Source organism: Streptomyces spinosisporus, assembly GCF_022698145.1.
Taxonomy (GTDB): Bacteria; Actinomycetota; Actinomycetes; order Streptomycetales; family Streptomycetaceae; genus Streptomyces; species Streptomyces spinosisporus.
In genome coordinates this window covers 57,042-114,712 of sequence record NZ_JALDAX010000002.1, presented here as the reverse complement: position 1 = coordinate 114,712, position 57,671 = coordinate 57,042, and the positions used below count along the sequence as shown (strand labels likewise).

The following is a 57,671-nucleotide window of genomic DNA, read 5'->3' as shown; positions in this document are numbered from 1 at the left end:
CGCGTCCTGGTCCAGCAGCCCGCCGCGCGCCGCGTTCACGACCACCGCACCCCGCGGCAGAAGTTCCAGCTCGCGCGCGCCGATCAGCCCGCGGGTCTCGGCGGTGAGCCGGGCGTGCAGGGTGATCACCCGGGAGCGGCGCAGGAGTTCGTCGAGCGAGGACAGCCGCAGTCCGTGGATCTCGCCGCGCACATAGGGGTCGTGGACCATCACCTGCGCGCCGAAGGCACACAGGGCGCGGGCCACCCGGCTGCCGACGGCGCCGTAGCCGACGAGCCCGACGGGCAGGTCCTCCAGCTCCAGACCGCTGTGTTCGTACGTGTAGTACGTCGCCCCCTCCCAACTCCCCTGCCCGGCGAGCAGGTTGTGTGCCTGCGGGATGCGGCGCAGCGCGGCCAGCATCAGGCCGACGGTGAACTCGGCGGTGGCGGCGGCGTTGCGTCCGGGCGCGAAGCAGACGCGGACGTCGTGCCGCTTGGCCGCGTCCAGGTTGACGTTGACCGGGCCGCCCCGGCACACGACCACCAGCCGCAGGTCCGGGCAGGCACCGAGGACCCGCTCGGTGACCGGGCCCATCTGGGTGACCAGCACCTGGGCGCCGGCGAGCGCGTCGATCAGCTCGTCCTCGGCGTCGCTGGCCTCGGTCACCTCGGCGACCGGACCGAAGGGCTCCAGTGGCCAGCCGAGCGTCAGTTCCCTCACGTCGCAGTCGAGTTCGTGGGCGATCGCCGCCGTGACGAGCGACGGCAGGATGAAGTGGTCGCCGGCGGCGACGACTCGTACGGGCTCGCTCATCGCAGCAGCTCTCCTGTCTCGGCGTCGAAGACATGGGTCAGGCGGGTGTCGGCGGCGACGCGCACCTGTTCGTCGTGGGCGAGGCGCACCTCGGGGCCGGTGAGGACGACGAGGGGGCGCTCGACACCGTCCAGGGCGAGGGTGGCGACACCCGCCTCCAGCAGGGGTTCGTGGGCGACGACCCGGGCGGGCAGGCCGTCCTCGCCGGTGAGGCTCAGATCCTCCGGGCGGACGCCGACGACCACCTCGCGGCCCTGCGTCACCGGCACGGGAAGGGCGAGGTGCACGGAGTCGGAGAGGCGGGCGCGGCCGTCGTCCGTGACGGTCCCCGGCAGCAGATTGATCGCGGGCTCGCCCACGAAGTCGGCGACGAACAGATTGGCGGGGCTGTCGTAGATCTCGTACGGCGTGCCGATCTGCTGGATGACGCCGTCCTTCATCACGGCGATCCGGTCGGCGAGGGAGAGGGCCTCCTCCTGGTCGTGGGTGACCAGGATCGTCGTGTGCCCCAAGTCCCGCTGGATGCGCTTGAGCTCGCGGCGTGTGGTGTCGCGCTGGGCGGCGTCGAGGTGGGAGAGGGGTTCGTCGAGGAGCAGTACGTCCGGTTCGCGGACCAGTGCGCGGGCCAGCGAGACGCGCTGCTTCTGGCCGCTGGACAGGCCCGCCGGGCGGGCGTCGAGGATGCCGGTGAGGTCGACGCGGTCGGCGATCTCGGCGACCTTGCGCTGGACGTCACCCCGGGCGTTCCCCCTGCGTGCCTTCAGCCCGAAGGCCAGGTTCTCCGCGACCGTCAGCGGGGGGTAGAGCGCGTAGTTCTCGAAGGCGACCCCGATGTTGCGGGCCTGGGCGGGGCGGTCGATCACCGATGTCCCGCCGACCAGGATGTCCCCGCCGCTCACGCTCTCCAGGCCCGCGATCATCCGCAGGGTGGTGGACTTGCCGCACCCGGAGGGGCCCAGCAGCCCGAGCAGCTCCCCGGAGCGCAGTGCGAGGTCGATGCCGCGCACGGCGTCCACCGGCGGCCGGCCGCGGGAACGGAACGTCTTGCGCAGATCACGTAGTTCCAGCTCGGTCATCGCTGCCCTTCGTGCCGGTCGTGGCGCAGATCTCGTAACGGACCTTGTGCTCGTCCAGGTCCCGCAGCGCCTCCGCCGACGCCCCGTCGTCGACGAGGAGCAGATCGAAGCGGGACAGCGGGACCACCCGGTGCAGGGCGGCCCGGGCGAGCTTGGTGTGGTCGATGAGCAGGACGTTGCGGGCGGCCGCGTCGAGCATGGCCCGCTTCACCGACACGATGTGCTGTTCCTGGTGGTAGGCGTAACCCCCGTGCACGGCGGACGTGGACGCGAAGCACACGTCCACGCGCAGCTGCTCGATCGCCTCGACGCAGGAGACGCCGAGGAAGGAGGAGTGCAGCGGGTCGTAGTCGCCGCCGAGGGCCATCAGATGGATGCCCCGCTGGTCGGCGAGGAGGTTGATCGCCTCCAGGAAGTTGGTGACGACCGTCAGCGGGGTGATGTCGCCGTGCCTCAGGCGGCGGGCTATCTCCAGGGTGGAGGTGGAGTCGTCCAGCATGATCGCCATGCCGGGTTCTATGGACTTCAGCGCGTGCTCGGCGACGGCCGCCTTCTCGGCGCGCATGGTCTTGAGCCGGTACTGGACGTTGGACTCGAAGACACCGGAGGGCTGCGCGGTCACGCCGCCTCTGAACTTCCGTACGATTCCCTGCCGTTCGAGCTCGTCGAGGTCGCGGTGGATGGTCATCAGGCTCACCCCGAACCGCTCGGCGAGCTCGGCCGCCGTGGCCGATCCGTCGGCCAGGACCAGCTCGGCCATGGCGGCCTGCCGGGCCGCGGGTCCCTGCTGCTGTGCGCCGCCACCGCTGCTGTTGCTGCTCATCGTGTCCCGATCAGTCGTCCTGGGCGCCCGGGCCGGTCGGCCTCGAACAGCAGCAGGTTCTCAGGCCGGACCGTCAGCCGTACCGGATCGTCGGGACCGAGGCCCGTCGTGTCGCCGCGCGGCGCCACCAGCGACACCTGCTGCTCGCCCAGCCGGACGGTCACCTCGACGCCGCGGCCGAGGACCTCGGTGACATAGACGGTGCCGGTCAGCTCATGGCCCGCGGCGCCGCCCAGCACGATGTCCCGGGGGCGCAGGCCGACCAGGACGTCCGTCCCGGGCTGTGCCTTCGCCGTGAGCGGCAGCTCCACCTTCCCGTCCGCGGTCCGGAATCCGCCGTCGTCCGTCACCACCCCCGGCAGCAGATTGATCCGCGGCCGGCCGAACGCCCGCGCCACCTCCGTGTCGCAGGGCCGGTACCAGATCTCCTCCCGGGTCCCGGTCTGCACGATCCGCCCGTCCCGGATCACCCCGATCCGGTCGCCGAGTGCCAGGGCCTCGACGGAGTCATGGGTGACGTAGAGGGTGGTGGTGTGCTGTACCGCCCCGATCGCCTTGAGTTCCGCGCGCATCTGCTGGCGGAGTTTGGCGTCGAGGTGGCTGAGCGGCTCGTCGAGCAGGAAGGCGCGGGCGGGCCGCACCAGCACCCGGCCGAGCGCGATGCGCTGCCGCTGGCCGTTGGACAACTGGCCGACCCGGCGGTCCAGCAGGCCGCTGATGCCGAGGAGTTCGGCGATGGCGCCGATGCGCTCGCGGGCCTCGGCGGCGGGCAGCCGGTGGCGGGGCGAGCGCAGCGGGGAGGCGAGGTTGTCGTAGGCCGATCGGTGCGGGTAGAGGGCGTAGCTCTCGAAGCACATCGCCACGCCCCGGTCGTACGGTTCGACGCCCGCCATGTCCTTCCCGTCGAGCAGGACGGTGCCGGAGTCGGGCCGCTCAAGACCGGCGACGGTCTTCAGGGTGGTCGTCTTGCCGGCGCCGGACGGGCCGAGCAGACAGAAGAACTCCCCTTCCCGTACGTCGAGTTCGAGCCCGTCCAGGGCGGTGGTCTTTCCGTACGTCTTGTGGATGCCGCGCAGCCCGATCATGACTTCACCGCCCCGAAGGACAGGCCCCGCACTAGATAGCGCTGGATGGTCAGGGCCAGCAGCAGCGGGGGTACGACCGAGATCAGGGCCGCGGCGGCCGTCAGGTTGTACTTGGGGCGGTCGCCGCCGAGGAAGGACAGGGCGCCGACGGTCACGGTCTGCGCCTCGTTGGAGGTGAGGATCAGCGGGAAGACGAAGTTGTTCCAGGCGAAGATGAAGGCCAGCAGCGACACCGCCGCGATACCCGGCTTGACCAGCGGCAGGGCCACCTTGAAGAAGGCCTGCTTGCGGGTGTAGCCGTCCAGCAGGGCCGCCTGCTCCAGCTCCGGGGTCAGATCGGCGAAGTAGGACCGCATGATCCACACGATCAGCGGGAGCGTCACCAGCTGCAGGACCCAGATCATGCCGACGTACGTGTCGAACAGGCCGAGCTTCTGATACAGCACGAACAGCGGGATGATCACGGTCAGTTCGGGCGCGAACCGGAACGACAGCAGCGTGAACATCAGGTTCTCCGAGCCCTTGAACCGCCAGCGCGCCGAGGCGTACGCGGCCGGCAGCCCGACCAGGAGCGACAGCAGCACCGCCCCCACCGACACCACCAGGCTGTTGACGAAGAACCGCACGAACGGGATGCCCTCGCTGTCTCCGAGGACCGTCCGGTAGGAGCCGAGCGTTGGGGTGAAGGAGAAGTAGGTGCTGAAGAGCTGGTTGGCGGGCTTCAGCGAGAGAATCACCATCCAGGCGATCGGGAACAGCGCGAAGACGAAGTAGAGGATCAGGGCGAGGTCCGCGAGAGCGCCCAACAGGCGTTTGCGCAGGTTCATTTCGCCTCGGCCGCCTTCCGCTGGATCCTGCCGAGATGGCGTACGAGCACCATCGCGGCGAGATGGACCACGGCCCACAGCACGATCGTGTAGCTGATGCCGAAGCTGTAGCGCTGGAAGCGGATCGCCTCCAGATAGGCCCGGATCTGCAGGACCACGGTCGAGTCGCCGGGGCCGCCCTCGGTGAGGGCGTAGATGATGTCGAAGACCTTCAGCGAGTCCATGAACCGGAAGATCACCGCGACCAGGACGTACGGCCACAGCATGGGCAGGGTCAGCCGCCGGAAGGTGTACCACCAGCCCGCGCCGTCCACGGCCGCCGCCTCGAACGGGGAGGTGGGCAGCGACCGCAGACCGGCCAGGGCGAGGATCGCCACGAACGGGGTGTAGACCCAGACGTCCACGGCGATCGACGACAGGAGTGCGCCCGTCGGGGTGTCCGTCCACTGAACTCCCCCGAGGCCGAAGGGTTTCAGCAGGTGGTTCACCACCCCGACCGACGGCTGGAGCATCAGTTTCCAGATGATCGCGGCGATCACCGGGGCGATCATCAGCGGCAGGATGAGGATCTTCTCCAGCACCCTGCCCGCCGGCGAGGAGCGGTGCAGCAGCAGGGCGACGGCGACCCCGAGCACGGTCTCCACGGCCGCTGCCCCGACCGCGTACAGGACGGTCACCCACGCCGAGTTCCAGAACGCGTCCTGCGTGAAGACGGTCTCGTAGTTCTGCAACCGCACCATGTCCGGCTGCGGTTTGCTCGCCGAGAAGTCGAACAGCGTGTAGTAGAGCCCGAGTCCGAAGGGATAGAGGATTCCGCAGGTCAGCAGCAGCGCCGGGACGATCAGGAAGTACGGGCGAAGAGTGAGGCGCCAGCCCATGGTGCTCAGTCCACCTTGGCGGCGAGGTCGTTCGCCAGGCCGTTCAGGACCGACTTCGCGTTCTTGCCGCCGTAGATCTCCTGGAGGGCCGCGGCCCAGCTGGTGGTGGCGTCGAAGAACTGCTCCTGCGGGGTGAACTGGATCTTCGTCTGGTCGACGACCGTCTCGAAGGTGTCGAGGAAGCCCGGCAGGTGCCGCATCTTGTCCTTGTAGGCCGCGTCCTGGCTGATCGACTTGCGTACGGGGTCGATGTGGTCGTCGGTGATGGCGGCCTTGCGCAGGTGCTCCTTGCCGGTCGCCCACTGCAGGAACAGCCAACTGGCGCTCTTCTTCTTGGACTTGGCGTTCATGCCGAGCGACCAGATCCACATGTTGGTGGCCAGCGAGCCGTCAGGGCCCTTCGGACCGGGGTGGAAGGCGATCTTCCCGGAGGCGGGGCTCGCCCCCTTCACGGCCTGGAAGTAGGCGGCCGTGTCCGCGTCGAAGAGCATCCCCGCCTTCTTCGCGCCCAGGTCGCTGGAGCACTGGTACCAGGTGTACGACGTCCATGACGGCGGCCCGCCCTGCTTGACCATGCCCGCCCAGTCCTCGGTGAACGCGATCGCCTGAGGGGTGTTCATGGCGGGCTTGAGCTTGCCGCCGTCGACGGTGAAGTCGTGCAGGCCGTTGCGGGCGTACATGGTCATGAAGCCGGGGTGGATGGTGGCCCAGCTGCGGGAGCCGCGCACGGCGATGCCGTACATGCCGTCGTAGCCGGCGCCCGGCGCCTTCTTCTTGACGGCGCCGGCGATCTCGCGCAGCTCGTCGAAGGTCTCGGCCGGTTTCAGGCCCAGCTTCTTGAAGACCTCGGTGTTGTAGGCGACGACGTTCGTCTCCCAGCCCCACGGCAGCGCGTACTGCCCGCCCTGTCCGAGCGGGGCGCCCGCCTTCAGCGACCACTGGTCGGCCTGGAGGAGGTTGGGGAAGAAGTCGGCCTGGTCCCATTCGGCGCCGGTGGCCGAGGAGTTGCGCATCCAGGGGCCTAGGTCCTCCAGCCAGCCGGGCGGGCCGTACTGCCACACCATGTAGGCGCCGAGCATGAAGACGTCGTAGGAGGCGCGTCCGCTGGACAGGTCCACGGTGAGCTTGTCGAAGTAGTTGTCCTCGGGGAAGACGTCGTACTCGACCTTGATGCCGGTCTTGGCGGTGAAGGACTTCAGGTCGGCGATCAGGGCGTCGGTGTAGGGGTGCTTGTTCAGCAGCGCCTTGACCGTCGTGCCCTTCTCCCGCTTCCAGTCGAAGGAGCCGGTGACGTCGTCCGCCGCCGAGCCGTCGCTCTTCTTGTCGTCCCCGCCGAAACCGGCCCCGCAGGCGGCGAGCAACGGGGTCGCGGCGGCCCCCGCGGTCAGGGCCAGGAATCGTCGGCGGTCGTGCACGTGCATGTCCATCCGTGACCTCCACGTGGGGTCGGGCCCCGGGTGCGGTTGAGTGGGTTGACATGTCGAGTCGACTCGCTAACAGAGGGTGTAACGGCGGAAGTTGCGCGTCAATCCCTCGCGCAAGCGAAAATCGCGGGTCAATATCGAAGACAGACGTGAAGTTCACAGGCCGGTCCGAGATGTCCGGGAGGTACGGATGCTGGGCGAGCGTGAGGCGTGGCTGGGAATCGACCTGGGGACGCAGAGCGTCCGCGTGCTGGCGGTGACCGCGGACGGGACGGTCCTCGGCAGCGGGTCGGCCCCGGTCGGCGGGCGCCGGGAGTGGGAGCGGCACGAGCAGGATCCGGGGGAGTGGTGGGAGGGGGTGTGCGCCGCGTCGCGGGCCGCGCTGGGCCCGGCGCGGGGCGTGCGCATCCGCGGGCTCGCGGTGTGCGGGACGTCCGGGACGGTGCTGCTCACGGACCGGGCCGGACGGCCGCTGAGCCCCGCGCTCATGTACGACGACCGGCGGGCCGCGGAGCAGGGGGCGCGGGCGCGGGCGGCGGGGCTCGCCGTGCAGGACACCTGGGCGCTGCCGAAGGCGCGCTGGCTCGTCGAGACCTACGGTCCCGGGCGGATCACCCACCAGCCCGACGTGGTCACCGCCCGGCTGATCGGCACACCGGTACCGACGGATTCCAGCCACGCCCTCAAGACGGCCTACGACGTCGAGCGCGAGGCGTGGCCGGACGTGATGGGCCTGCCCCGGGAGATGCTTCCCGAGGTCGTACGGCCCGGCACCCTGCTCGGTGAGGTGTGCGCCGAGGCCGCCGAGGCCACCGGCATCCCCGCCGGTACGCCCGTGATCGCGGGCATGACCGACGGCTGCGCCGCGCAGATCGCGTCCGGGGCGCTGCGGCCCGGCTCCTGGAACTCGGTCCTCGGCACGACGCTCGTCCTCAAGGGCGCGAGCGCCGAACCGGTCCGTGACCCGACCGGCGTGGTCTACAACCACCGTGCGCCGGACGGGAGTTGGCTGCCCGGCGGGGCGTCCAGCGTGGGGGCCGGAGTGCTGACCGCGGCCTTCGCGGGCGCCGACCCGGCGGCCATGGACGCGCTGGCGGCCGCGCACGAGCCCGCGGGCGCGGTGGCCTACCCCCTGGTGTCACCCGGTGAGCGGTTCCCGTTCCTGGCACCGGACGCCACCGCGCTCGTGCTGGGTGAGCCGGCCGGGGACGCCGACCTGTGGGCCGCGCTGCTGCAGGGCGTCGCCTTCACCGAACGGCTCTGCCTGGACTACCTGCACCACCTGGGCGCCCCGCTGGACGGCCCGCTCACCTTCACCGGTGGCGGCGCCCGCAGCCCGTACTGGAACCAGCTGCGCGTCGACGTCCTCGGCCGCCCGGCGCACGTACCGGAGCAGACCGAACCGGCCCTCGGCATGGCCGCCCTCGCCGCCCACGGCACAGGCGCAGGCCCCCTCCCCGAGATCGCCACCCACATGGTCCGCATCACCACCCACCTCGAACCCCACCCCACCCGCACCGCCCTGTTCACCGAGCCCTACACCCGCCTGATCGACGAACTGACAGCCCGCGGCTGGCTCCCGACTCCGGTGGCGGCACATGCACGCGCCCGACTCCGGACGACCCAGGACGGAGCCGCGCACTGGGATGCGTCGGGCTGAGGGGCCGCCGCGTCCGCATCGATATCCGTCTCGCAGCCGACCCCACCCGCACCGCCCTGCTCGCCGTGCCCCACGCCCGCCTGGCCGACGAGCCGGCGGCACGCAGCCGGCTTCCGGTTCCGGTGGCGGCGCGTGCGCGTGACCGGCTCCGGCTGCCCTCGGGCGAGGCCGCGCACCGGGATGCGTCGGGTTGAGGGGGCCGCCGCTTGGCCCGCATGAGCACCCACCCCGAATCCCGCTCCGCCCGCACCGCCCTGCGCCTGCCTGGTCGACGAGCCGGCGGCGCGAGGCTGGGGCTGCCGGTTCCGGTGGCGGCGCGTGCGCGAGACCGGCTCCGGCTGCCCTCGGGCGAGGCCGCGTACCGGGATGCGTCGGGTTGAGGGGGCCGCCGTTTGGCCCGCATGAGCACCCACCCCGAATCCCGCCCCGCCCGCACCGCCCTGCGCCCGCCTGGTCGGCGAGCCGGCGGCCCGCAGCCGGCCCCCGGTCCCGGTTGCCGCCCGCGTTCACGATCGGTTTCGTGCTGCCATGGGCGGAGCCCCTCCCCGGGATACTTCGGACTCATGACGACGACCCTTCTGCTGGCCCGGCACGGGCAGACCGTGTGGCATGCCGAGAACCGTTACGCCGGCGTGAGCGACGTGGCGCTCACCGAGACGGGGCGCGCGCAGGCCGAGGCGCTCGGGCGGTGGGCCGGGGCCCATCCCGTCGACGCGATCTGGACCTCCACCGTGTCCCGGGCGATCGCCACCGCGGAGCCCGCCTGCCGCGCCCTCGGACTCACCCCGCACCGCGAGCACGAGCTGCGCGAATGCGACTTCGGGGTGATGGAGGGCCGTACGCTCGCCGAGTTCACCGCGCAGGACCCGGTGGCCGCGGCGGCCTTCCGCGCCGACCCGGTCGCCCATCCCTTCCCCGGCGCCGAGGACCCCCGGGCCGCCGCCGACCGGGGCGCCGCCGCCCTGCGGCGCATCGCCGCCGCGCACGACGGCGAACGAGTCCTGGTCGTCGCCCACAACACCCTGCTACGGCTGATCCTGTGCCGTTTCCTGTCCATCCCGCTCGCGCACTACCGCCGCGCCCTGCCGCAGCTGCGCAACGCCGCGGTCACCGAGCTGCGCATGGACGCCGAGTCGGTCGGGCTGATCTCCCTGAACGTGCCGTGCGAACAGGCGTCCGCGTAGGAGGATGGCCGTATGACGGAGATCGACACCTCGGTACCCCATTCGGCCCGCATCTGGAACTACTGGCTGGGCGGCAAGGACAACTACCCCGTGGACGAGGCGGCCGGCGACGACTACGCCGGTGTCTTCCCCGGCATCGTCACCATCGCCCGCAGCAGCCGCGCCTTCCTCGGGCGCAGCATCCGGTACCTGGTGCTGGAGGCGGGCGTCCGCCAGTTCCTCGACGTGGGCACCGGCCTGCCCACCGTGGACAACACCCACGAGGTCGCCCAGCGCCACGCCCCCGAGTCGAAGATCGTCTACGTCGACAACGACCCCCTGGTGCTCGCCCACGCGCGCGCCCTGCTCACCTCCACACCCGAGGGGACGACGGCGTACGAGGACCTGAGCCTGTACGAGCCCGAGAGCATCCTCGCGGCAGCGGGCCGCACCCTCGACCTCACGCAGCCGACCGCCCTGATCCTCAGCGGCATCCTCGGCCACGTCGACGGCTACGAGCGCGCCCGTGACCTGGTCCGCACCCTGCTGTCCGGACTGCCCTCCGGCAGCCATCTCTGCATCAACGACGGCTCCCGCGGCACCGACCCGGCCTACGAGGCGGCGCAGGACGCCTACAACGAGACCGGCGCCGTGCCCTACTTCCTGCGTCCCGTCGAGCAGATCGAGGGCTACTTCGAGGGCCTCGACCTGGTGGACCCCGGCATCGTCTCGGTGCCGCTGTGGCGCCCGGAGCCGGGCGCGGACACGACGCCGATCGGCCAGCACGGAGGCGTGGGCCGCAAGCCCTGAGCGCTCGCACGCCCATGGGAAGCCCCCGCGAGTCACGTCCTCGCGGGGGCTTCCGTCATTCCGCCTGCCGCGTGAAGGGTGAGAAGACGATCACGAGGCAGGACGTCTTACGGGGCGAGCAGCAGGACGTCCGCCCGGGACCTGGCGGCCTCGTAACGCCGCGCCACGTCCTGCCAGTTGACGACGGCCCACATGGCGTCGATGAAGTCGACCTTCTGGTTCCTGTACTGCAGGTAGAAGGCGTGCTCCCAGGCGTCGAAGACCAGGATCGGGGTGGCGCCCTGCCCCACGTTCCCCTGGTGGTCGTAGACCTGCTCGACGACGAGCCGCCCGCTCAGCGGCTCGTACGCCAGCACACCCCACCCGGACCCCTGGGTGGTGGCGGCGGCCTTCGTCAGCTGCGCCTTGAACCCGGCGAAGGAACCGAAGGACTCGGTGATCGCGTCGGCGAGGTCACCGACCCCGTCGGCGGCCAGCGGCTCGCCGCCGCCGTCCTTCGGGCCGGTCATGTTCTGCCAGTAGATCGAGTGCAGGATGTGCCCGGACAGGTGGAAGGCGAGGTTCTTCTCCAGCCCGTTGATCGCCGCCCAGCTCTCCGCGTCCCGCGCCTCGGCCAGCTGCTCCAGCGTGTCGTTCGCGCCCTTCACATAGGCCGCGTGGTGCTTGTCGTGGTGCAGCTCGATGATCTCGGGACTGATCACGGGGGCGAGCGCGGAGTAGTCGTACGGCAGCTCAGGAAGCGTGTAGACGGGCATGACAGGTCCCCTCCGACCTCTTATTGCAAAAGGCTTGCAAGTACACGCTAGCAACAAGAAGGCCCCCGCGGGTGCACCGCGGGGGCCTTTCGGAACAAGTGGTCGATCAGGTGCGAGCACGCGCCCGCTGCCAGGCGTACCCCGTCGCCGCCAGCACCACGGTCATGGCGCCGGTGTAGTAGAGCTGCACGCGCGTGTCCGGCTCCCGTGCCATCAGGACGAAGACCGCCGCCATGCCCGCCAGGGCGACCCAGGTCAGCCACGGGTACGCCCACATCCGGACCGCCAGTTTCTCCGGCGCCTCGCGCTCGAGGCGGGCCCGCAGCCGCAGCTGCGACACCGCGATGAAGATCCAGACGACGAGGATCACCGCGCCGATCATGTTGAGCAGCCAGGGGAAGACGTCGTCCGGGCGCCAGTAGCTGAGCACGACGCAGACGAAGCCGAAGACCGACGACGCGAGCACGGCGACGCGCGGCACACCGCCCGAGACCCGTCCCAGCGCCTTGGGCCCCTGACCGCGCCGGACGAGGGAGAAGGCGATCCGCGAGGAGCCGTAGATGTTGGCGTTCATCGCGGACAGCAGCGCCACGAGGATGACGACGTTCATGAGCTGCCCGGCGCCCGGGATGCCCAGGCGGTGGAGGGCGGCGACGTACGGGCCGTGCTCGACGACCTCCGCCGAGTCCCACGGCACCAGCGTCACGACGACCGCCATCGAGCCGACGTAGAACACCGCGATGCGCCACATCGCCGTGCGCACCGCGCTCGCCACACCCCGCACCGGGTCCTGCGACTCAGCCGCCGCGATGGTGACCGTCTCCAGACCGCCGTACGCGAAGATCGAGGCGAGCACGCCGACGATCAGGCCCTCGCTGCCGTTGGGGAGGAAGTCGGAGAGGTTCGCGGCGCCGGGCGCGTCCGTGCCGGGCAGCACGCCCGCGATCGCCAGCACGCCCAGCACCAGGAACAGGGAGATCGCGCCCACCTTCAGGGCCGCGAACCAGAACTCGAACTCGCCGAAGTTCTTCACGGCGGCCAGGTTCGCGACACAGAAGACGACCATGAACAGCGCCACCCAGGCCCACTCGGGCGTCCCCGGCAGCCACCCCGTCACGATCTTCGCGGCGCCGATGCCCTCCAGGCCCACGGCCGTGCAGAGCAGCACCCAGAAGGACCAGCCCGCGGTGAAGCCCGCCCACGGGCCGATCGCACGCTCGGCGTGCGCCGAGAAGGAGCCCGACGAGGGATACGCCGCCGACATCTCGCCCAGCATCCGCATCACCAGCATCACGAGGAGGCCGGAGAGGGCGTAGGCGACGACGATCGAGGGTCCGGCCGCGGCGATGCCCGCGCCCGAGCCCACGAACAGTCCTGCGCCGATGACGCCGCCGAGGGCGATCATCGACAGATGGCGCTGCTTGAGGCTGTGGGACAACGTGGCGTCGGCCGCTCGGGGCGGCGTCTCGACCGGGGTGGTGCTGTTCGGCATGCGCGCGGCTCGTCCAGTGCAGTAGATGGGCAAAACGCCCACAGTCTGGGCGGCCTCTCCGCTCACGAGGAGAGACCGCCCAGTATCCGGACACCGCCGGTGCGGGGAGTGACTACGCGGCCACGGGCGTGTAGTGCGAGGCGTCCCCCTCGATCGAGTAGCTCTCCTTGCCGTCGACGCCGACCGGGATGTCACCGGCGGCGGTCACCCGGTGCAGACGGCGCGGGCGGCCGTCGTAGTTGTCGACGGCGTAGTGCTGGGTGATGCGGTTGTCGAAGAGGACGAGCTGTTTCGGCGACCAGCGGTGGCGCAGGATGTTCTCCGGCCGGGTGACATACGCCTGGAGCAGATCGAGGACCTTGCGGGACTCCGACGGCGACAGGCCCACGATGCGCTGCGCGAAGCCGCCGATGAACAGCCCCCGCTCACCGGTCAGCGGGTGGACGCGGACCACCGGGTGGACCGTGCGGTACTTGATCGACGTGAACTGGGCGCGCTGGGCGGCCTGGTCCTCGTCGATCTCCTCGTCCGGCACGGCGTAGTCGTAGTCGTTGGTGTGCTCGGCCCACAGGGTGTCCGCCAACTGCCGCAGGGACTCGGGCAGTTGACGGTAGGCGGCCGCGGAGGAAGCGATCAGGGTCTCGCCCCCGTACGGCGGCAGCGTGATGCTGCGCAGGGTGCTGGCCTGCGGCGGGTTGAGGACGAACGTGACGTCGGTGTGCCAGTGGTTTGCGGCACGGCCCCGCTCGCTGTCGACCGGCAGGACGTTCGGGACGCCGTCGACGGACGAGACCGTCGGATGAGCGGTCGTGACGTCGCCGAGATGGCGGACGAAGGCCTGCTGGCTCGCGTCGTCGAGGTGCACGTCGTCGAAGACGAGCGCCTTGTGGACGTTGAGTGCCTCGCGGACCGCGGCGGCGCTCTCCTCGTCGAGCGGCTTGGAGATGTCGATGCCAAAGACGCGGGCGCCGATGTGTGCGGTGACCTTCTGGATCTCGATGCCGGACATGGGCGTTCCTTTCAAATGAGGGCTCGGAGGTGGGGTCGAACGAGGGCTCAGACGAGGGCGTTTTCCCGGAGGGCATACTGGTTGGCGGGGCGGGGCAGGCCGTAGCGGTCGCGCAGGGTGCGGCGCGGGCCGTACTCCGTGCGCAGCAGGCCCCGGGCGCGCAGGATCGGGACGACCTGCTCGACGAAGGTCTCCAGGCCCGACGGCAGCACCGCGGGCATGATGTTGAAGCCGTCCGCGGCGCCCTGCGTGAACCACGTCCCGATCGCGTCGGCGACCTGCTCGGGCGTGCCGGCGAAGGTGAGATGGCCGCGTCCGCCGCCGAGCCGGCCGATCAGCCGGCGGACGGTGAGGCGTTCCCGCCGGGCGAGCTGAACGATCAGGGTGTAGCGGCTCTTGGCGCCCTCGACGGCGTCCTCGGACGGCAGATCGGCGGGCAGCTGCCGATCCAACTCCAGGGTGCCCGGCTTCAGTTGGAGGAGGCGTTCCAGCCGGGCCAGACCGTGCGCGGGCACGATGTGGTCCTCCAGGACCTGCTCGTTCGCGCGTGCCTCGGCTTCGGTCGACCCGATGACCGGCACGATCCCGGGCAGCACCTTGATGTGCTCGGGGTCGCGTCCGGCCGCGGCCGTACGGGACTTGAGGTCGGCGTAGAAGGCCTGCGCGTCGGCGAGGGTCTGCTGCGCGGTGAACACGGCCTCCGCGTACCGGGCCGCGAACGCCTTGCCGTCCTCGCTCGACCCCGCCTGCACGAGCAGCGGATAACCCTGCGGTGTGCGGGGGACGTTGAGGGCGCCCGCGACGCTGAAGTACCGCCCCTTGTGCCGGGGCGGATGGATCTTCGCGTCGTCGCCCCAGACGCCGGCCGCCTTGTCGCCGACGATCGCGTCGTCCTCCCAGCTGTCCCACAGCTTGAGGGCGACGTCGAGGAACTCGGCGGCTCGCGCGTACCGCTCGGCGTGCGCGGGCTCGGCGTCCAGGCCGAAGTTGCGGGCGGCCTCGGCACCGGCCGTGGTGACGATGTTCCAGCCCGCCCGGCCACCGCTGACGATGTCCAGCGAGGCGAACCTGCGGGCCAGGTTGTAGGGGGAGTTGTACGAGGTCGACGCCGTGGCGATCAGCCCGATGTGCTCGGTCGCCGTCGCCAGGGCGGTCAGCAGCGTCAGCGGTTCCAGGGCGCCGGAGGGGCGCTGGGCGATGTCGTTCCACAGCTGTGGCCCGTCGGCCAGGAAGAGCGAGTCGAAGGTGCCGCGCTCGGCGATCCGGGCCAGTCCGACGTAGTGGGCCAGGTCGACATGCGCGTACGGATCGCTCTCCGGGAGCCGCCACGAGGCCTCGTGGTGACCGGTGTTCATGAGGAAGGCGTTGAGGTGGAGCCGGCGGGTCATGGGTGGTCCTCCGGGGGAGCCGGTCGGTCGGGCGTGCTGCGGCGGGCGGTGTGTCGGTCGATCGGTGGGCACGGCGAGGGCAGGGCGGGTCCGCGTCGGGCGGCACCCACGGGTGCGCACGGCGGGGCCCGGTGCTGACGTGGCGCACCCACTCGGAGTGCCGGGCCGTGCGGCACCGTCGGCGTCGTCGGGCCGCGTGGGGAGTCGGTGTGGCAAGGGATCAGGCCGGGTCCTCGACGACCCCCAGGGCGGCCAGCAGCCGCTCGCGGTACTCGCCGAGCAGCGGGTCCCGGTACGAGCGCGGATGCGGCCGGTCGATGGTCAGGTCGACGCCGATGCGTCCGGAGTCGAGCACCAGGACCCGGTCGGCCAGCACGATCGCCTCGTCCACGTCGTGGGTGACGAGCAGCACCGACGGCCGATGGCGCTGCCACAGCTGCCGCAGCAGCCCGTGCATCCTGATCCGGGTCAGCGCGTCCAGCGCGCCGAACGGCTCGTCCGCCAGCAGGAGTTCGGGCTCGCGCACCAGGGAGCGCGCGAGCGCCGCACGCTGTGCCTCGCCGCCCGACAGCTCGCTGGGCCAGGCCCGTTCACGGCCCTTCAGGCCGACCTCGGCGAGTGCCGCCCGGCCCTTGTCCTGGCCGTCCGTGCCCAGCAGTACGTTGTCCAGCACCCGCCGCCAGGGCAGCAGCCGCGAGTCCTGGAAGACCACCGACACCCGCTCCGGGGCCGTCAGATGTCCGCTTCCGGCGACCTGGTGGTCGAGGCCCGCGATCGCCCTCAGCAGGGTGCTCTTGCCGGAGCCGCTGTGCCCGAGGAGCGCGACGAACTGCCCGGCGGGAATGTCCAGGTCGATGCCGTCGAGCACCGTACGGTCCGCGAACGAGCGGGTCAGGGACCGCAGTTGCACCGCGGGTCGGGTCAGCTGCTCAGTGTGCGGCGCCATGACAGCACCCTCCGTTCGACGAGACGGACCACGCTGTCGGAGATCAGGCCGAAGACGCCGTAGACGAGCAGGCCGACGAGGATGACGTCGGACTGGCCGTAGTTCTGGGCCTGGAACATCATGTAGCCGAGTCCGCTGGTGGCGTTGATCTGCTCCAGCACCACCAGGCCCAGCCAGGAGCCGGTCACCCCGAGCCGGAGGCCCACGAAGAATCCGGGCAGCGCGCCGGGGACGACGATCTTGCGGACGAACTGCAGCCGGGACAGCCCCTGCACCTCGGCCAGTTCGACGAAGCGGCTGTCGATGCCGGACAGCGCGGCGTGGGTGTTCAGATAGATCGGGATGTAGACGACGATCGCGATGATGGCGATCTTGAAGGCCTCGCCGATGCCCAGCCAGAGGATGAACAGCGGGATCAGACCGAGGGTCGGGATCGCCCGGTTGAGGTTCACCGTCCCGTCGATCAGCGCCTCGCCGACCCGGCTGAGCCCGGACGCCAGCGCGAGCACGACGCCCGCGGTGAGCCCGATCGCGAAGCCGTACGCGGCCCGTTCGAGCGAGGTCAGGATGTCCGTGGGCAGGGTCCCGGCGCTCCACAGGTGACCGGCCGTGCGCACCACCGTCCAGGGCGCCGGGATCGCCCCGGGGTCGAGCCGGCCCGCGGCGGAGGCCGCGGCCCACAGCGCGAGCAGCAGGGCGGGGCCGATCAGCCGGGTGGCGGGCAGCCGCCTGCCGGGGGACAGGCCCCGGCGGCGGGCGCGTGGTGTGCCGCGCGCCTCGGTGGCGAGGGGCGCTGCCGCGGTCGTGGTCGTCGATGTGGATGTGGATGTGGATGTGCTCACAGCGGTCACCTCCGGTACTGGGCCGGTACGGCCTTGGCGGCGATGTCCTCGAAGCGGTGGTCGAAGAGCGAGGAGACGTCGAACTTCTTCACGAAGCCGCCCTCCGCGAGCAGATCGGCGGTCTCCTGCTCCCACGCGATCGCCTCGTCCCAACTGGGCGGGAACAGGGGCTTGTTGGCGAGCTCGGTGATGCCCTTGGCCTGCGCGAGGGTCAGGTTCTGCGTCTTGACGTAGAACTCCTCGTTCCAGGTGTCGGGGTGCTCGTACTGCCAGACCTGGCCCTTGGCCCAGTACGGGATGTACGCGGCGACGGCGGCGGCCTTCGCCCGGTCGGCCAGCACCGAGGCGGGCGCCCACAGCAGGTTGAGCAGGTCGACGACGTCCGTCTCGATGACATGGGCGCCCTTGGACCCGTACTGCTGCAGATAGGCGGGCACCTGGCTGTTGGCGAGGGGCGCGATGTCCACCTGGCCGGACTGCAGGGCGGTCAGGAACTGGTTGCTGGTCAGCGGGACGAGCCGGACGTCGTCGTAGGCGAGCCCCGCCTTCTTCAACGCCCGCAGCAGCACGACACCCTGGGCCTGCCCCTGTGAGAAGGCGAGCTTCTTCCCCTTGAAGCCGGCGACCGAGCGGATGTCGCTGCCCGGTTTGGTGGCGAAGAGGTAATTCGGCTTGCGGGTGATGTCGATCGCGACGATCTTCGCGTCGAAGCCCTGGTAATACGCCTGGATCGGCGGAATGCCCGCGTTGTTGGCGAGGTCGAGGGACTTGGCGCGGAAGGCGTTGATGACATCGGGCCCGGCGCCGGTGTTGACCCAGCTCGACACCTTGAAGGGCAGATCGATTTTCGCCAGCCGGAACTGCACCTGCTGGACGTTCTGATAGGAGGCGATCTTCAGGCTGGTGCCCGCCGGGACCTTGTCGGCGAGCGGAGCGGTGGAGGCGCCGCGCGTATCGGCGGCGGCGCTGCCGTTCGCGCATCCGGCAAGGCCGGTGACGCCGGCCGCGGCACCGAGCAGAGAGGTGAGAAAGAGCCGTCGGTCCACACCCGGCACGGGCGTTGAAGACATGGGAGAACTCCATGAGTCGGGAAGCGGGAAAGCATGCGGAATTCCGGGCACAGACAGGCCGGGAGGGAAAATTCACGCAGGTTTCACCCGGGAGGAAATTTCACGTAGGGGAAATGAGCGCTTCACACGCGGCGACGTGTCAGCAACAAAGGGTGCGACAGCTCACGAACAGGCTCATGAACGAGATGTTCCCGGTCATCCAGGACCTCTGTCAACATTGTGCGTTTCTGAATTAAATACCGTGAGGTGAGGCGGCCAGCGGATCGCGGTAGAGCACATCCAGCGCCACCGCGCCGCCCGCCACGGCGAGCACCGAATCCCCAAAACTCGTCGGCACGACGGACGCGGCGCGCGCGTCGCCCACCCCTGCGCGCAGCGCCCGCAGGCAGTCCTCCCGGTGCATGACCCCGATCTCCGTCACGACCACCGTCTCGGGATTGAGCACGTCGAGCAGCAGCCGCGCCGCCCGACCGACCGCACCGGCCCGCTCCACCAGCAGCCGTACGGCCCGTGCGTCGCCCGCGGCAGCCGCCGCGACCACCTGCAGGGGGTTCACCCCCTCGACGACGCCCGCCTCCCGCGCCCGCCGGCACAGCGTCCGCTCGCTCAACTCGGCCTGCAGGCAGCCGACATGCCCGCAGTCGCAGGGCTCCGTGCCGCCGGGCACCGGCAGATGGGCGATCGCGCCCGCCTGGGAGCGGGGGCCGTGATGCACCTCGTCGCCCGTGGCGAACGCCGCGTCGACGACATTGCCGACGAACAGATGCAGCACGCTCCGGCTCCGCCGCGCCGGGCCGAACAGCCGCTCGGCGTTGACCAACGCCCGGGCATGGCCGTCGACATGGACCGGCAGGCCGGTGCGCTCGGCGAACGGCTCGTGCACCGCCACGTCCCGCCAGCCGAGCAGCGGGTGCTCCACGACGGTCCCGGACTCCCGGTCGACCCAGCCGCCGGCGGCCACGCCGACGCCGAGCGGCCGGCAGCCGGGGGCGCCGGCCAGCAGCCCCGCCAGACCGTCGGCGGCCCGCGCCAGCACCCGGCCGGGATCGGTGCGCCCGTGCTTGAGCTCACGCCGGGCCACCACCCGACCGCGCAGGTCGAGCAGCGCCACCGTGGTGTACGGCACGGCCACATGGACCCCGCCGACCACGAACCGCGAGGCGTCCAGGTCGACGGGGACGTGCGGGCGCCCCACGCCGTTGGACCGCCGGGGCGCGGACGCCTCGCGGATCAGGCCGAGTTCGGTGAAGCGGGCGCAGTAGTCGGTCACCGACGCCGGTGACAGACCGGTCAGCCGGGCGATGGTGCTGCGCGCCACCGGGCCGTGGTCCAGCACGGACCGCAGGACGACGCTCGCGCTCGTGCGGCGCCGGGACGACGGCGAGACGGCGGAAGGGGAGGCGGACAGGGTGGGGGAGGGGGCAGGGGGTGCCGCGGTACGGGGCATGGAGAACCGTCCTCGGGAACGGGGCCGACACGTCTCGGAGGTCGAGGCGTGCCGCGGCCCGCCTCACACCGGACGGCGACAGGTGGCCGTGCCCTGGCGTCGCAGGTCGACATAGCGACGCGACGTGAAGTTCCGGGCCTGGGCAACCATGACTCGAAGGGTAGGTCAGAGAAGGTGAATCCGACCAGTCCACTAGGATTCGTTTCCGGGAACCGTTTGGTGGGACCCCACAGGCCTGTTCGCCCGTACGGGGTGAGCGCGGCCTCCCTGCCTCAGTGACCGGCATCACGCCGAGCCGGGTGTGACCCGCGTCCTTTGTCCGGAGCCCACCAAGTCCGCGTTCCAGCCTTTGTCGAGCGATGACGGTGATCGGCTCGAGGGCGCTGGGATACCGTCACCGTGTCCCAGCATGTCCTCGTCACCCGCGGAGTCCCCATGAGCACCGCTGCCGCCACCGTCCGCCCCCGCGAGGTCCTCGCCGACCTGCTGCCCGCCTCCCGCCTGAAGGACGCGGCGCTCGTGCTCGGCGGCGCCGCGCTCACCGGCCTCGCGGCCCAGATCGCCGTCCCCGTCCCGGGCTCCCCGGTGCCGGTGACCGGCCAGACCTTCGCCGCGCTGCTCGTCGGCACGGCGCTCGGCGCGAGCCGCGGCCTGGCCTCGCTCGTCCTGTACGCGCTGGCCGGGCTCGCCGGTGTGCCGTGGTTCGCGGGCGGCAGCTCCGGAGTCTCCGTCTCCTTCGGCTACATCCTCGGCATGCTGCTCGCGTCCACCGTCGTGGGCGCCCTGGCCCGGCGCGGCGCCGACCGCTCCGTGCCGCGCATGGCGGGCACGATGCTGCTGGGCGAGGCGATCATCTACGCCGTCGGCGTCCCGTATCTGGCGTACGCCGCCGACCTGTCCGCGTCCGCCGCGCTCGCGGCCGGCCTCACGCCGTTCCTGATCGGCGACGCCCTGAAGGCCGCCCTGGCGATGGGCCTCATGCCCACCGCCTGGAAGCTCATCGGCAAGGACTGACGCTGTAGTTGCCGCAAAAGAGGCTCGCCCGGGCGTACGACCACGCCGGCCCGGCGAGCCTCTTTCGCGTTCCCGCTCGTTCCGTGGCGCCCGTCGGTCAGCCGCGAACCTGGCGGGCCGGACGCCGCGACGTCCACCACAGCCCCGCCGCACCGGCCGCGATCAGCGTCGCGCCCGCCGCACCCAGAGGCAGCACGTCCCGTCCGACACCGGTCTTCGGCAGCTCCTTCTGGTCGCCGCCGGGCGCCACCGGCTTGTTGTCGGTGCCGAGCAGCAGCGGAGTGGCCGGGGCGTTCGGCGACGGGTTCGTCGTACCGAACGGAACCGGACCCTGCTGCCAGTACGTCTTCTTCCCGTCACCGGACTGCACCGGCAGACAGATCTTGCCGGCCTTGTTCAGGTCATAGGTGGCATCGACGGCGTACGACTTCGACTTGCCGGCCGCGAGATTGTCGATCGGGCAGGAGAAAGCGCTGTTCGAACCCTCCGGAAGATTGTTCTCGGAAACCTGGGAGCAGCCTTGGACGTTCTTCACCGAGAGGCCGTCGAAACCGACGACCAAAAGCTGGATCTTTCCGCTGTCCTTGGTCCCTTCGTTCTTGACCGTGGCGGTGATGTCGGTGTTTTCCGAGCCGTTGTCGACCGAGATCTTCGAGGGCAGGAGCGTGGTCAGCCTGACTCCTGCCGGCGCCTCGTCGACGGCCTTTCCCCCCTTGCTGCTGCCGGGTCCCTGGTCGTCCGCGCTGGCGGTGAAGGAAAGGATCATCACCGTCGAAAAAGATGCCGTAACCAGCGATCCCGCGATGGTCTTCGTGCGACGAGAGCTCATGTTCACATCCCCCTTGGCTGCGCCCGAATTCGCAGTACTTGAAGAGCTACCACAAGATTTCTCCGCACTATGCTGGTGCCGCACGAAGTGTGACCATTGTGGGACAGTCGGGACGTTGCAGAGGTAATTGAGGGGGTGCAGCGGATTGCCGGGGAATACGAGGAGCGGCGGAGTTCCAGGGTTGCTGGTGACGGGGCGCTACCGGTTGGTCGAGAGTATCGGCCAGGGAGGAATGGGGCGGGTGTGGCGAGCCGCCGACGAAATGCTCGACCGCCCGGTCGCCGTCAAGGAGATGCGTATCGACGGGCTGGACGCGGAGGACGCGCGGACCCGGCGTGAGCGCACGCTGCGGGAGGCCAGGGCCACCGCCCGGATCGACCACCCCAATGTCGTGCGGGTGTACGACGTCGTCGACGAGGGCGAACGTCTGTGGATCGTCATGGAGTTGGTGGCCGGCCGCTCCCTGGAGCGGATCATGGCGGAGGAGGGGCCGCTCGGGACGGCCCGTACGGCACGGATCGGGCTCGGTCTGGTCGCCGCCCTGCGCCAGGTGCACGACCGTGGGGTGCTGCACCGGGACATCAAGCCCGGGAACGTCCTGGTGGAGGAGGGCGGAGAGCGCATCGTGCTCACGGACTTCGGCATCGCCGCCATCCAGGACGCCAAGGCGCTCACCATGGTCGGCATGCTCGTCGGCTCCCCCGACTACATGGCGCCCGAGCGCATCTCGGGCCGTCCGCAGGGGCCGCCGTCCGACGTGTGGTCACTGGGCGCGACGCTGTGCGCCGCCCTGGGCGGCCGGTCCCCCTTTTCCCGCGACACCACCCTCGCCACGCTGCACGCGGTGCTGTACGAGGAGCCCCAGCTCCCCGCCGCGGCGGGCCCGTTGCGGGACGTCCTGGCCGCGCTGCTGGAGAAGGAGCCCACGGTCCGCCCGGGGCTCGACGACCTCCAGGAGGCCCTGCTCCCCATCGCGTTCCCGCCCACCAAGCCGACGCTTCCCGTGGGCGGGAAGGAGGGCGAGGAGACGCCGGTCCCGCCCGAGCAACGGCCGTCCGGGACCCCGGGCACGCCCGGGGACGAGCCGACCGCGCGGGACGCGACTGCTGCTGGGGTTGCGGGGGGCGCGCCTGCCGCGAGGACTGGAGAGGACGCGCCTGCCGCGAGGGTTCCGGATGCCGCGACTGCCGCGACTGCCGCCGGGCCTGCGGAGGTAGCGACGGCCGCGGAGGACGCGACCGCCCCGAGGACTGCGAAGGACGCGACCGTCCCGAGGGCTGCGGCGGATGCGGCGAGCGGGCAGGCCACGGTGGAGGCGGCGGCCGCCTCCGCTGCCGAAGCGGCGGCGGGTGTGCGGGCGGCGCCTGGGGAGGGTGTGCGGGGCGAGCCTGGAGCGGGTGCGCAAGTCGAGCCCGGGGCGGGTGCACAGGCCGTGCCCGGGGCGGGTGTGCGCGCCGTGCCTGGGGCGGGTGTTCAGGCCGCGCCTGGAGCGGGTGCGCAAGTCGAGCCCGGGGCGGGTGCACAGGCCGTGCCCGGGGCGGGTGTGCGCGCCGTGCCTGGGGCGGGTGTTCAGGCCGCGCCTGGAGCGGGTGTGCGCGCCGTGCCTGGGGCGGATGCGCAGGCCGAGCCCGGAGCGTATGCACAAGCCGAGCCCGGAGCGGGCACCGAGGCGCCGACCCCCGTCTACCTGAACACCCGGCTCGTGCGGGCCGCGCGCGACCCCAGGCGACGCGAGCCGGAGTCCGAGCCCGTCTCCGTTCAGGACGCGATACCGCAGGACCTACCCGCACCCGTGGCAACGCCCTTCCCACAAGAGGCGGAAGCACCACCCGCACCCCCGCACGAGGCACTCCTGCCCCCGCTGTCCAGCGCCTCCACCGAGGTCCCCTCCGAACTGCGCCCGGAGGTCCGCTCCGAGACCCCGTCCGCCAACTCCGCGCCCCACGCGGCCGCTTCGGCCCCGTCCGCCCCACCCAGGCCCGGTGTCTCGCTGATCCGCACCCCTACGACCCCCGAGCAGCACCCGGCGCATGCGCACGGCACGGACGCCGCGTCCGCGACGAACCTGCGGCAGAGCCCGCCCCGGGGCCAGGCCTCCCGGCTGGCGGAGCAGAACACCCGCCCCGCCCTGGGCCCCCACCCGCTGCGCCCACCGCAGGGCGAACTCCCCGGCCCCGCCGAACCGCCCGGCCCGCGCCACCCCCGTCGCCGGGCCGGCCTCGTGGCCGGCGTCGGCCTGGCCGCGGCGGGCGCCGTCGTCGCCGCCGTACTTCTGACGAACTCCGGGTCCCCCGGCGCCGACGGCGCCGGACCCTCGGCGTCGTCGGCGTCGACCCCCTCGCCCACCGTGGAGGGCACGTCGAGGCCGCAGAGCCTGCCGCCGGGCGCGCACCGGGAGACCGGGTTCGCGTGGGCGACGCCCGAGGGCTGGCGGCGTGATGTGAAGACGGGCGCGGAGGTGCACTACACGTCACCCGACGGCACCCAGGAACTCGTGGCCAAGTCGTCCATCGCGCGCGGCGACCTGATGGAGACCTGGCAGAAGTCCGAGCAGAACGCCCACCAGGGCGAGAACTACCAGAAGATCCGGCTGGAGCGGACGACGTTCCGCGGCAATCCGGCGGTGGTCTGGGAGTACACGTTCACGCTGAAGGGCACCCCCTGGCACGCCCGCCTGCTGGGCTTCAACCAGAAGGGCAGGTCGTACCAGATCAACACCTGGTACCAGCCGGAGGTCGAGTCGCAGGCGCTCAGGACCTACGGCAAGGTGAGGGACAGCTTCACCGTGCTGTGACCGTACAGGCGTACGGGCGTTGCCCGCAGAAGCGGACAACGCCCGCGCTGTCAGCCGGCCTTGACCTCGTCCCGCTCGCCCGCCGAGGACCCGCCCGCGGAGGACTCGCCCGCCACGGCCGTCCGGCCGCCGCTCACCCTCTCCTTGACGAAGGCGATGACGAGCACGATCGCCGCGACGAGCAGCGACAGCAGGATGGTCTCGCGCCCGTCGTGCTCGGTGTCGGTGAGCATGTAGCCCAGCACGAACACGATCAGCGCGGCCGTCGCCCAGGTCAGATACGGGTACAGCCACATCTTCACGACGAGCTTCTCCGGCGCCTCACGCTGGATGATCTTCCGCATGCGCAGCTGCGAGAAGCAGATGACCAGCCAGACGAACAGGGCCACCGCGCCACTGGAGTTGACCAGGAAGAGGAAGACCGAGTCCGGGAACTTGTAGTTGAAGAAGACGGCGACGAAGCCGAAGATCACCGACGCGAGGATCGCGGCCCTCGGCACACCGCGGGACGTGGTCTGCGCGAACATCTTCGGCGCGTCCCCGCGCTCGCCGAGCGAGAACGCCATCCGGGAGGCCGTGTACAGGCCGGAGTTGAGACAGGACAGCACCGACGTCAGCACGATGAAGTTCATGATCTGACCGGCGTGCGCGATGCCGAGGGAGTCCAGGGCCGCGACGTAGGAGCCCTTGTCCTTGATCGAGGGGTCGTTCCACGGAAGGAGCGAGACCACGACGAGGATCGAGCCCAGGTAGAAGACCGCGATGCGCCAGATGATGCTGTTGGTGGACTTCGTCACCGCGCGCTGCGGGTTCTCGGACTCGCCGGCGGCCAGGGTGGCGATCTCGCTGCCCATGAAGGAGAAGACGACGAGCAGGACGCCGGTGAGGATGGCGCCGGGGCCGTGGGGCAGGAAGCCGCCGTGGTCGGTGAGGTTGCCGAGGCCGGCCTTGTCGCTGTCGACGCCCGGCAGCACACCGAAGACGGCGAGCGCGCCGACGACGATGAACGCGCCGATCGCGACGACCTTGATGCCGGCGAACCAGAACTCGAACTCGCCGTAGGAGCCGACGGAGACGAGGTTGGTGGCGGTCAGCACGAGCATCACGATCAGGGCCCAGCCCCACTGCGGGACGGCCGGTATCCAGCCTTCGAGGATCGTGGCGCCGGCGGTGGCCTCCACCGCGAGCACGACGACCCAGAAGAACCAGTAGAGCCAGCCGATGGAGAAGCCGGCCCAGCGGCCGAGTGCCCGGTCGGCGTGGGCCGAGAACGATCCGGAGGTCGGGTTGGCCGCGGACATCTCGCCGAGCATCCGCATCACCAGCACCACGAGCGTGCCGACGAGGGCGTACGAGAGGAGGATGCCGGGGCCTGCGGTGGCGATGCCGGAACTGGAGCCGACGAAGAGTCCGGCTCCGATGACACCGCCGATGGCGATCATCGTCAGATGTCGGTTCTTCAGTCCGGCCTGGAGACCAGTCATGAGGGGAATTCCTTCGCGCCAGGTGAGCTGTCCCCGCACGAGCGGTGTACGGGTCGGACCAGTGAAACGGAGGCCAAGGAATTCGTGAACCTTTGAATCCAGATCGTTACTTGAGGTTTCCTTGAGGTTCTGTGGCTGAGGGCACATTTTTCCTGCGCTGCACCCGGGGCTGCTGCCCGCGGACGGCCGTGTCACACTCGGAACCATGCGCGTGTACCTCGGCTCCGACCATGCCGGCTTCGAACTGAAGAACCACCTCGTCGAGTGGCTCAGGGCGGCAGGCCACGACCCCGTCGACTGCGGCCCGCACATCTACGACGCCCAGGACGACTACCCGCCGTTCTGCCTGCGTGCCGCCGAGCGTACGGCCGCGGACCCCGAGTCCCTCGGGATCGTGATCGGCGGCTCCGGCAACGGCGAGCAGATCGCGGCGAACAAGGTGAAGGGTGTGCGCGCGGCGCTGGCCTGGAGCGAGGAGACCGCCTCGCTGGGCCGCCGGCACAACAACGCCAATGTCGTGGCGGTGGGTGCGCGGATGCACACCGAGGAGGAGGCGACGAAGTTCGTCGAGACCTTCCTCGGCACCCCGTTCTCCGGTGACGAGCGCCACATCCGCCGTATCGACATGCTCGCGCAGTACGAGACGACGGGCGAGCTGCCCCCGATCCCGGCGCACCACCCCCAGCAGGACTGAGCCGTACGCCCTCCGGGGGCCGGAAAGGACCACGCACCGTGCCAGAGGGGCACACGATCCACCGGCTGGCACTGGACTACGCCGACCGCTTCGCCGGTACGGCGCCACGGGTGACCAGCCCTCAGGGCAAGTTCTCGGACGCCGCCGAACTCCTCGGCGGCGCCGTGCTCACCGGCACCGAGGCACACGGCAAGCACCTCTTCCTCGGCTTCCGGGACACCGACTGGGTCCACATCCACCTGGGCCTGTTCGGCAAGGTCACCTTCGGCGACGCGCCCGCCCCGCCGCCCACCGACACGGTCCGCCTGCGCCTCGCGAACGACACGTCGTACGTCGACCTGCGCGGCCCGACGACCTGCGCACTCATCACGGACACCGAGAAGAACGCGATACACACCCGTCTGGGCCCCGACCCGCTGCGCGCGGACGCCGACCCGCAGGCGGCGTACCGGCGCATCTCCCGCAGCCGTACGACGATCGCCGCACTCCTCATGGACCAGAAGGTGATCGCCGGCGTCGGCAACGTCTACCGCGCCGAGGTCCTCTTCCGCCACGGCATCGACCCCTACCGCCCGGGCCGGGACATCACCCCGGCCGAGTGGGACGCCATCTGGGCGGACCTCGTCGCCCTCATGCACGAGGGAGTCCGCAACAACCGCATCGACACCGTCCGCCCCGAACACACCCCTGACGCCATGGGCCGCCCACCCCGCGTGGACGACCACGGCGGCGAGGTGTACGTCTACCGTCGGGCCACGCAGCCCTGCCACATCTGCCGCACCGAGATCCGCACCGCAGACCTGGCAGCCCGCAACCTCTTCTGGTGCCCCACCTGCCAACAGCCCTGACGTTCCGCTAGAACCCGTGCGGCAGCCACGGCGGCACGGTGGAGGCGAAGGCCACCGATGCCTCCGTGAGGGCGCCCTGGCGCAGTTCGTGTACGCGGCCGGCCGCGGCGAGGGAGTCCAGCGAGACGCCGCCGAGGTAGGCCGAGCCCAGCTCCCGGACGGTCAGGGACAGGTCGGCGGAGTCCTCGGTGCGGGCGCAGGACGCGCCCTTCGGGTCGCCGGTCAGACGCCAACGCCCGGTGTTCCAGGGGCAGAAGGTGTCCTCGACGTCCAGTACGACGTCCACCGGCGCCTGGTACGTGCGTGCCTGCAGCGCCGCTCCCACGTCCACCAGCCGTACGTGCAGGGAGTCCCGGACCAGCAGCGAGCAGCGGCGGATGTCGGAGACCATGTGCTGCCACGCCTCGTCGACCGGCCGTCCGCGCGCGGTCACCTTCGACGTCAGGTCGATGTCGCACAGGAACCGCCACAGCGCGGCGTGCGCCGCGGGGTCCAGCGCGTGCAGATCCTGTACGACCACCGTCCCCTTGGGCCCGGCCGCATCCCAGCCCGCCTTGATCCGGAAGCGCGCGAACCCGACGGCCTCTCCACCGCGCTCCGCCAGCACGCACTGCAGCGGAGAAGCACCCTCCCGCTCGCTCTCCGGGTCGAGCAGCCCCAGCCGCTCCCAGCCCGGAATGCGCGCCACCATGCCGGGACGGCCCGGCACCAGCCGTGCGTACACCGCCTCGCACGTGCCGAGCACCTCGGCGGGCGCCACGTACCGCAGCCGTACGTCGTCGGTGCCGGGCGGCACGGACAGCCGGACGCGGGTCGTGTCGATCTCGGTGTTGACGTGGTACGTACCGACGCCGTACCCGAACCGGCCATAGATCTCGGGCTCGGAGGCGGTCAGGATCGCCAGCGGCTCACCCCAGGACCGCACGTCGTCCAACTGCCGCCGCATCATGGACCGCAGCACACCGCGCCGCCGGTGCGTGGCCGCCACGCTGACCATGGTCACGCCCGCCGCGGGCACCGCCGCCCCGCCCGGCACGGTCAGCCGGAAAGCGAATGCCCCGGCCGTCCCCACACACGTATCGTCGTCCCAGGCACCCAGCGAACGGTCCGTGTCCGTGAGCTCGCGCCACAGCGCGCGCTCCTCGGCGGACTCGGGGATCCCGCCGAAGGCGCGGATCAGGTTGTCGTACCACTCGTCCCAGTCGTCCTGCCGCAGCACGCGCAAGTCAGTCGCCATGAACCATGCCTACCAGCGCATTGCAGGACGAGCCAGGGAATTTCGTCTTGACGTACCCGCAACGGCTTTCTGTGAAGTTCACTGTGAAGTTGAACCTCGGACGGGGGACAAGTGGGACCTCCCGTGCCAAGCAGCTGGTCCGATGGATAGGGTCCCGAACTGATGGCAGCAGGACGAGAGCGGCGCGCGGAAGCCGACACGTTCACGGCCCGGTTGAGGATGCAGTGGCACCGGGCCCGCACCGGCCTGCGCAGAAGCGCTGTCGACTACTTCCGCGGCGACGGCTCGGACTGGGTCGCGCTGGCCGGCCTGCTCCTCACCGTCCCGGTCATCGCGGCCGTCACACTCGCCAACTCCGTATGGTGCTCACCGGCCGTGCTGGTCCTGCCGATCGTGGCCGGCGGCCTGCTGCTGCGCCCGGCCAGCCTGCTCGGCCTGTACGCCGCCGCGGCCACGGCACTGATCGTCGAGTCGGTCAAACTCGGCCCCTACACGGAAGGCCCGTCCCGGGTCACCCCCGGCGTGGTCCTCGTGGTCGCCGCCTGCGGCTTCTTCGGGTTGCTCATCGCCCAGTTCCGCAGCCGCGTCGGCGTGCCCTGGCGGCGCGGCGGCACCATGCTCTTCGACCTGCGCGAGCGCATCCGCGTGCAGAGCAAGCTGCCGACGCTGCCGGTCGGCTGGCACCGCGAGATGGCCCTGCGCCCGGCCGGCGGCCAGTCCTTCTCCGGCGACTTCGTCGTCGCCGCCCGCACCAACGGCGGCCGCACCCTGGAGGTCGTCCTCACCGACGTCTCCGGCAAGGGCATGGACGCGGGCTCGCGCGCCCTGCTGCTGTCGGGCGCCTTCGGCGGCCTGCTCGGCTCCCTGCCCCCGCACGCCTTCCTCCCGGCCGCCAACGGCTATCTGCTGCGCCAGGACTGGGACGAGGGCTTCGCCACCTCCATCCACCTCGTCCTCGACCTCGACTCCGGTGACTACGAGCTCTACTCCGCCGGACACCCCCCGGGCCTCCAGCTCAGCGCGGGCAGCGGACGCTGGGAGGAGAAGGCCGCCGAGGGCCCCCTCCTCGGGGTCTACGACGGCGCCCAGTTCGACCCCGTCAAGGGCTCGCTGCGCCCCGGCGACGTACTGATGCTCTTCACGGACGGCCTGGTGGAGACCTCCGACCGCGACATCGTCGAGGGCATCGACCGCCTCACGGGCGAGGCCGACCGCTATGTCGCGGGCGGCTTCCACGGCGCCGCCTGGCACCTCATCGAGGCCGTCGCGAAGGACGTCAACGACGACCGGGCGCTGCTGCTGATCTGCCGCGAGGGCCCGACCGCCACGTCCCAGCCGCCGACCCTGCGCTGAGCGCCCCGGAAGACGGCTGGTGGGGTTTACCCCCGCCCGCATTCGCCAGCCGCCCTCATCGCCCGCGCCCGCCTTCGATCCGTAGGTTCGCATCATCACCCCGGATCGGAAGGAACCAGGCATGTCAGGCGACTGGGCCGTAGAACTGCACGGAGTCCGCAAGCGCTACGGCCGCGGCGGCAGCGCCGTGCACGCCCTGCGCGGCATCGACCTCACCCTGCCCCGCCGCAGCTTCACCGCCGTGATGGGCCCGTCCGGCTCCGGGAAGTCCACGTTCCTGCAGTGCGCGGCGGGCCTGGACCGCCCCAGTGCCGGGACCGTCCGCCTCGGCGGCACGGAGATCACCGGCATGAAGGAGAACAAGCTCACCGCGCTGCGCCGTACCCGACTCGGCTTCGTCTTCCAGGCGTTCAACCTGCTGCCGTCCCTCACGGTCGAGCAGAACGTCGTCCTGCCGATGCGCCTCGCGGGCCGCCGCCCCGACCGCCGCCGCGCCGCCGAGGTCCTCGCCCAGGTGGGCCTGGCCGACAAGGCGAGGCGCCGCCCCGGCCAGCTCTCCGGCGGCCAGCAGCAGCGCGTCGCGATCGCCCGCGCCCTGGTCACCCGCCCCGACGTCGTCTTCGCGGACGAGCCCACCGGCGCCCTCGACACCACGACGGCCGCCGAGATCCTCTCCCTGCTGCGCCAGGCCGTCGACACCCAGGACGCCACGGTCGTCATGGTCACCCACGACCCGTCGGCCGCCGCCTGGGCCGACCGCGTCCTGTTCCTGGCCGACGGCGAGATCGTCGACCACCTGGAGCGCGCGTCCGCCGAGCGGATCGCCGCACGCATGACGGCGCTGACCGCCCGGCCCGCCTTCGAACGGGCGGCGGCGTGATGTTCGCACCCAACGGCCTGGCCCGCGCGGCCCTCCGCTTCCGCCCCTCGGCGTTCGCCGGCACCTTCATCGCGCTCGCGATGGCCGCCATGGTCGTATCGGCCTGCGGCATCCTCCTGGAGACCGGCATCCGCGCCTCCGTCCCGCCCGCCCGCTACGCCGGCGCCCCCGTCGTGGCCGCCGCCGACCAGAGCGCCCCCTACGGCCACGGCGACAGCGCGGACAGCGAACCGGTCCCCGACCGCGCCCGCCTCGACGACTCCCTGGTGGCGAAGGCGGCCTCGGCACCCGGCGCCCGCACGGCCGTCGCCGACGTCACCTTCCCCGGCCGCGGCCCCGGCGGCCCCCTCACCGCCCACAACTGGGCCTCCACCGCCTTCACCGGCGAGAAGCTCACCTCCGGCCGCCCACCGCACACCGGCGAGGTCGTCCTCGCCGGAAGCAGGGCCGCCGTCGGCGCGCACGTCACCCTCACCACCCCAGAGGGCACGCACACCTACCGCGTCTCGGGCACCACGGGCACCGGCACCACAGGCACCGGCACCACAGACACCGGCGCCACGGGCACCGGCACCGCCGCCTGGTTCGCCGGCAGCGAGGCCCTGCGGCTGTCCGGCCACCCCGGCCGGGTCGACGCCGTCGCCGTGTTCCCGCGGGACGGCGTCACCACCGCGACCCTCAAGTCCCAGGTGGCGCACGCTCTCGGCAAGGACGCCGAGGTGCACACCGGCGAGGACCGCGGCACCGTCGAGGACCCCTCGCTCGGCGAGGCCAAGGAGACGCTGATGGGCATCGGCGGCTCCTTCGGCGGCGTCGCCACCCTCGTCGCCATGTTCACCGCGGCCGGCACCGTCGCGCTCGCGGTCGGCCAACGCGCCCGCGAGTTCGCCCTGTTGCGGGCCATCGGCACCACACCCCGGCAGGTCCGCCGCTCCATCGCCACCGAGACCCTGCTGGTGGCCCCCCTCGCCGGCGCCCTCGGCTGTCTGCCCGGAATCGCCCTGGCCCGCTGGTGGTTCGGGCAACTGCAGCACAAGGGGGCCGTACCGCGGGCCGTCGAGTTCTCCGTCTCCTGGATCCCCCTCGTCTCGGCGGGCGGCGCGGTCCTGCTCACCGCCCTGCTCTCCGGCTACATCGCCGCACACCGCAGCTCGCGCATCAAGCCCGGGCAGGCGCTGAGCGAGGCGTCCGTGGAGCGGCTGCGCATCGGCTGGATCCGCACGCCCCTCGGCCTGGCCGCAGCGGCCGGCGGCTTCGTCTGCGCCGGGGTGTCCGCCTCCCTGACCGGCGAGGACGCCGCGAACGCGGCCCTCGGGATCGTCTTCCTGTTCATGCTGTCCGTGGCCCTGCTCGGCCCGCTGGTCGCCCGCGCCTGCGCCGCGCTGTTCGGCCTGCCGCTGCGCGGCGCCGGTGCCCCCGCCGCGCTCGCCGCCGCCAACTCCCGCAGCAACGCCCGCCGTCTGGCCTCCGCGATCACGCCGATCGTGCTCGCCATGGCGTTCTCCTCGGTGCTGATCTTCATGCAGACCAGCACCGACCGCGTCACCGCCGACCAGCAGCACGCCGGCATCCTCGCCGACCACATCGTCACCGCCGATCCGGGCCTGACCCAGGACGCCGTACGACGGGCCGGGCACAGCCCCGAAGTAGGCGCGGCGGTCGGCCTGTTGCGGACCTCCGTGCTCGTCCCGGCCTCGGGCGCCCTGGAGTCGGCCTCCGCGCAGGGCGTCACGGGATCCGCCCGCGACCTCGCCGCCGTGCAGGACCTGGACGTCGAGCACGGCCGGCTGTCCCTGCAGCGTGGTGAGATCGCCGTCGACGCCCAACTCGCGGACAACGCCCACGTCGAGGTCGGCGACCGGCTCCACCTGAAGCTGCCCGACGGCACCAGGGCCGCCCCGCTCGTCGTGGCGACGTACGGCCGCGGCATGGGCCTCGCCCAGGTCACGATGGCCCGCGCCGACCTCGCCACCCATGTCAGCTCCGCCTACGACACCGAGCTGTGGACGAAGGGCGGAACGGCCGCCGCACTGGAGCGGTTCGGCACCGTCCTGGACCGGGACGACTACACCACCGCCCAGTCCCTGGACCGCGAACTCAACGCCTGGGCCAACTCCGTGATGGCCGGCGTCCTCGGCGGCTTCGCTGCCGTCGCCGCCGTCAACACCCTGGTGATGACGGCCCTGGACCGCCGCCGCGAGCTCGGCACGCTCCGCCTCATCGGCTCCACCCGCCGCCAGGTGCTGCGCATGATCCGCTGGGAGGCTCTGCTGGTCGCCCTCACGGGCATCGCCCTCGGCACGGCCATCGCGCTGGCGACCCTGGTGCCGATGATGAAGGGGCTGACGGGGCAGGGGCCGTACATTCCGCCCTTGGTCTACGGCTCGTTCGCCGGCGCGATCGTCGTCCTCGGGGTGGCCGCTGCGACCCTCCCGGCCCGCGCGGCGCTGCGCAAGGAGACACTGGACGAGTGACCGGAACACCCCGAACACCCCTGTCCCTGGCCGAAACAGAGGCCATCGCCCGCGCCGCCCACGAGGGCCAGACAGACAAGGCGGGCCGGCCCTACGCCGAGCATCTGCAGGCCGTCGCGGAGGGGGTGCGCGCACGCGGCGGCGACGCGGAGCAGATCGCGGCGGCCTGGCTGCACGACTCCGTCGAGGACGGCGTCCTCTCCGAGCAGTGGCTGGACGAGGCCGCGCTGAGCGACCGTACGAAGGACATCGTGCGGGCGGTCACCAAGCGGCCGGGGGAGCCGCCGGAGGAGTACGCCGGGCGCATTCTCGCCACGCCGGGCGCCCTGCTGGTCAAGGAGGCGGACCTGGCGCACAACGCCGACCCCGCCCGCCTCGCACGGCTCGACGACGAGGCGACCCGGAAACGACTGACCGAGAAGTACACGCGGATGCGCGCACTTCTCGGTCTGGGGTGATCCTCGGGGTCCGGAGCGACCCTCGGTCTAGACGTTCGCCATCTCGCGCCGGCGCTCCTGCTTCTCCCGTTCCCGGGCCAGCTCCGCCGCGTCGCGCTTGAACGCCCACTTCATCTCGGGCTCCATCGCGAACCTGAAGATCCGCTGCACGGGGGGCGTGCAGAGCAGGGTGACCACGGCGGCCGCGGCGAGCGTCAGGGCGATCTCGCCGAGCGGCTTGCGCATCCACGCGTGGTCGAACCACCCGTAGAAGTCACCGGCCTTGATGACGAAGCCGTGCAGCAGATAGCCGTACAGCGTGCCCGCGCCGAGCGCCGTGAACCACATCTTGCGGCGCGGCACCCAGGCGAAGAAGCACGCGGTCAGCAGCAGCGAGCAGCCGAACAGCGCGAGCACCATGACCGGCCCGGTCCACCATGGCGCGGCCAACTCCTGGGCGGCGTCACGGTGGTAGAACCACGCGGTGTTCATCCGCGGCACCGCCCACCAGCCGAAGACCAGCGCGGCCGCGAACACCGGCACCGCCACGATCCGCATCGTCCGCGTGCGCACCTTCTGGAAGTGCTCGGGCTTCATGCACAGACCCAGCACGAAGTACGGCAGGAACTGCAGAACGCGCTGCAGGTCCAGGTCGTTGCCGATGTCCGGTGAGACGGTCCCGAACATGGCGATGCCGAGCGCGACCGGCAGCGGCCACCGCAGGTTCTTCCACAGCGGGGTCGTCAGGCGCCAGATGAACAGCGCGATCAGGAACCAGGTGAGGTACCAGGGGTCGAGCAGGCTGACGTCCATGCCCGGGTCGTGGTCGCCGTAGCGCTTGAAGAGCGAGTACGCCGTCTCGAAGATCACGTACGGCACCAGGACACCGGTGACCAGCCGCCTGAGCCGGTCGGGGCGCATGTCGAAACTGCGCGAGAAATAGCCGGAGATGATGATGAAGGCCGGCATGTGGAAGGTGTACACGACGGTGTACACGCCCTCCAGGATGCGGCTGTCACCCTTCAGCGGTTCCCAGGAGTGGCCCATGGCCACCAGCACGATCGCCAGGTACTTCGCGTTGTCGAAGAACGCGTCGCGCTGTTTGCCGCGTTGGGGAGGGCTCGCCTGCTGTGGGGTTGTGTTGTGGCCGTTCGGTTGCAACGAGTTCGTCACAGACCCTCCCCCCAGAAACGGGGGGAGAGGATCCCGGACCTCGCTGCACTTGCGGAGGACGAGGCAGCGTGAAACATCTGAGGCACCCTAGCGTCGGCCGTGGGTTTTCGTAAAACTCCCCACGTCTTTCCTGGTTATTGGCTTCGGGTACCCATCATTAAGCGAAGTCGGCCTCCTTGTGGAGGTGATGGTCAACACACCATTACATGTCCTGGTTGTCGCGACTCATCCCGACTAAACGGGGCATATGACCAGGGGGCGACTCTGGTGGAATGTCCGCTTCATCAGCCTTTGGTGGTGCCGCTGTTGACGCTTCCCGGTCCCCGTGGCAGCAATTCGAAATGCCTGCGAACGCGATGTGTGGACATTGAAACGATCCCGCCGAATTCACCGTGCGGAGGCATCCTCGAATTGCCGTGCGGGGGCGCGGCGTTGAGTGCTCCCGCGGGTCGCGTCGGCATGGCCCGGGCAAAGGTCCGGCACAGGTGTGGCCGACGTTGCCTCACCTGCCGCATACCGGGGCCTCGTTGGTGGCACGATGGTTCTGGCGGGGGTGTGCGAGGCCGACACCTCCAGGCCGGGAGAGCGGACCGACCGAGGGTGTGTGATCAGTTGTGGCCATTTCACTGTCAGTGGTGCTGCTGTTGGCGATCATCCTGGTGGTGTTGATCCGGGGAGGGTCGATCAAGGCGGGCCCCGCCATCGTCGCCGTGCTCTTCGGCTTCTTCCTCGCGTCGACGGGCATGGCCCCGTCGATCAACCGCTTCCTGAACTCGATAGCCGAGACGATCAACTCGATCAGCTTCTGACCCGGCCCCTGGCCCCCGGGATCCGGCCCCGCCCGGGACCCCGGGTGGCCGGGGAGGGCCAGAAGAGAAGAGCCGGCGCCCGGGGAAAGCAGAGGGCCAGGCGGAGGATCTCTCCTCCCACCTGGCCCTGAGCCATGTGGAGCGGGCGACGGGAATCGAACCCGCGTAGCCAGTTTGGAAGACTGGGGCTCTACCATTGAGCTACGCCCGCACAGCACGCGCCGCAGGTCAGGCGACCGCGGCACACAAGGCATCGTAGCGGGTCGCACGCGCTCGGCGCACACCCCTTCTGCCGCCCGCACCGCCGCGCCGTACCCGCCCGGGAAATGCGGCAGCCGCACTGCCTGCGGGCATGTACCCTACGTGTCGCACCTGACGGGGTGTGGCGCAGCTTGGTAGCGCGTCCGCTTTGGGAGCGGAAGGCCGTGGGTTCAAATCCCGCCACCCCGACCACGGACCGGTCGAACCCGGTCAGCACGCGCTCACCGCGGGTGACCGCTTTCCGTGATCGCCTTTGGGGCGTGTCGCCGCTGCCGTTACTATGCAAGCTGCATGCCCGTGTGTCTCTGTGCCGGGCACGATCCCTAAAGTCAGCCCCAAGGAGACCGAACCGTGAAGAGCGCCGTCGAGACCCTGAACCCGACCCGGGTTCGGCTCAGCATTGAGGTGCCCTTCGAGGAGCTCAAGGACAGCCTCGACGCGGCGTACAAGAAGATCAACCAGCAGGTCACGGTGAAGGGCTTCCGGAAGGGCAAGATCCCGGCGCGCGTCATCGACCAGCGGTTCGGCCGCGGTGCGGTCCTGGAGGAGGCGGTCAACGACGCGCTTCCGAAGTTCTACACGGAGGCGGTCAACGAGGCGGAGATCGACGTCCTCGGCCAGCCCGAGGTGGACATCACGGACCTGAAGGACGGCGAGACGCTGAACTTCACCGCCGAGGTCGACATCCGGCCCTCCCTGGAGATCCCGGACTACTCCGGCATCGAGGTCGAGGTCGACCCGGTCGAGGTCACCGACGAGGACGTCGAGAAGTCGGTCGAGCAGCTCCGTGAGCGCTTCGCCTCCACCTCCCCGGTCGAGCGCGCCGCCGAGGAGGGCGACGTCGTCACGATCGACCTGGAGGCCAAGGTCGAGGGCGAGGTCCTGGAGGACGGCGTCGCGAGCGGCGTCTCCTACACCATCGGCTCGGGTGAGCTGCTCGACGGCATCGACGACGCCGTCAAGGGCCTCGAGGCCGGCGGCGAGGCCACCTTCACCTCCGAGCTCAAGGGCGGCTCCGCGGCCGGCAAGGAGGCCGAGGTCACCGTCAAGGTCACCCAGGTCGCCGCGCGCGAACTGCCCGAGCTGGACGACGACTTCGCGCAGCTCGCGTCCGAGTTCGACACCCTCGAGGAGCTCCGCGCCGACAGCCGCAAGCGCCTGGAGAACATGAAGCAGTACGACCAGGCCACGCAGGCCCAGGAGCGCGTCCTGGAGAAGCTGCTCGAGCTGGTCGAGGTCCCGGTCCCCGAGAAGCTGCTCGAGGACGAGATCAACACCCGCAAGCACAACCTGGAGCACCACCAGCTCGGCCAGATGGGCCTCGACCTCGAGAAGTACCTCGAGATCCAGGGCAAGACGGCCGAGGAGTTCGAGACCGAGACCAAGGAAGCCGCGGTCAAGGGCATCAAGACGCAGTTCGTCCTGGACGAGCTCGTCAAGCAGGAGAAGCTGAACGTCAACCAGGAGGAGCTCACCGAGCACCTCATGCGGCGTGCGGCCTCCTCCGGCATGTCCCCCGACCAGTTCGCCCAGGCCGTCGTCGAGGGCGGTCAGGTTCCGCTCCTGGTCGGCGAGGTCGCCCGCGGCAAGGCCCTCGCGGTCGTCGTCGAGGCCGCCACGGTCAAGGACACCAACGGCGAGATCATCGACCTGGACGACGAGGACGACACCGAGGCCGCCGCCGACGTCGCCGCCGAGGCCACGGAGGCCGACGCCACGGAGGAGTCCGAGGAGAAGACCGAGGGCTGACACCCACGGCACTCCAGAACCCCACAGAAGGGCCCCGAGGCACCCCCGGGGCCCTTCTGCAATGGAGGAGGCCGCGAAGCGCCTCCCCCCGAGGCGCCGCCGCACGGCTACGCCCCCGGCGAACACCCCCCACTCCGGGATTCCCCGAAGGGACCCGCGCGTTAGGGTCCATGAGTATGAGGGCAGGGGAGCACCCGAAACGGTCCCGGCCCCGCAGGGAACACGTGAAGACGGCCCGGCGCCGTCGTAAGACGAGCAGGTGGATACGTGACGAATCTGATGCCCTCCGCCGCCGGCGAGCCTTCCATCGGCGGTGGCCTCGGCGACCATGTCTACAACCGGCTGCTCAACGAGCGGATCATCTTCCTCGGCCAGCCGGTCGACGACGACATCGCCAACAAGATCACTGCACAGTTGCTGCTCCTTGCCGCTGACCCGGACAAGGACATCTACATGTACATCAACAGCCCGGGCGGCTCGATCACGGCCGGCATGGCGATCTACGACACCATGCAGTACATCAAGAACGACGTGGTGACCATCGCCATGGGCCTCGCCGCCTCGATGGGCCAGTTCCTGCTCAGCGCGGGCACCCCCGGCAAGCGCTTCGCGCTGCCGAACGCCGAGATCCTGATCCACCAGCCCTCCGCGGGCCTGGCGGGCTCGGCCTCCGACATCAAGATCCACGCCGAGCGGCTGCTGCACACCAAGAAGCGCATGGCCGAGCTCACGTCCCAGCACACGGGCCAGACGATCGAGCAGATCACCCGTGACTCGGACCGCGACCGCTGGTTCGACGCCCTGGAGGCCAAGGAGTACGGCCTCATCGACGACGTGATCCCCACGGCCGCCGGCATGCCGGGCGGCGGCGGCACCGGGGCCTGACACCCCCGCAGCGCCCCCAGCCGACCGCCACAGCCCCTAGGAGACAGACAGTGAACGACTTCCCCGGCAGCGGCCTGTACGACCGCACGCGAGCCGAGTACACGGGCCCCGCCGCCGAGTCCCGTTACGTGATCCCGCGCTTCGTCGAGCGCACCTCGCAGGGCATCCGTGAGTACGACCCGTACGCGAAGCTCTTCGAGGAGCGGGTGATCTTCCTCGGCGTCCAGATCGACGACGCCTCCGCCAACGACGTCATGGCGCAGCTGCTGTGCCTGGAGTCGATGGACCCCGACCGGGACATCTCGGTCTACATCAACAGCCCGGGCGGCTCCTTCACCGCGCTCACGGCGATCTACGACACGATGCAGTTCGTGAAGCCCGACATCCAGACGGTCTGCATGGGCCAGGCGGCCTCCGCCGCCGCCGTCCTGCTGGCCGCCGGTACGCCGGGCAAGCGCATGGCGCTGCCCAACGCCCGCGTGCTGATCCACCAGCCCTACAGCGAGACGGGCCGCGGTCAGGTCTCCGACCTGGAGATCGCCGCCAACGAGATCCTCCGGATGCGTTCGCAGCTGGAGGAGATGCTGGCCAAGCACTCGACCACGCCGATCGAGAAGATCCGCGAGGACATCGAGCGCGACAAGATCCTCACGGCCGAGGACGCGCTGTCGTACGGCCTGATCGACCAGATCATCTCCACCCGGAAGATGAACAACGCCTCCGTCCGCTGACACATCCAAGGACACGGAGGCTGTATCGTCTGCCGCCCCTTGGCACGGTTGGTGTGCTTTGACACGCTGCACGTCAAAGTGAACCGCGCCAAGGGGGGCCCGAACGGGGGGCCCGGCAAGGTACCGTCGGACTAAGGCAGCACCAGGAGCCGCTGGACCTAGGCGTCTCCCAGGCGAAGGGGAAGCACACCGTGGCACGCATCGGTGACGGCGGCGATCTGCTCAAGTGCTCGTTCTGCGGCAAGAGCCAGAAGCAGGTCAAGAAGCTCATCGCAGGGCCCGGTGTGTACATCTGCGACGAGTGCATCGACCTCTGCAACGAGATCATCGAGGAAGAGCTCGCGGAGACGAGCGAGGTGCGCTGGGAGGAACTCCCCAAGCCCCGCGAGATCTACGAGTTCCTCGAGGGCTACGTGGTCGGCCAGGAGGCCGCCAAGAAGGCCCTCTCGGTAGCGGTCTACAACCACTACAAGCGCGTCCAGGCCGGGGAGAACGGCGGGGCCAACGGCCGTGACGACGCGATCGAGTTGGCGAAGTCCAACATCCTGCTGCTCGGCCCCACGGGCTCCGGCAAGACCCTCCTCGCACAGACCCTGGCCCGCATGCTGAACGTCCCGTTCGCGATCGCGGACGCGACGGCGCTGACGGAGGCGGGCTACGTCGGCGAGGACGTCGAGAACATCCTGCTCAAGCTGATCCAGGCGGCCGACTACGACGTCAAGAAGGCCGAGACCGGGATCATCTACATCGACGAGATCGACAAGGTCGCGCGGAAGAGTGAAAACCCCTCCATCACCCGCGACGTGTCGGGCGAGGGCGTCCAGCAGGCCCTGCTGAAGATCCTGGAGGGCACCACGGCCTCGGTGCCGCCGCAGGGCGGCCGCAAGCACCCGCACCAGGAGTTCATCCAGATCGACACGACGAACGTCCTGTTCATCGTGGGCGGCGCCTTCGCGGGCCTGGAGAAGATCATCGAGGGCCGGGCGGGCGCCAAGGGCATCGGCTTCGGCGCCACCATCCGCTCCAAGCGGGAGCTGGAGGAGAAGGACCAGTTCGAGGACGTCATGCCCGAGGACCTGGTCAAGTTCGGCATGATCCCCGAGTTCATCGGCCGCCTCCCCGTCATCACCTCGGTCCACAACCTCGACCGCGAGGCCCTGCTGCAGATCCTGGTGGAGCCGCGCAACGCGCTGGTGAAGCAGTACCAACGCCTCTTCGAACTCGACGGTGTGGAGCTGGACTTCGAGCGCGAGGCCCTGGAGGCCATCGCCGACCAGGCCATCCTGCGCCAGACCGGCGCACGCGGCCTGCGCGCCATCATGGAAGAGGTCCTGATGTCGGTCATGTACGAGGTGCCGTCGCGCAAGGACGTCGCCCGCGTGGTCGTCACGGCCGACGTCGTCCACTCGAACGTGAACCCGACGCTCATCCCGCGCGACGCCCGCAACGGCCGGGGCCCGGGGGAGCAGAAGACGGCGTGACCCCGCACCAGTTCATGCAGAAGGGCCCGGCGCCACAGGCGCCGGGCCCTTCTCGCGTCGTAGCGGCTACGCCTTGACGCGGACGTCCTTGCGGAGCTTGGCCGCGGTGGCCGCCGTGTCGTCGATCGAACCGCCCTTGCCGCTGGCGAGATCGGCGAAGCCGAAGGACGTGACCACGGCGACGGTGCTGTGGTCACCCCAGATGCACATCGGCATGTTGATGGTCTTCGCGGCACCGGCGCTCGAACTCGACGAGTCGGTGTTCTCGATCTGGGCGATCTGGCACTTCATGATGCCGTTCTCGAAGCCCGCGGGCGTCACCTTCTCCGGGCTGCCGATCATCTTGCCCTTGCTGCTGTCGCCGCTCTGGTCCTTCTGCGACTCCGACTTCACCTTGGCGAACATCGCGTCGACGACCGCCTCCGGGTCGTCGATGGTGCCGTAGACACCGCTGAAGGACAGGCTGGTCACGCTGAGCCCGGTGCCCTTCTGGTAGCCGGCGCTGACGTCCTTGGGGTTCTTGACGCCCCACTTCTCGAAGTCGGCCTTGTCGTCGTCGGTCATCTCGTCGTTGGAGGCGCCGTTCTCCGACTTCTTGTACTCGCCGTTGATCACCGTCGCCGGCGTCGTCAGCTTGTGCGCGCCGTCGTCGGCGACGGACGAACCGCCGCTGCCGGAGCCCCCACCGCCGATCACGAAGTACGCGCCCACCGCGATCGCCGCCACCACGGCGACGGCGCCGATGATCAGGCCCGTCTTCTTGCCGCCACCGCCCCCGCCCTGCGGCGGCTGCGGTGCACCGTACGGCTGCTGGCCGTAGGGAGCCTGACCGTACGGCGGCTGCTGGCCGTAGGGCTGCTGCGGCGGCACGCCCTGCGGGGGCTGCTGCGGGTAGCCGTAGCCCGGCTGGGCCGGCGGCTGCTGCTGGGGGTAGCCGTAGCCGGGCTGGGGCGCCTGCGGCTGCTGCTGGCCGTAGGGGCCCTGCTGGCCGTACGGTCCGGGCTGCTGGGGCTGCCCGCCGTACGGGCCCGGCTGGTTGTGACTCATTTCTGGGTTCCCCTCCAGATGCCTTATGTGTTCCCGACATCCTGGCGCAGAGGGGGAGCGCGCGTTCCATCGGGGCCCCCACCGTTACAGAACAAACGCGTTTCGGGACTGCCCTGTGACACCCCTAAACTGACCCCGTGACCGAGAACGCTCAGCAGCAGCCACCAGCGCCCAGCACCGAACTGCCGACCCAGTACGCGCCGGCCGACGTAGAGGGGCCGCTGTACGAGCGCTGGGTGGAGCGGGGTTACTTCGAGGCGGACGCGAAGAGCGAGAAGCCGCCGTACACCATCGTCATCCCGCCGCCGAACGTCACGGGCTCGCTCCACCTGGGGCACGCCTTCGAACACACCCTCATCGACGCCCTGACGCGCCGTAAGCGCATGCAGGGCTTCGAGACGCTCTGGCAGCCCGGCATGGACCACGCCGGCATCGCCACGCAGAACGTCGTCGAGCGCGAGCTCGGCAAGGAGGGCAAGTCCCGCCACGACCTCGGCCGCGAGGCCTTCGTCGAGCGCGTCTGGCAGTGGAAGGGCGAGTCCGGCGGGCAGATCTCCGGCCAGATGCGCCGCCTCGGCGACGGCGTCGCCTGGACGCGTGAGCGCTTCACCATGGACGAGGGCCTCTCCCAGGCCGTCCAGACCATCTTCAAGCGGCTCTACGACGACGAGCTGATCTACCGCGCCGAGCGCATCATCAACTGGTGCCCGCGCTGTCTGACGGCCATCTCGGACATCGAGGTCGAGTACCAGGACGACGACGGCGAGCTCGTCTCCATCAAGTACGGCGAGGGCGAGGACACGGTCGTCGTCGCCACCACGCGCGCGGAGACCATGCTCGGCGACACCGCCGTCGCCGTTCACCCCGACGACGAGCGCTACCGGCACCTCATCGGCAAGCAGATCAAGCTGCCGCTGACCGACCGCTCCATCCCCGTCGTCGCCGACGAGCACGTCGACCCGGAGTTCGGCACGGGCGCCGTCAAGGTCACCCCGGCCCACGACCCGAACGACTTCGAGATCGGCCGCCGCCACGACCTCCCGGCGATCGCGGTCATGGACGAGCACGCCGTCATCACCGTCCACGGCCCCTTCCAGGGCCAGGACCGCTTCGAGGCCCGCTCGGCGATCGTCGCCGCGCTGCGCGCCGAGGGCCGGATCGTCGCCGAGAAGCGGCCCTACGTCCACTCCGTCGGCCACTGCTCGCGCTGCAAGACCACCATCGAGCCGCGCCTGTCCATGCAGTGGTGGGTCAAGGTCGGCCCGCTCGCCAAGGCCGCCGGTGACGCGGTCCGTGAGGGCAAGGTCAAGATCCACCCGCAGGAGATGGAGAAGCGGTACTTCGACTGGGTCGACAACCTCCACGACTGGTGCATCTCGCGGCAGTTGTGGTGGGGCCACCGCATCCCGGTCTTCTACGGCCCGAACGGCGAGGTCGTGTGCGTCGGCCCCGACGAGGAGCCGCCCGGCACCGAGGCGGAGGGCTGGAAGCAGGACACGGACGTCCTCGACACCTGGTTCTCCTCCGGCCTGTGGCCCTTCTCCACGCTCGGCTGGCCCGAACAGACCGAGTCGCTCGCGAAGTTCTACCCGAACTCCGTCCTGGTCACCGGCTACGACATCCTCTTCTTCTGGGTCGCCCGGATGATGATGTTCGGCCTGTACGCGATGGACGGCACCCCGCCGTTCCACACCATCGCCCTGCACGGCATGGTCCGCGACCAGTTCGGCAAGAAGATGTCGAAGTCCTTCGGCAACGCGGTCAACCCGCTGGACTGGATGGACAAGTACGGCTCCGACGCGCTCCGCTTCACCCTCGCCCGCGGCGCCAACCCCGGCGTCGACGTCCCGATCGGCGAGGACTGGGTCCAGGGCTCGCGCAACTTCGCCAACAAGATCTGGAACGCCACGCGCTTCGCGCTGATGAACGGCGCGACGGTCGAGGGCCCGCTGCCGGACGCGTCCGAGATGTCGTCCACGGACCGCTGGATCCTGTCCCGGCTCAACTCGGTCGTGGCCGAGGTCGACGCGCTCTACGAGGACTACCAGTTCGCGAAGTTGTCGGACGCGCTCTTCCACTTCGCCTGGGACGAGGTCTTCGACTGGTACGTCGAGCTGTCCAAGACGACGTTCCAGGCGGGCGGGGCCGCCGCCAAGGTCTCCCAGCGGGTCCTCGGCGAGGTTCTCGACGTCACCCTCAAGCTGCTGCACCCGATCGTCCCCTTCGTCACCGAGACGCTGTGGACGACGCTCACGGGCGGCGAGTCGGTCGTCATCGCCGAGTGGCCGCACGACAGCGGCTTCCGGGACACGGCGGCCGAGCGGGAGATCGAGTCCCTCCAGTCGGTCATCACCGAGGTCCGCCGCTTCCGCGCCGACCAGGGCCTGCAGCCGGGCCAGCGCGTCCCGGCCCGCCTGACCCTGGACGGCACGGCCCTGGCACCGCACGAGGCCGCCATCCGCCAGCTGCTGCGTCTGCAGCCGGAGGGCGAGTCCTTCAAGGCCACGGCGACCCTGCCGGTGGCCGGTGCGGAGGTCGCCCTCGACCTCTCCGGCACGATCGACGTCGCAGCGGAACGCAAGCGCCTCGCCAAGGACCTCGCGGCCGCGGAGAAGGAGAAGTCCCAGGCCACGGCGAAGCTCGGCAACGAGGCCTTCCTGGCCAAGGCCCCGGACCACGTCGTCGACAAGATCCGCGGCCGCCTGGCAAAGGCGGACGAGGACATCACCAGGATCAAGGCCCAGCTGGACAACCTGCCCGAGCAGTAGCCGACCCAGGGGCGCGGGGCCGCATCGATTTGCGGCTCCGCCGCGTGGGCGCGATCAACCACAGACTCCCCGCGCCCGCACAACAAGCCCAACCCCCCACCCCCCTGGGCGCACCCCTAAACTGGCGGTGTGAGTGAAAGCGACCCCTTCGACGAGATCATCGCCGCCGAACAAGACCGCGACCCCGATCTCGCCGTCATCGAGGCAGGCAGCCGCACCCTGCGCACCCAGGGCGGCCCGCCGCAGGCGGACGTCCCGGCCCGCCCCGAGGACCCCGAGGTCGACAGGGCCCTGCGCGAGGTCGAGGCGGAGCTCGCCACCCGCTGGGGCGAGACCAAGCTGGAGCCGTCGGTCGCCCGTATCTCCGCGCTGATGGACGTGCTGGGCGACCCGCAGCGCTCGTACCCCTCGATCCACATCACGGGGACCAACGGCAAGACCTCCACGGCCCGCATGATCGAGGCCCTCCTCGGCGCCTTCGAACTGCGCACCGGTCGCTACACCTCGCCCCACGTCCAGTCGATCACCGAGCGCATCAGCCTCGACGGCGCCCCCATCACCGCCGAGCGCTTCATCGAGACGTACGCGGACATCAAGCCGTACGTCGAGATGGTCGACTCCCAGCAGGAGTACCGGCTGTCCTTCTTCGAGGTGCTGACCGGCATGGCGTACGCCGCCTTCGCGGACGCGCCCGTGGACGTCGCGGTCGTCGAGGTCGGCATGGGCGGCTCCTGGGACGCCACCAACGTCATCGACGGGGACGTCGCCGTCGTCACCCCCATCGACCTCGACCACACCGACCGGCTCGGCGAGACGCCCGCCGCGATCGCCTCGGAGAAGGCCGGGATCATCAAGCAGGACGCGACGGTCATCATGGCCCAGCAGCCCGTCGACGCGGCCCAGGTGCTGCTGAAGAGGGCCGTCGAGGTGGATGCCACGGTGGCCAGGGAGGGCCTCGAGTTCGGGGTCGTCTCCCGCCAGGTCGCCGTCGGCGGACAGCTGCTCACCCTGCGCGGCCTCGGCGGTGAGTACGACGAGGTGTACCTCCCGCTGCACGGCCCCTACCAGGCGCACAACGCCGCGGTCGCGCTCGCCGCGGTGGAGGCGTTCTTCGGGGTCGGCTCGCAGCGGCCCGAGCCGCTCGACATCGACACCGTCCGCAAGGCCTTCGCGGCGGTCTCCTCGCCGGGCCGGCTCGAAGTCGTACGGCGCTCCCCGACCGTCGTGCTCGACGCCGCGCACAACCCGGCGGGCGCCCGCGCCACCGCCGAGGCGATCGGCGAGGCCTTCGACTTCAGCCGGCTGATCGGCGTGGTCGGCGCGAGCGGTGACAAGAACGTACGAGGTCTCCTGGAGGCCTTCGAGCCGATCTTCGCCGAGGTCGTCGTCACGCAGAACTCCACCCACCGCGCGATGGACGCCGACGAACTCGCCGCGATCGCCGTCGAGGTGTTCGGCGACGAGCGCGTCCAGGTCGAACCGCGGCTGCCGGACGCCCTGGAGGCCGCGATCACGCTGGCCGAGGAGGAGGGCGAGTTCGCGGGCGGCGGTGTGCTCGTCACCGGCTCCGTCATCACGGTCGGCGAGGCCCGGCTGCTTTTGGGAAAGGGCTGAGAGGTCCCGTGCGTACGCTCTGTGCTTCGACTCTGATCGGCGAGTTCTTCGTGATCGGCTTCGCCGGTCTGGTCGCCATGAAGGACCCCGACCTGACCGCGTCGACGGTGTGGACGGTCAGCGGCATCGCGATGTTCCTGTGCGTGGCGCTGTGCGGTGTCGTGACGCGTCCGGGCGGGGTCGCCCTCGGCTGGATCCTGCAGGTCGCGCTCATCGCCTCCGGCTTCGCCGTGCCCACGATGTTCTTCCTGGGCGCGGTCTTCGCCGCCCTGTGGTGGGCCTCGGTGCACTACGGCAGAAAGATCGACGAGGCGAAGGCACGCTTCGCGGCCCAGGCGGACTCCTCCACTCCTGACGCTGTGTGACACGGCACCCGACACGCCCTGTAATCTTCGAACACCTGCAACAGCCGTCACCTGCACCAGCCTTGATTTCTAGGAGCCCGTCGTGACTCAGCGCACCCTCGTCCTGCTCAAGCCCGACGCCGTCCGCCGTGGTCTGACCGGCGAGATCATCGGCCGTATCGAGCGCAAGGCCGGCTGGCGGATCACGGCGCTGGAGCTGCGCACCCTGGACCAGGAGACGCTGGAGCAGCACTACGGCGAGCACAAGGGCAAGCCCTTCTACGAGCCGCTGGTGGAGTTCATGGCCTCCGGCCCGGTCGTCGCGATGATCGTCGAGGGCGAGCGGGTCATCGAGGGGCTGCGCGCCCTGGCCGGCCCGACCGACCCGATCGCCGCCGCCCCCGGCTCGATCCGCGGTGACTACGGCGTCATCGTCCGCGAGAACCTCATCCACGCCTCCGACTCCGAGGAGTCCGCCGAGCGCGAGGTGAAGATCTTCTTCCCCGGCCACGCGTAGTGCCTGCGTCGGCGGAAGTTGGGGTCCCAGACGATGGCCCGGGACTTTCTGGCATATGCGTGGCGATCGAGGGAACGAGTGCCCCCGAACGCCCCTCTCACCAAGCGAACGCACCCAGCATCTGCTGACAATGGCGGAGACCCTTACGCAGTGTTTGTGCAGGCACCATTACGATGGAAGCCTTCACGTCACAGCACCCACTTCGCCGACCTGAAAAGCCCTCAAAAGCTCCCAGGAAGGCCAGACGAATCCTGATGGGGAACTCAATGTCGTTCATCGGCCGTGACATGGCTGTCGACCTCGGGACCGCCAACACGCTGGTGTACGTCAGGGGTCGCGGGATCGTTCTCAACGAGCCGTCGGTCGTCGCGATCAACACCAACACCGGTGGCATCCTCGCGGTCGGCGCCGAGGCGAAGAAGATGATCGGCCGGACTCCTGGCAACATCGTTGCCGTACGACCGCTGAAGGACGGCGTCATCGCCGACTTCGAGATCACCGAGCGGATGCTCCGCTACTTCATCCTGAAGATCCACAAGCGCCGGTATCTGGCCCGCCCGCGTGTCGTCGTCTGTGTGCCCTCGGGCATCACCGGTGTCGAGCGTCGCGCCGTGATCGAGGCGTCGTCCCAGGCGGGCGCCCGACAGGTGCACATCATCGAGGAGCCCATGGCGGCCGCCATCGGCTCCGGCCTCCCGGTCCACGAGGCCACGGGCAACATGGTGGTGGACATCGGCGGCGGCACCACCGAGGTCGCCGTCATCTCGCTCGGCGGCATCGTCACCGCCCAGTCCATCCGCGTGGCGGGCGACGAGCTGGACAACGCGATCATCCAGCACATCAAGAAGGAGTACAGCCTCCTCCTCGGTGAGCGGACCGCCGAACAGATCAAGATCACCATCGGTTCGGCGTACGAACTCGAATCCGACGAGCACACCGAGATCCGCGGCCGGGACCTCGTCTCCGGGCTGCCGAAGACCGTCGTCGTCTCCGCCGGCGAGGTCCGCAAGGCGATGGAGGAGCCGGTCAACGCCATTGTCGACGCCGTCAAGACGACCCTGGACAAGTGCCCGCCGGAGCTGTCCGGCGACATCATGGACCGGGGCATCGTGCTGACGGGCGGCGGGGCGCTGCTGCGCGGACTCGACGAGCGGCTGCGCCGGGAGACCGGCATGCCGATCCATATCGCCGAGGACCCGCTGGACAGCGTGGCGCTCGGATCCGGCAAGTGTGTCGAGGAGTTCGAGGCGCTCCAGCAGGTGCTGGACGCCCAGCCGCGCAGATGACGTAACTCTTCGATTCCGCCGTACGAGATGATCTCCTCTCGTGCGGCGGATCGTTGATATAGAGGCATAAGCTCACCCATAAACCTCTGCACACCTGAACATCAAAACCTCTGCACATTCCTATGAGGAAGGCACGGCCGCCGCACGTGAGGGACACACGAGAGAGCCGGCTGCTCCTGGTGCTGCTGATCGCCATCGCGTTCGCACTGATCACGGTGGACATCCGCGGTGGGGAGGACTCACCGGTCGACGGTGCCCGCCAGATGGCGGCCACGGTGTTCGGGCCGGTGGAGGACGGTGTGTCGACGGCGGTCAACCCCGTCGGCGACGCCGTCTCCGCGATCCGTGACTCGGGCACCCGGCACGACCGCCTCGCCCGCCTGGAGAAGGAGAACGCGGCCCTCAAGGCGAAGCTGGGCAGCGACGACCGCAACGCCAGCCGCCTCAAGCAGCTCGACAAGATGCTGAAGGTCTCCGCGGAGGGGCAGTACGGCATCAAGGGCGCCCAGGTCATCGCCATAGGAGCGGCCCAGGGCTTCTCCTGGACGATCACCATCGACGTCGGCGCCAACGACGGCATCAAGCGCGACATGACGGTCCTCAACGGCGACGGTCTGGTCGGCCGGGTCACCAACGTCGGCCCCGACGTCTCGACCGTGCTCCTCGCCAACGACCCGGACTTCTCCGTCGGCACCCGCATGGAGAACAGCGACGAACTGGGCTTCGCCTCCGGACAGGGCGACCGCCCGCTGCGCGTCGAACTGCTCAACAGCAAGGCCGACGTGAAGAAGGGCGACCGCCTGGTCACCTTCGGCTCCGAGGCCGACAAGCCCTTCGTGCCGGGCGTCCCGGTCGGCGTGGTCTCCCGCGTCGACCCGTCCGGCGGGGCCCTGACCCGCACCCTCTACATCACGCCCTACGTCAGCTTCACCAAGCTCGACATCGTCGGCGTGGTCGTCCAGGCCCCGAAGAAGGATCCGCGCGACACGGTGCTGCCGAAGAAACCCCAGCCGACCCCCACCCCGACGGTGACCGTCACCGTCACCCCGTCGGCGAACGCGCCGATCGACGGCCAGACCGAGCAGCAGTAGGAGCTGAATCCCCATGCGCGTCAACCGGATCCTGCTCTCTACGGCCCTGATCGTCGTGGCCATGGTGATCCAGGTCAGCGTCCTGGCCCGGCTCCATCTGCCGGGCGCCGTACCCGACTTGCTGCTGCTGACCGTCCTCGGCCTCGCCCTGGTCTACGGCCACGTCGGCGGCTGTCTCGTCGGCTTCGGCGCCGGTCTGCTCGCCGACCTCGCACCGCCCGCCGACCACGCCGCCGGACGCTACGCCCTGGTGCTGTGCGTCATCGGCTATCTCGCCGGCCTCGTCAAACCGGACAACGGGCGACTGAAGTCGGCCACCGGCCCCATGGTCGTCGTGGTCGCCGCCGCCCTCGGCACGACCCTGCTCTACGCCGGCGTCGGCGCCCTCGTCGGCGACACCGCCGCCCGGCATGTCGGCCTCGCGAGCCTGCTGTTCACGGCCGCGCTCTACGACCTGCTGCTCGCCCCCTTCGTGGTCCCCGGGATCATGTTCCTGGCCCGGCGCGCGGACAACGACCCGCTCGCCGAGACCAGCTCGTCCTCGAAGAAGGCGACCGACATCTCCTCCGGCTGGATCTCCACCGGGACCGGCCTCAAGCTCGGCAGCCAGCGCGGACTCGGCGGCCTGAAGACCAAGGCCCGCACCCGCACCACGCGCGTGGGACGCATCAAGGGGGTCAAGAGGCTGTGAGGGCGCGCGAGTCGGTGGCCGCCGTTCACAGGTCCGTCGGCTATGACACACACACGCACTGAGAGGGGGAGGCAACCGCAGTGACCAATATCCCCGAGACCGGACGGACCCCACGGGTCCAGATCCGACTCGTCGTCATCCAGATCCTCGTCCTCTCCCTGCTCGGCACCCTCGGCGGCCGCCTGTGGTACCTGCAGATCCGGGAGGGCTCCGAGTACGCCAAGGAGGCGTCCGGCAACCACGTCCAGCAGGTCGTCCAGCCCGCCGTGCGCGGCTCGATCCTGGACGCGCGCGGCGTGCCGATCGCCGACAACGAGACCCGGCTCGTGGTCTCCGCCTCCCGCACCGACCTGCTGAAGATGAAGGACGACGGCAAGGCCGTCCTCACCAAGCTGGCCGGCGTCCTGGGCATGACGCCCAAGGAGGTCATGCAGCGGGTACGGCTGTGCGACGCCAAGACGCCGCAGCCGTGCTGGAACGGCTCGCCCTACCAGCCGATCCCCATCACCGACGAGGCCACGCCCCGCCAGGCCATGCAGATCCGCGAGCGCGCCGAGGACTTCCCCGGCATCACCGCCGAACCCGAGGCGCTGCGCCGCTACCCGGCCCCCGGCAAGGCCAACACCTCCCAGGTCCTCGGCTACCTCTCGCCGGTCACCGACGAGGAGATCACCAAGGCGCAGAACACCGACTCGCCGTATCTGCGCTCCGACCAGGTCGGCCGCAGCGGCCTGGAGCGCCAGTACGACAAGGAGCTGCGCGGCAAGGCCGGCGTCACCCGCTACGAGGTGGACAACCTCGGGCGCGTCATCGGCAAGGCCAAGTCCGATCCCGCCCAGGCCGGTTCCACCCTCGTCACCAGCATCGACTCCCGCGTCCAGCGGGTCGCCGAGTACGAGCTGGACACGGCGATGAAGGCCGCCCGCAAGCAGTTCGACAAGATCACCGGCGAGAACTACAAGGCCGACTCCGGCGCCGTCGTCGTGATGGAGGCCAAGACCGGCCGCGTCGTCGCCATGGCGTCCGCGCCGACCTACGACCCGAACGTCTGGGTCGGCGGCATCTCCGCCAAGGACTACCAGAAGCTCACCGGCAAGGGTTCCGACTACCCGCTGCTGAACCGCGCCATACAGGGTCAGTCCGCGCCCGGTTCGACCTTCAAGGTGGTCTCCACGGCCGCCGCTGTCGAGGCCGGCTACGAGTGGGACGGCGGCTACCCCTGCACCAGCTCGTACTCGGTGGGCGGCCAGGTCTTCAAGAACTTCGAGGGCGAGAGCTTCGGCCCCATCTCGCTGGGCCGGGCGCTCGAGGTCTCCTGCGACACCGTCTTCTACGGCCTCGCCGACCGCGAGTGGAAGAAGGACGGCGGCATCAACCCCAAGAAGGGCCAGCCCAAGGACTACTTCTACAAGGCGGCCCACCAGTTCGGCCTCGGCAAGGAGACCGGCATCGACCTCCCGAACGAGGTCACCGGCCGCGTCCCGGACCGCCAGTGGAAGCAGGACTACTGGGAGGCCAACAAGGACGCCTGGTGCAAGTCCGGCAAGAAGAACGGCAGTTACGTCGAGAAGATCGCCTACGAGAACTGCCTCGAGGGCAACAAGATGCGCGAGGGCGACTCGATCAACTACTCCATCGGCCAGGGCGACACCCTGCTCACGCCGATCCAGGAGGCCATGATCTACGGCGCGCTCGCCAACGGCGGCACCGAGTACGTCCCCACCATCGGCAAGGCGATCATCAGCGCCGACGGCAAGACGGTCAAGGAGATCAAGCCGAAGGTCAAGGCGAAGCTCCCGATCAGCCAGGCCACGCACAAGGGCATCGACAAGGCCCTCGCGGGCGTGGTCACCAGCGGTACCGCCGCCTGGAAGTTCCAGGGCTGGCCGCAGGACAAGATCACGCTGCACGCCAAGACCGGTACCGCCGAGGTCTACGGCAAGCAGACCACCTCATGGCTCGCCACGTACTCCAAGGACTACACGGTCATCATGACCATCGCCCAGGCCGGTACGGGTTCGGGCGCCTCCGGTGAGGCCGTCCGCAACATCTACAGCGCCCTCTACGGCGTCCAGGGCGACGGCTCCATCGACAAGAAGAAGGCGCTGCTGCCCACCCCGCAGAAGGGCCTGCCCAAGGTCAAGACCGACGGCACGATCGACTCCCCGAAGGTCGCCAAGGACCCCGTCAAGGACCTGAAGAAGGCCCAGCGGCAGGGTGAGACCCCGCCGGACGAGACCCAGCCGGGCGCCACCACGGCCACACCCACCTCGACCAACCGGAACACCCGCAGGCGGCCGCGCAGGCGAGGCAGCCGGAGGATGCTCACATGACCGGTGCCAACGGCTTCTCCGTCTCCGGGTACGGACCGCGGCGCGCGGGCTGGACACGGGTCTTCGCCCGCGACTCCCTCGCCCGCCGACTCGACTGGCCGATACTGCTCGCCGCGATCGCGCTGTCGCTGATCGGCACGGTCCTGGTCTACTCGGCCACCCGCAACCGCACCGAGATCAACCAGGGCGACCCGTACTACTTCCTCATCCGGCACCTGATGAACACCGGCATCGGCTTCGCCCTGATGGTCGTCACGGTCTGGATCGGCCACCGCGCCCTGCGCACCGCCATCCCGATCCTGTACGGCCTCTCGGTCCTGCTGATCCTGCTGGTGCTCACCCCGCTGGGCTCCACGGTCAACGGCGCGCACTCCTGGATCGTGCTCGGCGGCGGCTTCTCCCTGCAGCCCTCGGAGTTCGTGAAGATCACGATCATCCTGGGCATGGCGATGCTGCTGGCCGCCCGCGTCGACGCGGGCGACAAGACCTACCCCGACAACCGCACCGTGCTGCAGGCCCTCGGCCTGGCCGCCGTACCGATACTGATCGTCCTGCTGATGCCGGACCTCGGGTCGGTCATGGTCATGGTGATCATCATCCTCGGAGTGCTGCTCGCCTCCGGCGCCTCCAACCGCTGGGTGTTCGGCCTCATCACCGCCGGCGCCGTCGGCGCCATTGCCGTATGGCAGCTGCACGTCCTGGACGACTACCAGATCAACCGCTTCGCGGCCTTCGCCAACCCCGCGCTCGACCCGGCGGGCGTCGGCTACAACACCAACCAGGCCCGGATCGCCATCGGTTCGGGCGGACTGACCGGCGCGGGCCTCTTCCACGGCTCGCAGACCACCGGCCAGTTCGTGCCCGAGCAGCAGACGGACTTCGTCTTCACGGTCGCGGGGGAGGAGCTCGGCTTCGTCGGCGCCGGCCTGATCATCGTGCTCCTCGGCGTGATCCTGTGGCGGGCCTGCCGCATCGCCCGCGACTCGACCGAGCTCTACGGCACGGTCGTCGCCGCCGGGATCGTCGCCTGGTTCGCCTTCCAGGTCTTCGAGAACGTCGGAATGACCCTCGGCATCATGCCGGTGACCGGCCTGCCGCTGCCGTTCGTCTCCTACGGCGGCTCGTCGATGTTCGCCGTGTGGATGGCGGTGGGGCTGCTGCAGTCCATCACCGCACAGCGGCCCATGTCGGCGTAGCCAGGCTCATGTCGGCGTAGCCAGGCCCATGTCGGCCTGGCGAACCGCCTGTTGTACCCGTGTTTCCCCGGGATTCATCCGGGAGCGGCCCTGCCCCTCCCGGATGAATCCCATTACATTCGGCACATGGCGGACACCAAGCGCGAGATCGAGCGGAAATACGAGTCCGACGACAGCGGCCTGCCCGACCTGACCGGCGTCGCCGGCGTCGACGCCGTCGTCGACAAGGGCGTCGCCCATCTGGACGCCACCTACTACGACACCGCCGACGAACGCCTGGCCGCCGCCGCGATCACACTGCGCCGCCGCACCGGCGGCTCCGACGCGGGCTGGCACCTGAAGTTCCCCGTCGGCCCCGGCGTCCGCGACGAGATCCACGCCCCGCTCTCCGACACCCTCCCGGCCGGCCTCGCCGCCCTGCTCCGCTCCAGGGTCCGCGGGGCCGAACTGCGGCCCGTGGTCCGGCTCCGCTCCGACCGGGACATCCGCGACCTCGTGGACGCCGGGGGACGCCTGCTGGCCGAGGTCGCCGTGGACGCCGTACATGCGGAGCGGCTCACCGGCGACGGCGGAGTCGCCCAGTGGACCGAACTGGAGGTGGAGCTCGCCGACGGCGGCGACCCGGCCTTCCTCGACCAGGTCGACGCACGGCTGCGCGAGGCGGGCGTACGGCCCTCCGCGTCGTCGTCGAAGCTGGCCCGGGCGCTGGCGGAGACGGCGCCCGAGCCTGCTTCGACGTCGAAGGACGGCAGGAAGAAGACGAAGGGCGGCACGAAGAAGCAGAAGAAGCCCCGGGCCCCGAAGACCGCGGGCGATCATGTCCTCGCCTATGTCCGTGAGCAGCGCGACGCCCTCATGGCACTCGATCCGGCCGTACGGCAGGACGTGTACGACTCCGTGCACCGCATGCGCGTCGCCACCCGGCGGATGCGCAGCGCCTTCCGCTCCTACGGCAAGGTGCTCGACCGGACCGTCACCGACGCCGTCGGCGAGGAGCTGAAGTGGCTGGCCGGTGAGCTCGGGGTGGACCGGGACGCGGAGGTCCTGACCGAACGCCTCACGGCCGGTCTCGACGAGCTGCCGGGGACCCTGCTCTCCGGCCCGGTCCGCACCCGGCTGCACACCTGGACCAACGCCCGGCGCGGCGGATCGCGCCGGCGGCTGACCGGCGTACTGGACTCCCAGCGGTATCTGACGCTGCTCGACACCCTCGACGCGCTGGTCGACGAGCCGCCGCTGCTCCGGGCCGCCGCGGACCGCCCGGAGAAGGTGATCGCCAAGGCCGTACGGAAGGACTTCGGGAAGCTGTCCGACCGGGTGGAGGAGGCCCTCGCCGCGGCGGCCGGCCACGACCGCGACCTCGCCCTGCACGAGGCGCGCAAGAAGGCCAAGCGGACGCGGTACTCGGCGGAGGCGGCCGCGCCCGCCCTCGGCGGCCCGGCGACCGCGCTGACCAAGTCGATGAAGTCCCTGCAGAACCTGCTCGGCGACCACCAGGACAGCGTCATGGCCCGCGAGACCCTGCGCGAGCTGTCCGCCGTGGCGCACGCGGCGGGGGAGAGCACGTTCACCTACGGAGTGCTCTACGGCCGCGAGGAGGCACGCGCGGCGGCGGACGAGGCGGCGCTGGCGGGGGCGTGGGAGGAGGTCGTGGACGGGATGGGGGTCTGAGAGGGCGGTTCAGGCGGTCCGGGGTGGCCGTCGGGGGAGTGCGGGCGGTTCGGGGGGTCGTTCGGTCGCGTTAGGCTAGATGGTCACCCCTGTCCGATCAGTCCCAGCCCACGAAGGTTCGCGAGATGCCTGCCGAAGTCACTGCGGCCGCCGAGTCTGTGTTCCCGCAGCTCGAAGCTCTGCTCCCGCACGTGCAGAAGCCGATCCAGTACGTCGGTGGAGAGCTCAACTCCACGGTCAAGCTGTGGGAGTCCTGCGACGTGCGCTGGGCGCTGATGTACCCGGACGCCTACGAGGTCGGTCTGCCCAACCAGGGCGTCATGATCCTCTACGAGGTCCTGAACGAGCAGAAGGGCGTCCTCGCCGAGCGCACGTACAGCGTGTGGCCGGACCTGGAGTCCCTGATGCGGGAGCACGGCGTCCCGCAGTTCACGGTGGACAGCCACCGCCCGGTGAAGGCCTTCGACGTGTTCGGCCTGTCCTTCTCCACGGAGCTGGGCTACACCAACATGCTGACGGCCCTGGACCTGGCCGGCATCCCGCTGGAGTCCAAGGACCGCGGCCTCGACGACCCGATCGTGCTGGCGGGCGGCCACGCGGCCTTCAACCCCGAGCCGATCGCCGACTTCATCGACGCGGCGATCATCGGCGACGGCGAGCAGGCCGTGCTGGACATGACGGAGATCATCCGCGCTTGGAAGGCGGAGGGCCGGCCCGGCGGCCGCGAGGAGGTCCTGCTCCGCCTCGCCAAGACCGGTTCGGTGTACATCCCGGCCTTCTACAACGTCGAGTACCTGCCGGACGGCCGTATCGCCCGTGTGGTCCCGGCCCGGTCGGGCGTCCCGTGGCGCGTGTCGAAGCACACGGTGATGGACCTCGACGAGTGGCCGTACCCCAAGCAGCCCCTGGTCCCCCTGGCGGAGACGGTCCACGAGCGCATGTCGGTGGAGATCTTCCGCGGCTGCACGCGCGGCTGCCGCTTCTGCCAGGCGGGCATGATCACCCGCCCGGTCCGCGAGCGCTCCATCACCGGCATCGGCGAGATGGTGGACAAGGGCCTGAAGGCGACAGGCTTCGAGGAGGTGGGCCTGCTGTCGTTGTCGAGCGCGGACCACTCGGAGATCGGCGACATCGCGAAGGGCCTGGCGGACCGGTACGAGGAGGACAAGATCGGCCTGTCCCTCCCCTCCACGCGCGTGGACGCCTTCAACGTGGACCTGGCGAACGAACTGACGCGCAACGGCCGCCGCTCGGGCCTGACCTTCGCGCCCGAGGGCGGCTCCGAGCGCATGCGCAAGGTCATCAACAAGATGGTCTCGGAAGAGGACCTGATCAGGACCGTCTCCACCGCCTACGGCAACGGCTGGCGCCAGGTGAAGCTGTACTTCATGTGCGGCCTGCCCACGGAGACGGACGAGGACGTGCTGCAGATCGCCGACATGGCGATGAACGTGATCGCCGAGGGCCGCAAGGTCTCCGGCCAGAACGACATCCGCTGCACGGTCTCGATCGGCGGCTTCGTCCCCAAGCCCCACACCCCCTTCCAGTGGGCCCCGCAGCTGTCGGCGGAGGAGACGGACGCGCGTCTCGAAAAGCTCCGGAACAAGATCCGCGGCGACAAGAAGTACGGCCGCTCGATCGGCTTCCGCTACCACGACGGCAAGCCTGGCATCGTCGAGGGCCTGCTGTCGCGCGGCGACCGACGGGTGGGCGCGGTCATCCGCGCCGTCTACGAGGACGGCGGCCGCTTCGACGGCTGGCGCGAACACTTCTCCTACGACCGCTGGATGGCCTGCGCCGACAAGGCCCTCGCCCCCTACGGCGTGGACGTCGCCTGGTACACCACCCGCGAGCGCACCTACGAGGAAGTCCTCCCCTGGGACCACCTCGACTCCGGCCTCGACAAGGACTGGCTCTGGGAGGACTGGCAGGACTCCCTCGACGAGAGGGAGGTCGAGGACTGCCGCTGGACGCCTTGTTTTGACTGCGGGGTGTGCCCGCAAATGGACACTTCCATCCAAATCGGACCTACTGGGAAGAAGTTGCTACCGCTGACGGTGAAGAATGCCGGGCCGACGGCGGCAGCGAGTGGGCACTCTCACTGAGGTGGGTGTGGGTCTCGATCGGGTGGGTTGACGCGTCGGCGGAGGGTTCGGCGACGGCGGAGGCCGGCTGGTGGGGGCCCGGAGCAGGGTGAGGTCTTCGCGGACCATGCCTTGTGTTGCCGTGGGCGTGAGCGGGTGAGCCGATTGTCGTCACCGCAAGGGGGTTCGTCGCGGCCTCGGTGTGGGTGCCTGTCAGTCGGCAGATCGTCAGCAGCCGCCCGACGTGGTGGGTGCGCCGATGCCGATCTGCAGGGTGGTCGGGGCGGCGCAGCAGCCGCCGCCTTCGCCACTCTGGGCCGCGTCGGGGTCGTCGTAGAGGCCCGCGCCGCCGCACACACCGGTCTCGGGCAGGGTCAGTTCCACCCGCTCGGCGGCCTCACGGTCG

The 57,671-nt window shown here is 70.3% G+C and carries 47 protein-coding genes, 2 tRNA genes and 1 pseudogene (2 of these 50 cut by a window edge); 28 read left to right on the top strand and 22 right to left on the bottom strand.

Annotated elements, in window-relative coordinates:
* The 7 genes in view from MQN93_RS05775 to MQN93_RS05745 are tightly spaced (at most 5 nt apart) and all read right to left on the bottom strand, a layout consistent with a single transcriptional unit that may run on beyond the window.
* A protein-coding gene (locus MQN93_RS05775) for a 2-hydroxyacid dehydrogenase (RefSeq protein ID WP_242708589.1) crosses the window boundary here: on the bottom strand, nucleotides 1-795 show its 5' portion. It extends 228 nt beyond the left edge of the window; the window shows 795 of its 1,023 coding nt (coding positions 1-795); the start codon lies at nucleotides 793-795; its stop codon lies beyond the left edge, outside the window.
* Nucleotides 792-1,871, bottom strand: coding sequence for an ABC transporter ATP-binding protein (locus MQN93_RS05770; RefSeq protein ID WP_242708588.1), 1,080 nt, complete (start codon nucleotides 1,869-1,871; stop codon nucleotides 792-794). Before MQN93_RS05770 ends, MQN93_RS05775 begins: the two co-directional genes overlap by 4 nt.
* Nucleotides 1,849-2,694 carry a DeoR/GlpR family DNA-binding transcription regulator gene (locus tag MQN93_RS05765; protein ID WP_242708587.1) on the bottom strand — a complete coding sequence of 282 codons (846 nt, stop codon included), beginning with the start codon at nucleotides 2,692-2,694 and terminating at the stop codon, nucleotides 1,849-1,851. The genes MQN93_RS05770 and MQN93_RS05765 overlap by 23 nt, the downstream gene beginning before the upstream one ends.
* Entirely contained in the window at nucleotides 2,691-3,779 is a 1,089-nt protein-coding gene (locus tag MQN93_RS05760; protein WP_242708586.1) for an ABC transporter ATP-binding protein, read from the bottom strand. Before MQN93_RS05760 ends, MQN93_RS05765 begins: the two co-directional genes overlap by 4 nt.
* On the bottom strand, nucleotides 3,776-4,606 hold the full coding sequence (locus MQN93_RS05755; protein ID WP_242708585.1) for a carbohydrate ABC transporter permease: 831 nt from the start codon (nucleotides 4,604-4,606) through the stop codon (nucleotides 3,776-3,778). The genes MQN93_RS05760 and MQN93_RS05755 overlap by 4 nt, the downstream gene beginning before the upstream one ends.
* Complete coding sequence (locus MQN93_RS05750) at nucleotides 4,603-5,484, bottom strand: carbohydrate ABC transporter permease (RefSeq protein ID WP_242708584.1); 882 nt, start codon at nucleotides 5,482-5,484, stop codon at nucleotides 4,603-4,605. Before MQN93_RS05750 ends, MQN93_RS05755 begins: the two co-directional genes overlap by 4 nt.
* Before the next feature lie 5 nt (nucleotides 5,485-5,489).
* On the bottom strand, nucleotides 5,490-6,911 hold the full coding sequence (locus MQN93_RS05745; RefSeq protein WP_242708583.1) for an ABC transporter substrate-binding protein: 1,422 nt from the start codon (nucleotides 6,909-6,911) through the stop codon (nucleotides 5,490-5,492).
* A 187-nt stretch (nucleotides 6,912-7,098) separates the two neighbouring features.
* Between MQN93_RS05745 and MQN93_RS05740 the strand changes: the two genes are divergently transcribed.
* From MQN93_RS05740 to MQN93_RS05730, 3 genes are all read left to right on the top strand, one after another.
* On the top strand, nucleotides 7,099-8,568 hold the full coding sequence (locus tag MQN93_RS05740; protein WP_242708582.1) for an FGGY-family carbohydrate kinase: 1,470 nt from the start codon (nucleotides 7,099-7,101) through the stop codon (nucleotides 8,566-8,568).
* Nucleotides 8,569-9,131: 563 nt separating this feature from the next.
* Nucleotides 9,132-9,752 (top strand): histidine phosphatase family protein, encoded by a 621-nt coding sequence (locus MQN93_RS05735; protein ID WP_242708581.1) that lies wholly within the window; start codon nucleotides 9,132-9,134, stop codon nucleotides 9,750-9,752.
* A 12-nt stretch (nucleotides 9,753-9,764) separates the two neighbouring features.
* Nucleotides 9,765-10,541 (top strand): SAM-dependent methyltransferase, encoded by a 777-nt coding sequence (locus tag MQN93_RS05730; RefSeq protein ID WP_016435156.1) that lies wholly within the window; start codon nucleotides 9,765-9,767, stop codon nucleotides 10,539-10,541.
* 107 nt (nucleotides 10,542-10,648) lie between these two features.
* Here MQN93_RS05730 and MQN93_RS05725 read toward each other — a convergent pair whose 3' ends face one another.
* From MQN93_RS05725 to MQN93_RS05690, 8 genes are all read right to left on the bottom strand, one after another.
* Entirely contained in the window at nucleotides 10,649-11,296 is a 648-nt protein-coding gene (locus tag MQN93_RS05725) for a superoxide dismutase (RefSeq protein WP_242708580.1), read from the bottom strand.
* Between the two features lie 106 nt (nucleotides 11,297-11,402).
* Complete coding sequence (locus MQN93_RS05720) at nucleotides 11,403-12,788, bottom strand: amino acid permease (protein ID WP_242708579.1); 1,386 nt, start codon at nucleotides 12,786-12,788, stop codon at nucleotides 11,403-11,405.
* Between the two features lie 112 nt (nucleotides 12,789-12,900).
* Nucleotides 12,901-13,797 (bottom strand): TauD/TfdA dioxygenase family protein, encoded by an 897-nt coding sequence (locus MQN93_RS05715; RefSeq protein WP_242708578.1) that lies wholly within the window; start codon nucleotides 13,795-13,797, stop codon nucleotides 12,901-12,903.
* A 47-nt stretch (nucleotides 13,798-13,844) separates the two neighbouring features.
* Nucleotides 13,845-15,185 (bottom strand): LLM class flavin-dependent oxidoreductase, encoded by a 1,341-nt coding sequence (locus MQN93_RS05710; protein WP_242708577.1) that lies wholly within the window; start codon nucleotides 15,183-15,185, stop codon nucleotides 13,845-13,847.
* 220 nt (nucleotides 15,186-15,405) lie between these two features.
* A complete protein-coding gene (locus MQN93_RS05705; protein WP_242708576.1) occupies nucleotides 15,406-16,131 on the bottom strand; it encodes an ABC transporter ATP-binding protein in 726 nt (241 codons plus the stop codon).
* Complete coding sequence (locus MQN93_RS05700; protein ID WP_242708575.1) at nucleotides 16,107-16,982, bottom strand: ABC transporter permease; 876 nt, start codon at nucleotides 16,980-16,982, stop codon at nucleotides 16,107-16,109. Before MQN93_RS05700 ends, MQN93_RS05705 begins: the two co-directional genes overlap by 25 nt.
* Nucleotides 16,979-18,043 (bottom strand): ABC transporter substrate-binding protein, encoded by a 1,065-nt coding sequence (locus tag MQN93_RS05695; protein ID WP_242708574.1) that lies wholly within the window; start codon nucleotides 18,041-18,043, stop codon nucleotides 16,979-16,981. Before MQN93_RS05695 ends, MQN93_RS05700 begins: the two co-directional genes overlap by 4 nt.
* Nucleotides 18,044-18,275: 232 nt before the next feature.
* Nucleotides 18,276-19,490: an ROK family protein gene (locus MQN93_RS05690; RefSeq protein WP_242708573.1), complete on the bottom strand. Its 1,215-nt coding sequence runs from the start codon at nucleotides 19,488-19,490 to the stop codon at nucleotides 18,276-18,278.
* 435 nt (nucleotides 19,491-19,925) lie between these two features.
* Between MQN93_RS05690 and MQN93_RS05685 the strand changes: the two genes are divergently transcribed.
* Nucleotides 19,926-20,504, top strand: a complete 579-nt coding sequence (locus MQN93_RS05685) for a biotin transporter BioY (RefSeq protein WP_016435165.1) — start codon at nucleotides 19,926-19,928, stop codon at nucleotides 20,502-20,504.
* Between the two features lie 97 nt (nucleotides 20,505-20,601).
* Here the strand turns inward: MQN93_RS05685 and MQN93_RS05680 are convergent, their stop codons facing one another.
* The gene (locus MQN93_RS05680; protein ID WP_016435166.1) at nucleotides 20,602-21,333 is read right to left on the bottom strand and encodes an LPXTG cell wall anchor domain-containing protein; all 732 of its coding nucleotides are present in this window, start codon (nucleotides 21,331-21,333) and stop codon (nucleotides 20,602-20,604) included.
* 127 nt (nucleotides 21,334-21,460) lie between these two features.
* On the opposite strand from MQN93_RS05680, the gene MQN93_RS05675 reads away from it, so the two are divergent.
* A complete protein-coding gene (locus tag MQN93_RS05675; RefSeq protein WP_278190442.1) occupies nucleotides 21,461-24,127 on the top strand; it encodes a protein kinase domain-containing protein in 2,667 nt (888 codons plus the stop codon).
* 50 nt (nucleotides 24,128-24,177) lie between these two features.
* On the opposite strand, the gene MQN93_RS05670 is transcribed toward MQN93_RS05675, so the two are convergent.
* Nucleotides 24,178-25,611 carry an amino acid permease gene (locus tag MQN93_RS05670; RefSeq protein WP_242708571.1) on the bottom strand — a complete coding sequence of 478 codons (1,434 nt, stop codon included), beginning with the start codon at nucleotides 25,609-25,611 and terminating at the stop codon, nucleotides 24,178-24,180.
* A 205-nt stretch (nucleotides 25,612-25,816) separates the two neighbouring features.
* Between MQN93_RS05670 and MQN93_RS05665 the strand changes: the two genes are divergently transcribed.
* Entirely contained in the window at nucleotides 25,817-26,305 is a 489-nt protein-coding gene (locus tag MQN93_RS05665; protein ID WP_016435169.1) for a ribose-5-phosphate isomerase, read from the top strand.
* Between the two features lie 38 nt (nucleotides 26,306-26,343).
* Nucleotides 26,344-27,153: an Fpg/Nei family DNA glycosylase gene (locus MQN93_RS05660; protein WP_242708570.1), complete on the top strand. Its 810-nt coding sequence runs from the start codon at nucleotides 26,344-26,346 to the stop codon at nucleotides 27,151-27,153.
* A gap of 7 nt (nucleotides 27,154-27,160) precedes the next feature.
* On the opposite strand, the gene MQN93_RS05655 is transcribed toward MQN93_RS05660, so the two are convergent.
* Nucleotides 27,161-28,390, bottom strand: coding sequence for a GNAT family N-acetyltransferase (locus MQN93_RS05655; protein WP_242708569.1), 1,230 nt, complete (start codon nucleotides 28,388-28,390; stop codon nucleotides 27,161-27,163).
* Between the two features lie 162 nt (nucleotides 28,391-28,552).
* Between MQN93_RS05655 and MQN93_RS05650 the strand changes: the two genes are divergently transcribed.
* From MQN93_RS05650 to MQN93_RS05635, 4 genes are all read left to right on the top strand, one after another.
* Nucleotides 28,553-29,743: a PP2C family protein-serine/threonine phosphatase gene (locus tag MQN93_RS05650; protein ID WP_016435172.1), complete on the top strand. Its 1,191-nt coding sequence runs from the start codon at nucleotides 28,553-28,555 to the stop codon at nucleotides 29,741-29,743.
* Nucleotides 29,744-29,864: 121 nt separating this feature from the next.
* A complete protein-coding gene (locus MQN93_RS05645) occupies nucleotides 29,865-30,623 on the top strand; it encodes an ABC transporter ATP-binding protein (RefSeq protein ID WP_242708568.1) in 759 nt (252 codons plus the stop codon).
* Nucleotides 30,623-33,097: an FtsX-like permease family protein gene (locus MQN93_RS05640; protein ID WP_242708567.1), complete on the top strand. Its 2,475-nt coding sequence runs from the start codon at nucleotides 30,623-30,625 to the stop codon at nucleotides 33,095-33,097. Before MQN93_RS05645 ends, MQN93_RS05640 begins: the two co-directional genes overlap by 1 nt.
* The gene (locus MQN93_RS05635) at nucleotides 33,094-33,555 is read left to right on the top strand and encodes an HD domain-containing protein (protein WP_242708566.1); all 462 of its coding nucleotides are present in this window, start codon (nucleotides 33,094-33,096) and stop codon (nucleotides 33,553-33,555) included. The genes MQN93_RS05640 and MQN93_RS05635 overlap by 4 nt, the downstream gene beginning before the upstream one ends.
* Nucleotides 33,556-33,582: 27 nt before the next feature.
* Here the strand turns inward: MQN93_RS05635 and MQN93_RS05630 are convergent, their stop codons facing one another.
* Entirely contained in the window at nucleotides 33,583-34,707 is a 1,125-nt protein-coding gene (locus tag MQN93_RS05630) for an acyltransferase family protein (protein WP_372504282.1), read from the bottom strand.
* 614 nt (nucleotides 34,708-35,321) lie between these two features.
* On the opposite strand from MQN93_RS05630, the gene MQN93_RS05625 reads away from it, so the two are divergent.
* Complete coding sequence (locus MQN93_RS05625; protein ID WP_016435177.1) at nucleotides 35,322-35,516, top strand: hypothetical protein; 195 nt, start codon at nucleotides 35,322-35,324, stop codon at nucleotides 35,514-35,516.
* 137 nt (nucleotides 35,517-35,653) lie between these two features.
* Here the strand turns inward: MQN93_RS05625 and MQN93_RS05620 are convergent.
* A tRNA-Gly gene (locus MQN93_RS05620) sits at nucleotides 35,654-35,727 on the bottom strand.
* Between the two features lie 165 nt (nucleotides 35,728-35,892).
* On the opposite strand from MQN93_RS05620, the gene MQN93_RS05615 reads away from it, so the two are divergent.
* The 5 genes from MQN93_RS05615 to clpX all read left to right on the top strand — a co-directional run bounded on the left by MQN93_RS05615 (nucleotide 35,893) and on the right by clpX (nucleotide 40,623).
* A tRNA-Pro gene (locus tag MQN93_RS05615) sits at nucleotides 35,893-35,969 on the top strand.
* Nucleotides 35,970-36,128: 159 nt separating this feature from the next.
* Nucleotides 36,129-37,526 (top strand): trigger factor, encoded by a 1,398-nt coding sequence (gene tig / locus MQN93_RS05610; RefSeq protein WP_016435178.1) that lies wholly within the window; start codon nucleotides 36,129-36,131, stop codon nucleotides 37,524-37,526.
* 279 nt (nucleotides 37,527-37,805) lie between these two features.
* Nucleotides 37,806-38,411, top strand: coding sequence for an ATP-dependent Clp protease proteolytic subunit (locus MQN93_RS05605; protein ID WP_037782807.1), 606 nt, complete (start codon nucleotides 37,806-37,808; stop codon nucleotides 38,409-38,411).
* A 50-nt stretch (nucleotides 38,412-38,461) separates the two neighbouring features.
* Complete coding sequence (locus MQN93_RS05600; RefSeq protein WP_016435180.1) at nucleotides 38,462-39,142, top strand: ATP-dependent Clp protease proteolytic subunit; 681 nt, start codon at nucleotides 38,462-38,464, stop codon at nucleotides 39,140-39,142.
* A gap of 191 nt (nucleotides 39,143-39,333) precedes the next feature.
* A complete protein-coding gene (clpX, locus tag MQN93_RS05595; protein ID WP_016435181.1) occupies nucleotides 39,334-40,623 on the top strand; it encodes an ATP-dependent Clp protease ATP-binding subunit ClpX in 1,290 nt (429 codons plus the stop codon).
* A gap of 66 nt (nucleotides 40,624-40,689) precedes the next feature.
* Here clpX and MQN93_RS05590 read toward each other — a convergent pair whose 3' ends face one another.
* Complete coding sequence (locus tag MQN93_RS05590; protein WP_242708565.1) at nucleotides 40,690-41,670, bottom strand: hypothetical protein; 981 nt, start codon at nucleotides 41,668-41,670, stop codon at nucleotides 40,690-40,692.
* Between the two features lie 137 nt (nucleotides 41,671-41,807).
* Between MQN93_RS05590 and MQN93_RS05585 the strand changes: the two genes are divergently transcribed.
* From MQN93_RS05585 to MQN93_RS05535, 11 genes are all read left to right on the top strand, one after another.
* Nucleotides 41,808-44,438 carry a valine--tRNA ligase gene (locus MQN93_RS05585; RefSeq protein WP_016435183.1) on the top strand — a complete coding sequence of 877 codons (2,631 nt, stop codon included), beginning with the start codon at nucleotides 41,808-41,810 and terminating at the stop codon, nucleotides 44,436-44,438.
* A 129-nt stretch (nucleotides 44,439-44,567) separates the two neighbouring features.
* Complete coding sequence (gene folC, locus MQN93_RS05580; protein ID WP_016435184.1) at nucleotides 44,568-46,052, top strand: bifunctional tetrahydrofolate synthase/dihydrofolate synthase; 1,485 nt, start codon at nucleotides 44,568-44,570, stop codon at nucleotides 46,050-46,052.
* 8 nt (nucleotides 46,053-46,060) lie between these two features.
* The gene (locus MQN93_RS05575) at nucleotides 46,061-46,417 is read left to right on the top strand and encodes a DUF4233 domain-containing protein (protein WP_016435185.1); all 357 of its coding nucleotides are present in this window, start codon (nucleotides 46,061-46,063) and stop codon (nucleotides 46,415-46,417) included.
* A gap of 82 nt (nucleotides 46,418-46,499) precedes the next feature.
* The gene (ndk, locus tag MQN93_RS05570) at nucleotides 46,500-46,913 is read left to right on the top strand and encodes a nucleoside-diphosphate kinase (protein ID WP_016435186.1); all 414 of its coding nucleotides are present in this window, start codon (nucleotides 46,500-46,502) and stop codon (nucleotides 46,911-46,913) included.
* Between the two features lie 266 nt (nucleotides 46,914-47,179).
* Entirely contained in the window at nucleotides 47,180-48,199 is a 1,020-nt protein-coding gene (locus tag MQN93_RS05565) for a rod shape-determining protein (RefSeq protein ID WP_016435187.1), read from the top strand.
* 146 nt (nucleotides 48,200-48,345) lie between these two features.
* Nucleotides 48,346-49,290, top strand: coding sequence for a rod shape-determining protein MreC (mreC, locus tag MQN93_RS05560; RefSeq protein WP_037782410.1), 945 nt, complete (start codon nucleotides 48,346-48,348; stop codon nucleotides 49,288-49,290).
* Between the two features lie 13 nt (nucleotides 49,291-49,303).
* Nucleotides 49,304-49,981, top strand: coding sequence for a rod shape-determining protein MreD (mreD, locus tag MQN93_RS05555; RefSeq protein ID WP_016435189.1), 678 nt, complete (start codon nucleotides 49,304-49,306; stop codon nucleotides 49,979-49,981).
* 80 nt (nucleotides 49,982-50,061) lie between these two features.
* Complete coding sequence (gene mrdA, locus MQN93_RS05550; protein ID WP_242708564.1) at nucleotides 50,062-52,314, top strand: penicillin-binding protein 2; 2,253 nt, start codon at nucleotides 50,062-50,064, stop codon at nucleotides 52,312-52,314.
* Nucleotides 52,311-53,510 (top strand): rod shape-determining protein RodA, encoded by a 1,200-nt coding sequence (gene rodA, locus MQN93_RS05545; RefSeq protein WP_242708563.1) that lies wholly within the window; start codon nucleotides 52,311-52,313, stop codon nucleotides 53,508-53,510. The genes mrdA and rodA overlap by 4 nt, the downstream gene beginning before the upstream one ends.
* Nucleotides 53,511-53,636: 126 nt before the next feature.
* Complete coding sequence (locus MQN93_RS05540; protein ID WP_242708562.1) at nucleotides 53,637-55,181, top strand: CYTH and CHAD domain-containing protein; 1,545 nt, start codon at nucleotides 53,637-53,639, stop codon at nucleotides 55,179-55,181.
* A 125-nt stretch (nucleotides 55,182-55,306) separates the two neighbouring features.
* Nucleotides 55,307-57,286: a TIGR03960 family B12-binding radical SAM protein gene (locus MQN93_RS05535; protein WP_242708561.1), complete on the top strand. Its 1,980-nt coding sequence runs from the start codon at nucleotides 55,307-55,309 to the stop codon at nucleotides 57,284-57,286.
* Nucleotides 57,287-57,493: 207 nt separating this feature from the next.
* Here the strand turns inward: MQN93_RS05535 and MQN93_RS05530 are convergent.
* Nucleotides 57,494-57,671, bottom strand: a pseudogene (locus MQN93_RS05530) (NAD(P)-binding domain-containing protein); it runs 1,188 nt beyond the window's last position.

What these genes read in the sequence shown, in the direction of transcription:
- MQN93_RS05770 (WP_242708588.1), bottom strand. Translation starts at nt 1,871, where the DNA reads ATGACCGAGCTGGAACTACGTGATCTGCGCAAGACGTTCCGTTCCCGC.
- MQN93_RS05765 (WP_242708587.1), bottom strand. Translation starts at nt 2,694, where the DNA reads ATGAGCAGCAACAGCAGCGGTGGCGGCGCACAGCAGCAGGGACCCGCG.
- MQN93_RS05760 (WP_242708586.1), bottom strand. Translation starts at nt 3,779, where the DNA reads ATGATCGGGCTGCGCGGCATCCACAAGACGTACGGAAAGACCACCGCC.
- MQN93_RS05755 (WP_242708585.1), bottom strand. Translation starts at nt 4,606, where the DNA reads ATGAACCTGCGCAAACGCCTGTTGGGCGCTCTCGCGGACCTCGCCCTG.
- MQN93_RS05750 (WP_242708584.1), bottom strand. Translation starts at nt 5,484, where the DNA reads ATGGGCTGGCGCCTCACTCTTCGCCCGTACTTCCTGATCGTCCCGGCG.
- MQN93_RS05745 (WP_242708583.1), bottom strand. Translation starts at nt 6,911, where the DNA reads ATGGACATGCACGTGCACGACCGCCGACGATTCCTGGCCCTGACCGCG.
- MQN93_RS05740 (WP_242708582.1), top strand. Translation starts at nt 7,099, where the DNA reads ATGCTGGGCGAGCGTGAGGCGTGGCTGGGAATCGACCTGGGGACGCAG.
- MQN93_RS05735 (WP_242708581.1), top strand. Translation starts at nt 9,132, where the DNA reads ATGACGACGACCCTTCTGCTGGCCCGGCACGGGCAGACCGTGTGGCAT.
- MQN93_RS05730 (WP_016435156.1), top strand. Translation starts at nt 9,765, where the DNA reads ATGACGGAGATCGACACCTCGGTACCCCATTCGGCCCGCATCTGGAAC.
- MQN93_RS05725 (WP_242708580.1), bottom strand. Translation starts at nt 11,296, where the DNA reads ATGCCCGTCTACACGCTTCCTGAGCTGCCGTACGACTACTCCGCGCTC.
- MQN93_RS05720 (WP_242708579.1), bottom strand. Translation starts at nt 12,788, where the DNA reads ATGCCGAACAGCACCACCCCGGTCGAGACGCCGCCCCGAGCGGCCGAC.
- MQN93_RS05715 (WP_242708578.1), bottom strand. Translation starts at nt 13,797, where the DNA reads ATGTCCGGCATCGAGATCCAGAAGGTCACCGCACACATCGGCGCCCGC.
- MQN93_RS05710 (WP_242708577.1), bottom strand. Translation starts at nt 15,185, where the DNA reads ATGACCCGCCGGCTCCACCTCAACGCCTTCCTCATGAACACCGGTCAC.
- MQN93_RS05705 (WP_242708576.1), bottom strand. Translation starts at nt 16,131, where the DNA reads ATGGCGCCGCACACTGAGCAGCTGACCCGACCCGCGGTGCAACTGCGG.
- MQN93_RS05695 (WP_242708574.1), bottom strand. Translation starts at nt 18,043, where the DNA reads ATGTCTTCAACGCCCGTGCCGGGTGTGGACCGACGGCTCTTTCTCACC.
- MQN93_RS05690 (WP_242708573.1), bottom strand. Translation starts at nt 19,490, where the DNA reads ATGCCCCGTACCGCGGCACCCCCTGCCCCCTCCCCCACCCTGTCCGCC.
- MQN93_RS05685 (WP_016435165.1), top strand. Translation starts at nt 19,926, where the DNA reads ATGAGCACCGCTGCCGCCACCGTCCGCCCCCGCGAGGTCCTCGCCGAC.
- MQN93_RS05680 (WP_016435166.1), bottom strand. Translation starts at nt 21,333, where the DNA reads ATGAGCTCTCGTCGCACGAAGACCATCGCGGGATCGCTGGTTACGGCA.
- MQN93_RS05670 (WP_242708571.1), bottom strand. Translation starts at nt 25,611, where the DNA reads ATGACTGGTCTCCAGGCCGGACTGAAGAACCGACATCTGACGATGATC.
- MQN93_RS05665 (WP_016435169.1), top strand. Translation starts at nt 25,817, where the DNA reads ATGCGCGTGTACCTCGGCTCCGACCATGCCGGCTTCGAACTGAAGAAC.
- MQN93_RS05655 (WP_242708569.1), bottom strand. Translation starts at nt 28,390, where the DNA reads ATGGCGACTGACTTGCGCGTGCTGCGGCAGGACGACTGGGACGAGTGG.
- MQN93_RS05650 (WP_016435172.1), top strand. Translation starts at nt 28,553, where the DNA reads ATGGCAGCAGGACGAGAGCGGCGCGCGGAAGCCGACACGTTCACGGCC.
- MQN93_RS05645 (WP_242708568.1), top strand. Translation starts at nt 29,865, where the DNA reads ATGTCAGGCGACTGGGCCGTAGAACTGCACGGAGTCCGCAAGCGCTAC.
- MQN93_RS05640 (WP_242708567.1), top strand. Translation starts at nt 30,623, where the DNA reads ATGTTCGCACCCAACGGCCTGGCCCGCGCGGCCCTCCGCTTCCGCCCC.
- MQN93_RS05605 (WP_037782807.1), top strand. Translation starts at nt 37,806, where the DNA reads ATGCCCTCCGCCGCCGGCGAGCCTTCCATCGGCGGTGGCCTCGGCGAC.
- MQN93_RS05590 (WP_242708565.1), bottom strand. Translation starts at nt 41,670, where the DNA reads ATGAGTCACAACCAGCCGGGCCCGTACGGCGGGCAGCCCCAGCAGCCC.
- MQN93_RS05565 (WP_016435187.1), top strand. Translation starts at nt 47,180, where the DNA reads ATGTCGTTCATCGGCCGTGACATGGCTGTCGACCTCGGGACCGCCAAC.
- mreD (WP_016435189.1), top strand. Translation starts at nt 49,304, where the DNA reads ATGCGCGTCAACCGGATCCTGCTCTCTACGGCCCTGATCGTCGTGGCC.
- rodA (WP_242708563.1), top strand. Translation starts at nt 52,311, where the DNA reads ATGACCGGTGCCAACGGCTTCTCCGTCTCCGGGTACGGACCGCGGCGC.
- MQN93_RS05540 (WP_242708562.1), top strand. Translation starts at nt 53,637, where the DNA reads ATGGCGGACACCAAGCGCGAGATCGAGCGGAAATACGAGTCCGACGAC.
- MQN93_RS05535 (WP_242708561.1), top strand. Translation starts at nt 55,307, where the DNA reads ATGCCTGCCGAAGTCACTGCGGCCGCCGAGTCTGTGTTCCCGCAGCTC.